At 45.3% G+C, this 57671-nt stretch carries 42 protein-coding genes and 1 riboswitch (2 of these 43 cut by a window edge); of the genes, 24 read left to right on the forward strand and 18 right to left on the reverse strand.

All coding sequences use genetic code 11. The features are described 5' to 3' along the window. From H8S52_RS02285 to H8S52_RS02305, 5 genes are all read right to left on the reverse strand, one after another. Positions 1–1614 carry the 5' portion of a diphosphate--fructose-6-phosphate 1-phosphotransferase gene (locus H8S52_RS02285; RefSeq protein WP_016661325.1) on the reverse strand. It extends 33 nt beyond the left edge of the window, so 1614 of the gene's 1647 nt are visible here — the first part of the coding sequence; its start codon is at positions 1612–1614; the stop codon falls past the left edge of the window. Between the two features lie 137 nt (positions 1615–1751). Continuing rightward, on the reverse strand, positions 1752–4508 hold the full coding sequence (locus H8S52_RS02290; protein WP_186909267.1) for an AAA domain-containing protein: 2757 nt from the start codon (positions 4506–4508) through the stop codon (positions 1752–1754). A gap of 179 nt (positions 4509–4687) precedes the next feature. After that, positions 4688–6067: an efflux transporter outer membrane subunit gene (locus tag H8S52_RS02295; protein WP_040315743.1), complete on the reverse strand. Its 1380-nt coding sequence runs from the start codon at positions 6065–6067 to the stop codon at positions 4688–4690. Positions 6068–6102: 35 nt separating this feature from the next. Beyond that, positions 6103–9213, reverse strand: a complete 3111-nt coding sequence (locus H8S52_RS02300) for an efflux RND transporter permease subunit (protein WP_005654891.1) — start codon at positions 9211–9213, stop codon at positions 6103–6105. A 9-nt stretch (positions 9214–9222) separates the two neighbouring features. Then, a complete protein-coding gene (locus tag H8S52_RS02305) occupies positions 9223–10473 on the reverse strand; it encodes an efflux RND transporter periplasmic adaptor subunit (protein ID WP_040315804.1) in 1251 nt (416 codons plus the stop codon). Positions 10474–10776: 303 nt separating this feature from the next. Between H8S52_RS02305 and H8S52_RS02310 the strand changes: the two genes are divergently transcribed. From H8S52_RS02310 to H8S52_RS02320, 3 genes are read left to right on the forward strand one after another with little or no spacing between them, the layout of a single operon-like run. Next, positions 10777–11046: a hypothetical protein gene (locus tag H8S52_RS02310; protein ID WP_005654889.1), complete on the forward strand. Its 270-nt coding sequence runs from the start codon at positions 10777–10779 to the stop codon at positions 11044–11046. A gap of 5 nt (positions 11047–11051) precedes the next feature. After that, the gene (locus H8S52_RS02315) at positions 11052–11606 is read left to right on the forward strand and encodes a 1-acyl-sn-glycerol-3-phosphate acyltransferase (RefSeq protein ID WP_117857853.1); all 555 of its coding nucleotides are present in this window, start codon (positions 11052–11054) and stop codon (positions 11604–11606) included. A gap of 29 nt (positions 11607–11635) precedes the next feature. Beyond that, positions 11636–12475, forward strand: a complete 840-nt coding sequence (locus H8S52_RS02320; protein WP_186909268.1) for an amidohydrolase — start codon at positions 11636–11638, stop codon at positions 12473–12475. Here the strand turns inward: H8S52_RS02320 and H8S52_RS02325 are convergent. After that, positions 12447–13148: an SIMPL domain-containing protein gene (locus tag H8S52_RS02325; protein WP_016661332.1), complete on the reverse strand. Its 702-nt coding sequence runs from the start codon at positions 13146–13148 to the stop codon at positions 12447–12449. The two genes, H8S52_RS02320 and H8S52_RS02325, sit on opposite strands and share 29 nt — an antisense overlap. Positions 13149–13399: 251 nt before the next feature. Here H8S52_RS02325 and nagA point away from each other — a divergent pair, with 251 nt between their 5' ends. From nagA to H8S52_RS02355, 6 genes are all read left to right on the forward strand, one after another. Next, a complete protein-coding gene (gene nagA, locus H8S52_RS02330) occupies positions 13400–14566 on the forward strand; it encodes an N-acetylglucosamine-6-phosphate deacetylase (protein WP_186909269.1) in 1167 nt (388 codons plus the stop codon). 101 nt (positions 14567–14667) lie between these two features. Further along, entirely contained in the window at positions 14668–16659 is a 1992-nt protein-coding gene (locus H8S52_RS02335) for a glucosamine-6-phosphate deaminase (protein WP_005654884.1), read from the forward strand. Between the two features lie 89 nt (positions 16660–16748). Then, positions 16749–19679 carry a xanthan lyase gene (locus tag H8S52_RS02340; RefSeq protein ID WP_186909270.1) on the forward strand — a complete coding sequence of 977 codons (2931 nt, stop codon included), beginning with the start codon at positions 16749–16751 and terminating at the stop codon, positions 19677–19679. A 114-nt stretch (positions 19680–19793) separates the two neighbouring features. Next, positions 19794–20117 carry a hypothetical protein gene (locus H8S52_RS02345; RefSeq protein WP_005654882.1) on the forward strand — a complete coding sequence of 108 codons (324 nt, stop codon included), beginning with the start codon at positions 19794–19796 and terminating at the stop codon, positions 20115–20117. Then, on the forward strand, positions 20114–20326 hold the full coding sequence (locus H8S52_RS02350) for a sulfurtransferase TusA family protein (RefSeq protein WP_016661336.1): 213 nt from the start codon (positions 20114–20116) through the stop codon (positions 20324–20326). Before H8S52_RS02345 ends, H8S52_RS02350 begins: the two co-directional genes overlap by 4 nt. Positions 20327–20352: 26 nt before the next feature. Continuing rightward, the gene (locus H8S52_RS02355) at positions 20353–22158 is read left to right on the forward strand and encodes a YgiQ family radical SAM protein (RefSeq protein ID WP_186909271.1); all 1806 of its coding nucleotides are present in this window, start codon (positions 20353–20355) and stop codon (positions 22156–22158) included. 42 nt (positions 22159–22200) lie between these two features. On the opposite strand, the gene mfd is transcribed toward H8S52_RS02355, so the two are convergent. Beyond that, the gene (gene mfd, locus H8S52_RS02360; RefSeq protein ID WP_186909272.1) at positions 22201–25587 is read right to left on the reverse strand and encodes a transcription-repair coupling factor; all 3387 of its coding nucleotides are present in this window, start codon (positions 25585–25587) and stop codon (positions 22201–22203) included. A gap of 191 nt (positions 25588–25778) precedes the next feature. Here mfd and H8S52_RS02365 point away from each other — a divergent pair, with 191 nt between their 5' ends. From H8S52_RS02365 to H8S52_RS02395, 7 genes are all read left to right on the forward strand, one after another. After that, complete coding sequence (locus H8S52_RS02365; RefSeq protein WP_016661339.1) at positions 25779–26531, forward strand: polyprenol monophosphomannose synthase; 753 nt, start codon at positions 25779–25781, stop codon at positions 26529–26531. A 4-nt stretch (positions 26532–26535) separates the two neighbouring features. Then, positions 26536–27897, forward strand: a complete 1362-nt coding sequence (locus tag H8S52_RS02370; RefSeq protein WP_016661340.1) for a dihydroorotase — start codon at positions 26536–26538, stop codon at positions 27895–27897. Between the two features lie 46 nt (positions 27898–27943). After that, entirely contained in the window at positions 27944–28837 is an 894-nt protein-coding gene (locus tag H8S52_RS02375; RefSeq protein ID WP_222620279.1) for a vitamin B12 dependent-methionine synthase activation domain-containing protein, read from the forward strand. Positions 28838–28908: 71 nt separating this feature from the next. Then, positions 28909–29394: an RNA polymerase sigma factor gene (locus tag H8S52_RS02380; RefSeq protein ID WP_005654855.1), complete on the forward strand. Its 486-nt coding sequence runs from the start codon at positions 28909–28911 to the stop codon at positions 29392–29394. Positions 29395–29397: 3 nt separating this feature from the next. After that, on the forward strand, positions 29398–30024 hold the full coding sequence (locus H8S52_RS02385) for a hypothetical protein (protein ID WP_016661342.1): 627 nt from the start codon (positions 29398–29400) through the stop codon (positions 30022–30024). Further along, positions 30012–31241: a metallophosphoesterase gene (locus tag H8S52_RS02390; protein WP_186909273.1), complete on the forward strand. Its 1230-nt coding sequence runs from the start codon at positions 30012–30014 to the stop codon at positions 31239–31241. The genes H8S52_RS02385 and H8S52_RS02390 overlap by 13 nt, the downstream gene beginning before the upstream one ends. 47 nt (positions 31242–31288) lie before the next feature. Continuing rightward, a complete protein-coding gene (locus H8S52_RS02395; protein WP_005654850.1) occupies positions 31289–32047 on the forward strand; it encodes a 1-acyl-sn-glycerol-3-phosphate acyltransferase in 759 nt (252 codons plus the stop codon). A 19-nt stretch (positions 32048–32066) separates the two neighbouring features. Here the strand turns inward: H8S52_RS02395 and H8S52_RS02400 are convergent, their stop codons facing one another. Then, complete coding sequence (locus H8S52_RS02400; RefSeq protein ID WP_186909274.1) at positions 32067–32825, reverse strand: DUF4369 domain-containing protein; 759 nt, start codon at positions 32823–32825, stop codon at positions 32067–32069. A gap of 132 nt (positions 32826–32957) precedes the next feature. Between H8S52_RS02400 and H8S52_RS02405 the strand changes: the two genes are divergently transcribed. From H8S52_RS02405 to H8S52_RS02425, 5 genes are all read left to right on the forward strand, one after another. Continuing rightward, positions 32958–34190 (forward strand): anaerobic sulfatase-maturation protein, encoded by a 1233-nt coding sequence (locus H8S52_RS02405; RefSeq protein WP_060385202.1) that lies wholly within the window; start codon positions 32958–32960, stop codon positions 34188–34190. Positions 34191–34220: 30 nt separating this feature from the next. Beyond that, complete coding sequence (locus H8S52_RS02410) at positions 34221–36380, forward strand: S46 family peptidase (RefSeq protein WP_186909275.1); 2160 nt, start codon at positions 34221–34223, stop codon at positions 36378–36380. A gap of 138 nt (positions 36381–36518) precedes the next feature. Beyond that, a complete protein-coding gene (locus H8S52_RS02415; RefSeq protein WP_186909276.1) occupies positions 36519–38708 on the forward strand; it encodes a S46 family peptidase in 2190 nt (729 codons plus the stop codon). An 82-nt stretch (positions 38709–38790) separates the two neighbouring features. After that, complete coding sequence (trxA, locus tag H8S52_RS02420) at positions 38791–39087, forward strand: thioredoxin (RefSeq protein ID WP_117985424.1); 297 nt, start codon at positions 38791–38793, stop codon at positions 39085–39087. A gap of 9 nt (positions 39088–39096) precedes the next feature. Further along, positions 39097–39567, forward strand: coding sequence for a co-chaperone YbbN (locus H8S52_RS02425; RefSeq protein WP_060385205.1), 471 nt, complete (start codon positions 39097–39099; stop codon positions 39565–39567). Between the two features lie 164 nt (positions 39568–39731). On the opposite strand, the gene H8S52_RS02430 is transcribed toward H8S52_RS02425, so the two are convergent. The 6 genes from H8S52_RS02430 to H8S52_RS02455 all read right to left on the reverse strand — a co-directional run bounded on the left by H8S52_RS02430 (position 39732) and on the right by H8S52_RS02455 (position 50499). Then, positions 39732–40583 (reverse strand): histidinol-phosphatase, encoded by an 852-nt coding sequence (locus tag H8S52_RS02430; protein ID WP_186909277.1) that lies wholly within the window; start codon positions 40581–40583, stop codon positions 39732–39734. Positions 40584–40654: 71 nt separating this feature from the next. Continuing rightward, positions 40655–42544, reverse strand: coding sequence for an ABC-F family ATP-binding cassette domain-containing protein (locus H8S52_RS02435; RefSeq protein ID WP_005654832.1), 1890 nt, complete (start codon positions 42542–42544; stop codon positions 40655–40657). Positions 42545–42622: 78 nt separating this feature from the next. Continuing rightward, a complete protein-coding gene (locus H8S52_RS02440; protein WP_016661348.1) occupies positions 42623–43432 on the reverse strand; it encodes a DUF3805 domain-containing protein in 810 nt (269 codons plus the stop codon). A 261-nt stretch (positions 43433–43693) separates the two neighbouring features. Then, the gene (locus tag H8S52_RS02445) at positions 43694–45664 is read right to left on the reverse strand and encodes a SusD/RagB family nutrient-binding outer membrane lipoprotein (protein ID WP_186909278.1); all 1971 of its coding nucleotides are present in this window, start codon (positions 45662–45664) and stop codon (positions 43694–43696) included. 24 nt (positions 45665–45688) lie between these two features. Continuing rightward, positions 45689–48886 (reverse strand): SusC/RagA family TonB-linked outer membrane protein, encoded by a 3198-nt coding sequence (locus tag H8S52_RS02450; protein WP_117740384.1) that lies wholly within the window; start codon positions 48884–48886, stop codon positions 45689–45691. Between the two features lie 410 nt (positions 48887–49296). Continuing rightward, the gene (locus H8S52_RS02455; RefSeq protein WP_117985861.1) at positions 49297–50499 is read right to left on the reverse strand and encodes a hypothetical protein; all 1203 of its coding nucleotides are present in this window, start codon (positions 50497–50499) and stop codon (positions 49297–49299) included. A gap of 193 nt (positions 50500–50692) precedes the next feature. Here H8S52_RS02455 and H8S52_RS02460 point away from each other — a divergent pair, with 193 nt between their 5' ends. From H8S52_RS02460 to H8S52_RS02470, 3 genes are all read left to right on the forward strand, one after another. Continuing rightward, on the forward strand, positions 50693–51382 hold the full coding sequence (locus H8S52_RS02460) for a response regulator transcription factor (protein WP_117985860.1): 690 nt from the start codon (positions 50693–50695) through the stop codon (positions 51380–51382). Then, positions 51357–53153 (forward strand): cell wall metabolism sensor histidine kinase WalK, encoded by a 1797-nt coding sequence (locus H8S52_RS02465; RefSeq protein WP_117907134.1) that lies wholly within the window; start codon positions 51357–51359, stop codon positions 53151–53153. Before H8S52_RS02460 ends, H8S52_RS02465 begins: the two co-directional genes overlap by 26 nt. A 35-nt stretch (positions 53154–53188) precedes the next feature. After that, positions 53189–53398: riboswitch (cobalamin riboswitch) on the forward strand. A gap of 271 nt (positions 53399–53669) precedes the next feature. Next, entirely contained in the window at positions 53670–55043 is a 1374-nt protein-coding gene (locus H8S52_RS02470) for a tryptophanase (RefSeq protein ID WP_117907133.1), read from the forward strand. On the opposite strand, the gene H8S52_RS02475 is transcribed toward H8S52_RS02470, so the two are convergent. The 4 genes from H8S52_RS02475 to mutY all read right to left on the reverse strand — a co-directional run. After that, positions 55044–55673 (reverse strand): 4'-phosphopantetheinyl transferase superfamily protein, encoded by a 630-nt coding sequence (locus tag H8S52_RS02475; protein ID WP_117954409.1) that lies wholly within the window; start codon positions 55671–55673, stop codon positions 55044–55046. Then, a complete protein-coding gene (gene gldE, locus H8S52_RS02480) occupies positions 55673–57025 on the reverse strand; it encodes a gliding motility-associated protein GldE (protein ID WP_060385210.1) in 1353 nt (450 codons plus the stop codon). The genes H8S52_RS02475 and gldE overlap by 1 nt, the downstream gene beginning before the upstream one ends. Positions 57026–57048: 23 nt before the next feature. Further along, a complete protein-coding gene (locus H8S52_RS02485) occupies positions 57049–57504 on the reverse strand; it encodes a single-stranded DNA-binding protein (protein ID WP_005654815.1) in 456 nt (151 codons plus the stop codon). A gap of 72 nt (positions 57505–57576) precedes the next feature. Continuing rightward, positions 57577–57671 carry the end of an A/G-specific adenine glycosylase gene (gene mutY / locus H8S52_RS02490; RefSeq protein WP_181987277.1) on the reverse strand. 946 nt of this gene lie beyond the right edge of the window, so only the last 95 of its 1041 coding nucleotides appear in the window; its start codon lies beyond the right edge, outside the window; its stop codon occupies positions 57577–57579.

A 57671-nucleotide genomic window follows, 5' to 3' on the forward strand; every position in this document is an offset into this window, starting at 1 on the left:
AGGCTGGTCGCAAACTTCGGCAGGACCGAAGTATTGGATAGGACCCGGATAAACATAGTCTGTTTCCACAGCCCAACGCTCACGCTGAGCGGCAAATGTCTTGAAAGGAGCACCGTCCAGTCTTACCAAAGCTTTCTGGATAACCGGCTTCATTTCGCCGTGACGGCGTTCCATATTCATCATCATTGTAATAGGCACACCACCTGCAATCCACTCTTCGGCAGGAGCAGTAGTATTACGCACGGAAGACATGTAACCGGTCTTACCGTTAGCAATCAGCGCAGATGCCGCATAACCCAAAGAGTAGCAGTAGTCGGCATCGAAATTAGACGGAGCAGCGCAACGTCCTTCATAACCGAAGAAGTGATGCTGTGCAGCGAACTTACCTACATATTTACCTTCTTCTTTCCACTGAGCCAATTTGGCAGCTACCATTTCGGACAACAGTTTCTCCGTTTCAATGAGAGATACCTGTACGTTTCCGTGCGGGTCGCGGTCCAATGACAACTGACGCGCTACACCTTCGGGAAGACTGGCATAGATAGCGGCATTTTCCGGAGAAAGTTTGCGGATGATATAGTCGCGTTGGTGTGATTTCTTAATCTGAGAGAATTCCTCTGCATTAGCAGCCAGGAAATCATTCAACTCAGCGATAAGACGTTTCATAGCGGGGATGAACTCAACCAAGCCCTCGGGGATAAGAACCGTACCGAAGTTATTGCCCTGTGCGGCACGATTAGCCACCACCTGAGCGATACCCGTTACGATATCATCCAAAGACATATCCTTAGCTTCAACTTCTTCGGAGATAATACAGATATTAGGCTGTACTTGCAATGCACATTCCAAAGCGATATGTGAAGCGGAACGTCCCATCAGTTTTATGAAATGCCAGTACTTACGTGCCGAGTTACAGTCGCGCTGGATATTACCGATTACTTCGGCATACGTTTTGCAAGCTGTATCGAATCCGAAAGAAGTTTCAATCATTTCGTTCTTCAAGTCACCGTCGATAGTTTTCGGACACCCGATAACCTGTACACCGCAATTCTTCGCAGCATAATACTCAGCCAATACGCAGGCATTTGTATTAGAATCGTCACCACCGATAATAACCAGTGCTTTGATATTCAATTCCTTCAAGATTTCCAGTCCTTTTTCAAACTGTTCCTCTTTCTCCAATTTGGTACGGCCTGAACCTATGATATCGAAACCACCGGTATTACGATATTCATCGATGATATCGGCCGTCAGTTCCATATAGTTATGGTCTACCAAACCACCGGGGCCAAGAATGAAACCGTACAGTTTACTATCTTTGTTCAACTTTTTAATACCGTCAAAAATACCGGATATCACATTGTGACCACCGGGAGCCTGACCACCGGAAAGAATTACACCCACGTTCATAGCAGGGAAATCAACGGTCTCATCGGTATTTTCGAACTTAATCAAAGGCATCCCATAAGTATTGGGAAACAATTTCTTGATTTCTTCCTGATCGGCAACCGACTGGGTAGCTGCGCCGGCCACTGCTTTTACAGTACCTGTCAGCCCTTTCGGAAGTTTGGGCTGATAGGCAGCCCTTGCAATTTGCAATGCACTTTTAGTCATTTCTCTTAAATATTTAAAGGTGTTAATAAAGTTTCGTTTAAAAGCGTCGCAAATTTCGCTCTTTTCCGCAAGAAATGCAAACTGAAAAGGGAAATAATTAAAAGTGAGCGCTAAAACAAAACAAGAGAGAATATCACTTATATCTCTTGAAGCGCTTTCATCAATTTTTCTTCTTCGCCGCTCCCCACGGTTGAAAGCCGCAAAATAGGAATCTCATATAATGTAAGAATATGATCTTTCTTTATATCTCGTTGATACTGCTGTGTTTTCTCATTATGATAAGAATAGCCATCCGTCTCCACTACCAATATTGGTTTCTTGCTGACATGGTTAATTATAAGAAAATCCACGTGAGTATTATAATTAGCAGCATATGCCCGTTCATCCTCATTTAAAAGGATAGTATCTTTGATGAGATGACGTAAAGGAATATGACATAATACTCCCAAATGATGAAACTCCCGATATTTTTTTAAAACTGTTTGTATAAAAGCAAAAGTAATGTTTTCCGAATCATACTCAGATATTTTCGGATGTGCCTGAATAAAAGCCAAACGTTGACGGGTATATTGACTATACAGATAATCAAAAATAGAATGTATCCTACTCTCACTGACTGTGAAGTTATTATATTCAATATAAGACAACAATTCACTGATATTACCCTTCAAAAGCTGTTCGTTACCCGAGACAACCAGACAGAACCGCTTTTTGGCCCTTGATATGGCAACATTCAGCAGGTTCGGATCATCGCTGAATTCGGTTATCTGATCATCCACCACACTCATAATAATAGTATCTTTCTCCCGTCCTTGAAACTTATGAACAGTAGCAGATTCTATTGCAGGTAATTGCCGAGACAATTCATCAACTTGAACATTATAAGGAGTGATAATTCCAATATCCGTCTGTTCGGGTAAATGAGCTATCACTTCATCACGAATTACATCAATTTCCCGCTGATTATAGTGTTTACGAGCATGATGTCCCGGCACTGTCTTGATTGCGCACAATGTATCAGGTTTTCCATCATCCTCGGTCATAATAAGCAAACCACCGCTATAAAACTTACGATTACAAAAGTCAATAATACGAGGATGGCAACGGTAATGTTCCCGAAGCAATGTTTGCGGGGCATCGGGCAAAAGAGTACATACCGACTGTAAAAAGCTGTTTCCGGCACAATCATAACCGGAAGGGATATCGAATTCCGCGACAATAGCATCAAGCTTTTTTTTATCCTCGCCTGTCACTATATTGGGCAACTGCAAAGTATCTCCCACAATAACAACATTTTTTGCACATGTCAGTGCCAAAGCACCCGTTTCAATAGAAACTTGCGATGCCTCATCCATAATCAGATAGTCGAATTCTGCTCGATCGGACAAACAAATACGTGAAGAGAATGTAGTACTCAGCACTACCGGATATTGCTCCAGTACACTCTGGTAATCTACTTGCAAATCCCTGACAGAAGAAAAAACCTTACGCTTTTCCCTGCCGTATTTCTTAAACAAGGATGCTTTGAATAGCTGCATAGATACTTCCGTTAATCTGTTCAGTTCAGTCTTGGCATTATAGGTTTTCAATTCGGCTTGCAAGTTCGTTATCCGTTCGTTTAATTCCTCAATCTTTCGATGGTAATACAAAGTTTGCAGTTCCGTAATAATAGCAGATAGATTATGCTTATCAAACTTAGAGTTCAGTTTTAATACATATCGTCCTATCAAATTCATCCACCACCATTGAAGAGCCGCCAAACACTTATTCCACCATTCTTTGGGAACAATGACATCCTTCTCTGCATATGCCTGAAACTGTAACCACAAATTTAAAAGACGCGTGGAAGATAGATAGTTAGCACTATTGAAAGAAGTAATTTCAAATATCTGATCCCGTTTGAAATGATTATACTCTAACTCTACAGCTTGAAGCTCTTGTTTGGACAAAGCCAACTCCTCTTGTACTGCAAAAATCCTGTCAAGCTTCTTCAAAAGATTTTCCGCCTCTTCCTCTTTCTGGAGTTTTTCCTCTACATTACACTCCCAGTCTTGAAGTTCATCGGGTATAGCAGGCTGATTACCTATAAACGCCTCTTTATTTCCTTTCCTGCCCAATGGTGCCACTATAAAGCCAAGTCCCGCCTTATCCAGCTTCTCAAGAACATTGGTCGTCGCTGAATTGTTGTTTGAAACGACTAAAACAGTCTTTCCTTTGCGTATAATATTAGCTATAATATTGAGGATAGTTTGTGTCTTTCCCGTTCCCGGCGGACCTTGAATGATACTGATCTGATGTTCAAAAGCACAAACTACAGCTCGTTTCTGACTGGCATTGCATCCAAAAGGGTATATAAGCCGACCGCTCTTATCCTTCTTCAATGCTTTCTTTGGATTTAAATATGGAGCAATAGCTCTGCTATCATCAATAAAATCAATCTTTTCATAAAGTTTGGAAAGCAATCCGATATTATCTTTTTCTTCCTCTTTACCGAGAATATTAGTAGATGCCACCGCCTTCAAATATTCAAATACACTTTGCGATTTACCATCACTCAAACATGAAGTCCTGATTATCAATTCTTCATCCAAGAGATACTGTGAGTAATTGGAAGTGTAAACTACATACCAATAAGTACTACCCCTATATTCAAAAGAAAATACTCCTTTTAAATCGTACACTCTGCGCTGACGAATGAATATTCGGTTATGAGCGATGTCAATTTGTTTAGAGCACGTCAGCCATACAACTTTCTCACTGCCATATCTATATACCTTAGAAGAACCGAGATACTTCACATTAAAGCGACCAGCATCATCCCGACCTATTTCTTCTATTTGCAAGGTCTTATTTTCTCCATTAATCCAAATAAGGTTTTGAGTAGCATCAATCATACTTCTTTTGTGTTTTAACCTAATATCAGTTCGAATAAATCCCACGGTTAAAGTTACGGATATTTATAATATGACAGGTATTTTCCAAAAACGAAATCTTACATACCCGTTAAAAAAACAAGAGTACTCCCGCAACCAGTAAGAGCACTCTTGATTTCTATCGTAAACAGCTTTACGGTTTATTTCTCTATCTGCCAGCCTCCACCCAAAGCCTTATAAACATTTACCACTGCTATCAGTTCGTCACGGATTGCATTGCTGACACCAATCTGGGCATCGAAATATCCACGCTGGGCATCAAGCACGTCCATATAATTAATAACACCATTAATATATTGCAACTGCGCTAAATCCACGTACGTTTTGGCTGAACGTTCCAATTTGAGACGCAACTGATACACTTCCTTTATTTTGTTGAAGTCCACAATTGCGTTCTTAGCCTCTTTAAAAGCATTCAGCACCGTTTTCTCATAGCTATGAACTTCCGCCTCAAACGAAGCTTTCTGTGCCTTTAGAGCAGCCCGGTTCTTACCCCAATTGAAAAGCGGAGTCAATACTGCTCCGTTCAACAATGAATAAGGCGACTGAAGGAAGTTTGACAAGACATCACTCTCCAATCCAAACTGACCAGTCAGCGACAACCGAGGGAACATATTGGTATAGGCCACTTTCACACGAGCATGTTCAGCTATAAGCTGCTGCTCCGCAGCACGAATGTCAGGACGACGTTCCAATAAGCCGGACGGCAATCCTACAGGTAAAGACTCCGGCACATCCAACTCCTCCAAAAAACGGCTGCGCTCTATACGTGTAGGAAATTCACCGGCAAGAAAAGCTATGTCATTCTCCTTAATGGAAATCTTACGTTCCAGATCCGGAACAAGCGTAGCTGTACGCGCCAACTCTACTTGCGCCTGCTGATAAGATGTCTCCGAAGTAAGCCCGCCTTCAAAACGGATTCTTGCAAGACGCACACCTTCTTCACGAGCCTTTTGTGTCTGACGGACAATTTCCAATTCTGTATCGAGTGCTACCAGCTCGTAATATGCCTGCGCCACTTCCGCAACAATTGTCATACGCAAGGCACGCTGTGATTCTACACTTTGCAGATAATCGGCTACGGCAGCTACTTTTTTCCAACGCAGATTTCCCCAAAGGTCAAGTTCCCACGACAAAAGAGCCTTTGCTTCATAGCTGTTACCCACATCGCGGCTATGTCCGCCATAGTTTTCAACTTCACGCTCTGCCTCTATTTTTCCATTTAACTGAGGAAGTAGATTAGCTACGCTGATACGTTTCTGGGCCGCCATTTCTTTCACGCGAGCGGCCGCAACGAGCATATCTTTATTATACTCCAATGCGCGTGCTATCAGATTACGCAAAGTATTGTCTGTATAAACAGCCTGCCACTGCTCATCGGCAATGCTGATGCTGTCCTGCTGTTGCATCAAACTGTCGGGCAATGCCATTTCGGGACGGACATAGCTTTTGCCTACCTTGCACGATGCAAAAAGAACCGGGGCGAGCAACAGAAGTATATATATATTCTTTTTTTTCATAAGTGTGTAATCAGAATTCATTTACAATGTTATCATCAATCTTTTTTGATTTTGTGTTGCACTTTTTCCTTTGCCTTATAAATCAAAACAAAGAAGAAAGGCACAAGCACAATGCCGAATACAATGGCAAAAATCATTCCAAAGAAAACTCCCGTACCTATTGCCTGACGGCTTGCAGATCCCGGTCCGCTTGCAAGAACCATAGGAAGCATACCCAATACAAAGGCAAGTGAAGTCATCAATATAGGACGGAAACGGAGTTGGGCGGCATGAATGGCCGACTGCACCAAATCTCCTCCATTATCCACCTGTACTTTGGCAAACTCAACGATAAGGATAGCATTTTTTGCTGCAAGTCCCACCAACATTACCAAGCCAATCTGGAAATAAATATCATTTTCCAAGCCACATACAGCAACGCCCAAATAAGCTCCCAATGCAGCTACCGGCAACGAAAGCAATACAGCAATAGGCACAGTCCAGCTTTCGTATTGTGCTGCTAGGAACAGGAATACGAAGAGGAATACCAACGTCAGCACCAGTCCGGTCTGCCCACCGGCTTTCTTCTCCTGATAAGAAAGTCCGCTCCACTCAACACCTATATTATCCGGTAAATGTTCGCGCGCTATCTGTTCCATAATCTCCATAGCCTGGCCGGAACTGTACCCCTGTGCCGCCGAACCGAGAATAACTGCAGTAGTAAACATATTGAAACGTTTAATACTGCCCGGACCGGTTGTATAGGATGCATTACCCAACGAGGTTAACGGAACCATCGCACCATTAGCTGCTTTTACAAAGAACAGATTAATGTTCTCTTTGTGCTCACGATACGGAGCTTCAGCCTGAATATATACCTTATATATACGATTGAACATATTAAAGTCATTCACATATACGGAACCCGTATAAGCTTTCATCGTAGAGAACACATCTGCCAACGGCACTCCCAGCATCTTCACCTTGTCACGGTCTACATCAAAATAGAGTTGCGGAATCTCAGACTGCAAAGAAGAAGAAAGTCCCGTCAATTCCTTGCGTTTCTGAGCATAATACATCAAAGTATCCGCTGCCTGTACCAGATTTTCAAAAGTAGCTTCCCCACGTGCCTCAAGCTGCATTTCAAAGCCACCGGATGTTCCCAATCCCGGGATTACAGGAGGAGTAGAAAGATAGACTCTACATTCGGGGTATTCCCTCAAATCCTTTTCCACTTTCTCCATTATCTTATTGATAGTGGTATTTTTGCGTTCCTCCCAGGGCTTCAATATAACAGTTAACTCACTGCGCGCCTGATTGCTTCCTACACGCGGACTGCTACCCGTTACATTCTGCACATAAGCCACATACGGATTCTGCTCCAGATACTGCACGGCACGATCGGTCACGATACGGGTACGTTCCAAAGTAGAACCTTCCGGCAGTTCCAACTCCACTTTAAAGTATCCCTGGTCTTCCACCGGCAAGAAACTGGTAGGAATCAGACGGTGAATGATGAAAATAGCTATCAATACCATACCGAATGCACTCATCAAACGTCTGGGATGCTTGATAACGCGACTGATAACACCAATATACTTATGATTACTGATATTCAACCATTCGTTAATCTTACGGAACACGATATTCTTTTTCTTTCCGCTGTCGGGCTTCAGGATAAGCGAACACATCACGGGACTAAGCGTCAGTGCCACAACCGTAGAAAGCAATACCGATACAGCAATGGTAATAGTAAACTGGCGATATAATTGTCCGGTGATACCGCTCAGAAAGCTTACCGGAACAAATACGGCACAGAGCACCAATGAGGTTGCAATCAAAGCACTTGCCAAACCGTTCATTGCTTTTTTCGTTGCTTCATAAGGAGAGAGTTTTTCCGTTTCCATCAGATGTTCCACATTCTCCACTACCACAATAGCATCATCCACGACAATACCGATAGCAAGAATCAATCCCAACAATGTCAATATATTCAGCGAGAAACCGAAAATAAGCATGAAACCGAAAGTACCGATCAAAGAAATAGGCACTGCAACAACAGGTATCAAAGTAGCACGCCAGCTTTGCAGTGAAAGGAACACTACCAATACCACAAGAACCAATGCTTCGAACAATGTCTTATACACCTCGTGGATAGACTCCGAAATATAGGTAGTCATGTCAAAAGGTATCTCGTAACTCATTCCTTCAGGAAAGTTCGCACTGATTTCTTCCATTGCCTTCTTCACGTTGTCCGCCACTTCCATAGCATTGGCACCCGGAAGCATATAAATGCCGAGAACTGCCGCATTTTCACCGTTAATACCACTTTCCGTACTATATGAGGAAGCTTCAAGTGACACTCTGGCCACATCGCGAAGACGAATAATAGACCCATTGGCATTGGCACGGACCACAATATCCTCAAACTGCTTTGCCGAGCTCAAACGACCTTGCGTTGTAATAGGAATTGTAATGTCCAAACCTTGCACCGGCTGCTGTCCCAAAACACCGGCAGCCGATTCGCGGTTCTGGTCTTTCAAAGCATTCTGCAAATCCTGAACAGTCAATCCGAAATTTGCCAGTTTGTCTGGCATGGCCCAGATTTGCATGGCATAGTAACGGCTACCGATATTAGACACACGTCCCACACCGGGAATACGGCGTAAAAGGTCGAGTACGTTAATAGTAGCAAAGTTGCTCAGATAGATTTCGTCGAATTTCGGATCATTGGAAGTCAAACAGATTGTCATCAGCTGGCTGGGAGCCTGCTTTTCTACCGAAATACCATTCTGAATGACTTCCGCAGGCAAACGGCTTTCCGCCAGCTTTATACGGTTTTGAATTTCCACGGCAGCCAAATCCGGATCGGCAGATACATCAAAGGTCACGGTTGCCGAAAATCCACCGGAATTGGAACTGTTGGACTCCATGTACAACATACCCGGAGTACCGTTTATTTCCTGTTCGATAGGAGTCGCCACTGCTTGTGACACAGTCAGCGCACTTGCCCCCGGATAGGATGCACTGATTTTCACAACGGGCGGTGTTATCTGTGGGTATTGATCCACCGGAAGCATAGTCAGACCGATGATACCGACAATTACAATCACAATCGATATCACCGCCGAGAATACAGGGCGGTCTATAAAGAAACTTACTTTCATACTGTTATTTTACTTTGAGAGATTCTTATCCTTTTCTTTATTCTCAGAAGCGGCTTTCTTATTCAGAGAATCTGCCGGCTGCTCATCTTCCTTTTTGGGAGCAGCTGCTTGTGCACGCACTTTCATTCCCGGAGTAAGTTTATGGAAACCTTCCGTCACTACCTGCTCGCCTGCCGCCAGTCCGCGTTCAACAACCATATTGTTACCAAACTCAGGTCCTAATTCAATGAAGCGCTTTTCAACTGTCGAATCGCGGCGCATTACATATATATAAGCACCGCCTTTCTCAATGGTAACGGCCTTTTGAGGAACTGCCACAGCACCTTCGCGTACGTCCAACAACAGTTTTACTTTCGTAAACTGTCCGGGCAGCAATACTCTGTTCGGATTAGGCATTTCGGCACGAACGGAGAACGTACCGGTTTGCGGGTCAACCTGCGGTTCTGCAAAATCGACATAACCTTTGTAAGGATAAACAGTATTATCAGCCAAAGTAATCGTGATATTAGGCTGCCAAGAGCGGGTAGAATCCTGACGGCCTATCTCTATATTGCGCTCTTTGCTTTTAAGATAGTCCAATGCGGTCATGCTGAAATCTACCAATACCGTATCACTTTTTACTATGGTAGCAAGCAATGACTTAGCCCCGGGACCTACCAATGTTCCCAAGTCCACATTTCTTTCACTGATATGCCCTGATAGCGGAGAACGCACAATGGTATACCCCAGTTCCAATTCCGCCTGGTCCAGATCGGCCTGACTCATAGCAACAGAAGCCTCGGCCGTTTCATAAGCAGCCTGCGCATTATCCAAATCCAGCTGACTGGCAGCATTCTGTGCATACAAAGGACGAATACGTTCCAAATCCCGTTTGGCTTTCAACGCCTGCGCCTCATCTTTCTTTAACTGTGCACGAGCCTTGTCAGCCTTTGCACGGTATTGGTCTTGATTGATAACAAATAAAACCTGGTTTTTAGTTATATACGTCCCTTCGGCAAAAAGCATACTCTCCAAATAGCCTTCCACACGTGCACGGACTTCCACAAACTGTTGTGCACGTATACGACCTACATACTCACCAAAAATTTCCACATCACCCACTTCGGCAGGTTCTACAATAACAGTAGGTAATTCCGGCTGAATTTTCTTGGGCCAAGTCAATATCAGATAACCGGCAAGCAGCACTGTCATGCAGGCTATCATCATTATCACCCGTTTCTTTCTCAGCTTTAATTCTTTTTTTGTAAAAAATAGTCTCATGCTTGTTTGTTTATTTAATTTAACCCTATTTCCCATTTCAAAGCAAACGCAATGCCAAAGCAGGACAAAGGGTATTCTTTATTATATAATAGTTTAGTTATCAGATATGAACATATATATAAGTAGTAATATTCCACCTGCTTTCCACACTCACATTGTAGAAAATCTCCACAAATGTAGAATTATTCCACGAACTATTTCTCATTAAAAACACATAAATTTTCATTTTTCCACTCAACTCATGAAGAAAAACACTATCTTTACCGAAAATAACACTATTCATTCACATAAAAAGTAAAGATTATGGCAAGTAGAAAAGCATTGAAAAAGAACGTCAATTATATTGCCGGTGAATTATTCGCCGAATGCCTTATGAACAGTCTGTATGTACCCGGAACAGACAAGAAGAAAGCTGATGAACTAATGGGTGAAATTCTGAAAATGCAAGATGAATTCATCAGCCGTATCAGCCATACCGAACCGGGAAATGTAAAAGGTTACTACAAGAAATTCCGTTCTGATTTTAATGCAAAAGTAGACTCAATCATTGAAGCTATCGGCAAACTTAAATAATAAGAATGAAGAAAAGACTATATAGTTTTATCTATTATCGCCTGTTAGGTTGGAAAACAAATGTAACAGTGCCCAACTATGACAAATGTGTCATTTGTGCAGCGCCACATACATCCAACTGGGATTTGTTTATCGGCAAACTGTTTTATGGTGCCATCGGACGAAAAACCAACTTTATGATGAAGAAAGAGTGGTTTTTTTTCCCTTTGGGATTGATATTCAGAGCTATCGGCGGCATACCAGTAGACCGAAGCCGGAACACATCTTTGGTAGACCAGATGGCAAACAGATTTGCCGGAAGCAAACTGTTTCATTTAGCCATTACTCCGGAAGGTACGCGCAAATCCAACCCTAACTGGAAAAAAGGTTTTTACTTCATTGCGTTGAAAGCACAAGTTCCTATCATGCTTATCGGTATAGATTATCCTACCAAGACTATAACTTCCACCAAGGCAATAATGCCAACAGGAGACTTTGAGAAGGACATGCATGAAATAAAGCTCTATTTTAAAGATTTTCGCGGAAAGATTCCTGAGAATTTCTCCGTTGGAATAAATTAAAAGACAACCGATAGCAACTGTTTACTAAAATGAACCGACTGCGTGTCAGTATCCTACAAATGGATATTGCTTGGGAGAATAAACAAGACAATCTTCGCCGTCTTCGCGAAAAGCTGGAAGCTCTTCGCGGAGCGACGGAGATTATTGTTTTACCGGAAACCTTTTCTACCGGTTTCAGCATGAACACCGACACATTGGCAGAGCCGGTAACAGGTAATACAATTACAACACTACGCCAATGGGCTTCAGAATATCAGATAGCTATTGCCGGAAGCTACATAGCTTGTGAAGAGAATTTTGTTTCATCTGAAAGCAATCCATTATCCTACAAAAACTCTACCTATTACAATCGCGCCTTTTTCCTCACTCCCGAAGGGGAAGCCTATTTTTACGATAAACGACATCTGTTCCGCATGGGCAACGAGACAGATAATTTCACGGCAGGCAGCCATCGTATCATAATTCCGTATCGAAATTGGAATATACTGCTACTCGTCTGCTACGACCTGCGCTTTCCGGTATGGAGCCGAAATACAGGCAATGAATACGACCTCCTGATTTACGTTGCCAACTGGCCTGTACCCCGACGTAAAGTCTGGGACATACTTTTACAGGCACGGGCATTGGAAAATATCAGTTACGTTTGCGGTGTAAACCGTATCGGTAAAGACGGTAATGGCTTCTCCTATAACGGCGGCAGCGCAATCTACTCATACAAAGGTGAAATGCTGATTCAAGTGCCCGACCATGAAGAAGGAACAGCTACGGCTACTCTTGAACTTTCCGCACTGCAAGAATTCAGAAACAAATTTCCGGCATGGAAAGACGCGGATTCATTTACTATCGCCTCAGATAGTAATTCACGGTAGTCACTACCCGTATACTTTTAATATAAGGCGTATTGGCATCTCTGTCCGATATGGAGAATTGCCCCTGCGAAGCATTCCGTATCTTACCCAGACTACTGTCTGAGTCTTTTGCAAACTTTTCGGCAGCAGCACGGGCATTTTTCGTAGCTTCTTCTATCATTTGCGGTTTCACATCATTCAAGCCTGTAAATTCATACACCACATTATAGCGATAATCACCTCCACTGATGGCAATACCCTGTTTCAACAGTTCAGCCTGTTCCGACATCAGTTTCCGTACCTTATCTACATTTTTTGAAGTAACCGTAATGACTGATGTAGCATTATACCGATAAGCAATATCACGATTTCCATAACGTTCGGCCTGCATATCTATCACTTCTGGCGGGGCAATACTGATTTCTTCCTTAGCAATGCCGTTGCTTTCCAAAAACTTCACAATTGCCTTGTTTTTCTGTTCCATATTGGCATAAAGCAGCGACGGATCATTCCCTATATCTTTATACATCAAGGGCCATATCACCTTATCAGCAGGAACTTCCATCTCTGCCAGCCCTTTTACACTGACAATACGTTCTTTATCTATAAAATCATTTATACCCCATTTAATTATCACTCCCAGCAGTACCATACCAACGGCAATAATAGCCGCTTCTACTTTCCATGTTTTCATAATCCATCGTTTTATTAAGTTTATCATAAGTAAAACAAAATAACGAAAATAAAGTTCCCGTTTACCATCATCCTGATTAAAAGATATTAAACAGGTATTTCTTTAAACATTACGTATTAAATTTTAGAGTATTTAATAGAAATACCTAAATGTATGGAGTGCATCTTACCTAAAAAGTAGTTATTTTTGTCCTTTGAAATAATGTCTGACGACTGAAACTATTAATTTATTAACACTAACCCCTAAATCCTATGTTGACTCAACTTATCAACGCACGTATTCTGACCCCTCAAGGTTGGCTCAAGGACGGTTCCGTACTCATCAGAGACGGAAAAATTTTAGAAGTAACCAATTGCGACCTCGCCGTTATCGGTGCACAACTGATTGATGTAAAAGGAATGTATGTACTGCCCGGCGGTGTAGAAATCCATGCACATGGCGGTGGCGGACGCGATTTCATGGAATGTACCGAAGACGCTTTCCGCGATGCGGTCAAAACCCACATGAAATACGGAACTACCAGCATATTCCCTACTCTGTCCTCTTCTACCGTACCGATGATTGAACAGGCAGCAGAGACTTGTACGAAGATGATGACGGAAAAAGACAGTCCTATATTGGGTCTGCACCTCGAAGGCCATTATCTGAACATGGCGATGGCAGGCGGACAGATGCCCGAGAACATCAAGAATCCCGACCCTAACGAATACATTCCTATCGTAGAAAACTGGCACTGCATCAAGCGTTGGGATGCTGCTCCCGAATTACCCGGAGCCATGCAGTTCGGAAAATATATCACCGGAAAAGGTATTTTGGCTTCGGTAGCCCATACACAAGCCGAATTTGAGGACATACGTACAGCCTATGAAGCCGGATACACACATGCTACACATTTCTATAATGCAATGCCCGGATTCCACAAACGCCGTGAATACAAATACGAAGGCACTGTGGAAAGCATTTACCTCATGGACGACATGACTGTGGAAGTTGTAGCCGACGGTATCCATGTACCGCCCACAATCCTGCGCCTGGTCTACAAGATAAAAGGTGTAGAACGGATGTGCGCCATCACCGATGCCCTGGCATGTGCGGCCAGCGACAGCAAAGAAGCCTTCGACCCGCGTGTCATCATTGAAGACGGAGTATGTAAGCTTGCAGACCACTCCGCCCTTGCCGGCAGTGTGGCTACTATGGACCGGCTGATACGTACAATGGTGCAGAAAGCCGATATACCTCTGGCAGACGCCGCACGAATGGTATCCGAAACACCGGCACGCATCATGGGTGTATACGATCGTAAAGGCTCGCTCCAAAAAGGGAAAGATGCCGATATTATCGTAATGGACGAAGATTTGAAGATTAGAGCGGTATGGGCAATGGGTAAATTAGTGCCTGAAACCGATACTTTATCATAAAATTTATCCCAACATCATGCGGATGAACTTTGTTTTTCGTATTTTTGTTAAGTTTTGAACAAGCGAACAGCTTTAATCATTTATTAATAACCAAATATTGTATGAAAACCAATCTTAGTTCTCAAATTACTCTGAATAGAGTATCCCCCAGGTACTACAGACCGGAGAACGCCTTCGAGCGGTCGGTACTGACACGTCTCGAGAAAATTCCGACAGATATTTACGAGTCTCCCGAAGAAGGAGCCAACCAGATTGCATTGGACATCGCACAGATGATTCGTGACAAGCAAAAAGCCGGACGCTTCTGTGTATTGGCACTGGCCGGCGGCAACTCACCGCGCAATGTCTATTCGGCTCTTGTGCGCATGCATAAAGAAGAAGGGCTGAGTTTCCGTAATGTAGTGGTATTCAACCTTTACGAATATTATCCGTTGGCTTCGGACGCTGTGAACAGCAACCTCAATTCTTTAAAGGAAATGCTGCTCGACCACGTAGACATTGACATGCAGAACGTATTCAGCCCCAGCGGTACTATTGCCAAGGATACTATTTTTGAATATTGCCGTTTGTACGAGCAACGTATCGAAAGTTTCGGCGGCATTGATATAGCTGTATTAGGTATCGGACGTGTCGGTAATATCGGTTTCAACGAACCGGGTTCACGCCTGAACTCCACCACCCGATTGATTTTGCTGGACAGTGACTCACGCAACGAAGCATCCAAAATGTTCGGAAGCATTGAAAGCACACCGGTAAGTTCCATAACAATGGGTGTAGCCACTATTCTCTCCGCCAAGAAAGTATATCTGCTGGCATGGGGTGAGGAAAAAGCCAAAATGGTAAAAGAATGTGTGGAAGGTAACGTAACGGATACAATTCCTGCCTCTTATCTTCAAACCCATAACAATGCCCATATCGCCATCGACCTTTCGGCAGCCGCCAACCTGACACGTATCCAACGTCCCTGGCTGGTGACTTCCTGCGAATGGAACGACAAACTGATACGCAGCGCCATCGTCTGGCTGTGCCAACTGACCGGAAAGCCGATTCTTAAACTGACTAACAAAGATTATAACGAAAACGGTCTGAGTGAGTTGCTTGCCCTCTACGGTTCTGCCTATAATGTAAACATCAAGATTTTCAACGACCTGCAACACACCATCACCGGTTGGCCGGGCGGCAAGCCGAATGCGGACGACACTTATCGCCCCGAACGTGCGAAACCGTATCCAAAACGTGTCATTGTATTCTCTCCGCATCCGGACGATGATGTCATATCCATGGGAGGTACTATCCGCCGACTGGTAGAACAGAAACATGACGTACATGTGGCCTATGAGACTTCCGGCAACATTGCCGTAGGCGATGAAGAGGTAATCCGTTTCCTGCACTTCATCAACGGTTTCAACCAACTCTTTAACAACAGTGAGGACCAAGTTATCAACGAAAAGTACACCGAAATCCGCAACTATCTGAAAGATAAGAAAGACGGTGATATGGACACCCGCGACATCCTGACTATCAAAGGACTGATTCGCCGCGGTGAAGCGCGTACGGCATGTACCTATAATAATATCCCGTTGGATCACTGCCATTTCCTCGACCTGCCGTTCTATGAAACTGGTAAGATTCAGAAGAACCCCATCAGCGAAGCCGATGTGGAAATCGTACGCAACCTGTTGCGTGAAGTGAAACCCCACCAAATCTTCGTTGCCGGCGACCTTGCCGACCCACACGGCACACACCGTGTTTGTACGGATGCCGTATTCGCAGCTATCGACCTTGAAAAGGAAGAAGGAGCCAAATGGCTGAAAGATTGCCGCATCTGGATGTATCGCGGTGCATGGGCAGAATGGGAAATCGAGAACATTGAAATGGCAGTGCCCATCAGTCCCGAAGAATTACGTGCGAAACGTAACTCTATCCTGAAGCACCAAAGCCAGATGGAGAGCGCACCATTCCTGGGCAACGACGAACGTCTGTTCTGGCAACGAAGCGAAGACCGCAACCGCGGTACAGCTGCATTGTACGACAGCCTGGGTCTGGCATCCTACGAAGCTATGGAAGCATTCGTAGAATACATTCCGCTGTAAATGTTTGCTAAATAGAAACAAGAGAGTGGGAAGTGATGAACTTCTCACTCTTTTTTTATGTATTTTTGTACGGTACTTAACCATCGGACATGAAAAAACTATATTTATCCATATTGTTCCTGCTCGCAGGAGTTGGTTCTGTCTTTTCACAAGACGTAGAACAGGCCGTTCGGGAACGGCTGCAGGCCTTTTTCCAAACGTATATCCCTGTCAATGTCAATATCGGTACATGCCGACTCGACAGTGTACTTATCGATTTCCACCGAAAAACAATCCGCATCTATGCCGATAATACATTCTCCTACCAGCCCTTCCGGCCGGAAACGGTGAACAGAATTTACCGGGACATCAAAGAAATTCTTCCGGGTCCCGTAACTTACTTCGACATTACTGTCTTTACAGACGGACATTCCATCAACGAACTTATTCCCAACACATACAGAAACGGAAAAAAAGACAAGAGCCGCCTGTTTACCGATATACACTATAAAGATGCTCCCTGGGTGACCCGTACGTCCCGTCCTTTTGAAATAACCCGCGGACTGGAGGGACGCCATATCGCTCTGTGGCAAAGTCATGGAAAATACTACATCAATAACAAAGACAAATGGGGTTGGCAGCGTCCGCGCTTGTTCTGTACCTCCGAAGACCAATTCACACAATCGTTCATCCTGCCTTACCTCATCCCGATGCTGGAAAATGCGGGAGCCAACGTATTCACCCCTCGCGAACGGGACACGCAAAAACAGGAAATCATTGTAGACAACGATGACAACCGGAACACCACAAACTCCCTCTATCTTGAGGTAAAGAGCAGAAAAGCACAGTGGGAAAAAACCGCTCTGCCTGGATTTGCACAACAGAAGCGTATCTACACGGAAGGAGAAAATCCTTTTCATGACGGTACAGCCCGCTTTGCACAAACTGAAAAGAAGAAAAACAAAGCCTTTGCCGAGTGGGTTCCCGACATCCCGGAAACCGGAGAATATGCTGTATACGTTTCCTATCAAAGCCTGCCCAACAGCGTGAGCGATGCCAAATACCTTGTATTCCATAACGGCGGTGTCGCTGAGTTTAAAGTAAACCAACGTATAGGCGGCGGCACATGGGTATATCTCGGCACTTTTACTTTCGACAAAGGAAGCAACGACTACGGCATGGTAGTATTAAGCAATGAAAGCCGGGAAAAAGGAGTGGTATGCGCCGATGCCGTGCGCTTCGGCGGTGGTATGGGCAACATTGTGCGCGGCGGCCAAGTCAGCGGTCTGCCCCGTTATCTGGAAGGCGCGCGTTATTCCGCCCAATGGGCCGGTATGCCCTACCCCGTATATGCCGGATACAAAGGACAGAACGACCTTTCGGATGATATCAATGTACGTTCGCGTACAATCAACTACCTATCGGGCGGTTCAGTATTCAACCCCAAAGAACCGGGATTGGGAGTTCCTCTTGAGATGAGTATAGCACTGCACAGCGATGCGGGTTTCAGGACAGACGACCAGATTGTAGGTACACTCGGCATCTACACTACCCATTTCAACGATGGCAAGTTAGCGGCAGGAACAGACCGCTACGCCTCGCGCGACCTTACCGACCTGTTCCTCACCCGTCTGCAACAGGACATCCGTTCCACTTTCAATGCAGACTGGACGCGCCGCAGCATGTGGAACCGTAACTACAGCGAGACCCGCCTGCCTGCTGTTCCTTCCACAATCATAGAACTTCTGTCGCACCAGAATTTTGCCGACATGCGCTTGGGACACGACCCCAAATTCAAGTTCACGGCAAGTCGTGCCCTATACAAATCCATCCTGCAATATATCTGTACCCAACATAATAAAGAATACGTCGTACAGCCCTTACCTGTCAACAATTTCTCCGTCCGCTTCGGTAAGAAGAAAAATACCCTGGAACTTTCCTGGCAAGGAGTGGATGACCCGTTGGAACCGACTGCCACACCCCGCGAATACATTGTCTATACACGCATCGGACGAGGCGGATTTGATAATGGCGTACGCGTAAGCAATCCTTTCCACACTCTGAAGATAGAACCGGGCATCGTCTATTCTTTCAAAGTAACGGCAGTGAACCGGGGTGGTGAAAGCTTCCCGTCCGAAATCCTTGCCGCATACAAGTCCAAGCACGAAAAAGCACGCGTTCTCATCATCAACGGTTTCGACCGTATCAGTAGCCCTGCTGTGATAAACACACCCAACGAAGCCGGCTTTGACTTGACGAAAGACCCCGGAGTACCTTATCTATATGATATATCACTCTGCGGCAGCCAGCTGAATTTCGACCGCAAAGAAGCCGGAAAACGTTTGGGAGAAAGCAGCAATGAATACGAAGGGATAAAAATAGCCGGAAACACATTCGACTATCCCTTTATACACGGTAAAGCCATACAGGCCATCGGCGGCTACAGCTTTACTTCATGCAGCGATGAAGCCGTAGAAAACGGTAGTGTAGCATTGGAGGAATATCCAATAGCAGACTATATTCTGGGACTGGAAAAGACGGACGACAATCTGTCACGGGCAACCTATTACAAAACTTTCTCTTCGTCCATGCAGCGTGCCTTGACAGCCTACTGCCGGTCGGGCGGCAACCTACTGGTCAGCGGTGCATACATAGGCAGCGACATGAACGACTCGCAAGGCAATCGGGAATTCACCCAAAACATCCTGAAATACCGTTTTGACAGCAGCTTACAGGTATCCGGCGAACATATCGGCATACAAGGTCTGGGGCGCATCCTCAGCATTCCCCGCCTGCCCAATGAACGGGCTTATCCCGTGACAGCCCCCGATTGTATCCGCCCTATGGCAACCGCCTTTCCCGTAATGACCTATACCGAGGGAAATCTTCCTGCTGCCATAGCTTATAAAGGTAACGACTACCGCACATTCATCATGTCATTTCCCTTTGAAAGTATCCGGGAAGAAGCCGGCAGAACAGCGGTTATGGCATCTATTCTGCATTTCTTTTCCGCCGATAATGCAGGTGTGCACAGAGAATAACGGCAATCTTGATAAATAATCCGGTGAAATAGGTATAATCTGTGGTGAAAAACTTATCTTTGCTTTTACAGAAAATATGAATCACCGAATATTAACCATTAAAACATTAACGCCATGTACACTATACAAGCCAATCCCAGCGGAACCCGCAACTTGGAAATCTCGGAAGAGAACCTTGCCACTATCGAAAAATACGGCCTCTTCCGTCATCTCATCGACAGCAACGGCATCGTGGACGAAACCGTGCTCGACAAACTCAAACTAAATATCCGTTCTCTCATTGCCGCCCAAGAAGAGGACAGCAAAGACCTGCTCGACCTCTGCATCGATGTTATCTACCACAACAATATGAAAGCCTTCGGATTACAGCAGCTTATCAAGCTCTACCTGCAATGGCTTTCCCAACAAACAACCATAGAAGAGGAAGAAAATAAATGAGAACCATCGACACACGTGGACAGAGCCTGTACAGTCCTCTTATTCCGGCCATAAAGGCCATGTGCGAAGCCGGAAAAGGCGAGAAACTGGAAATCATTATGGACGATGCAACCGCCTTTAATGACCTCAAAGAGTATCTTGCCGAACAGGGAATCGGCTTCCGGGAGATTTACGACGGAGAGGAAATGCTGGTACAATTCTGTAAGTAATTAAAACTTTCCGTATCTTTGCACCCATGAAAGAGTACAGACTGACTGATTGGTTGCCTACAACCAGGAAAGAAGTGGAACTTCGCGGGTGGGATGAGCTGGACGTTATTTTGTTCAGCGGTGATGCATATGTGGATCATCCGTCATTCGGGGCAGCCGTCATTGGACGCATCCTCGAAGCGGAAGGTTTGCGTGTGGCGATTGTACCCCAACCCAACTGGCGAGATGACTTACGGGATTTTAAGAAACTGGGACGTCCCCGCCTCTTCTTCGGTGTCAGTGCAGGTTGTATGGACAGTATGGTCAACAAATACACTGCTAATAAACGTCTGCGCAGCGATGATGCCTATACTCCCGACGCACGTCCGGATATGCGTCCCGAATATCCTTCGATTGTCTATACCCAAATACTGAAAAAGCTATATCCCGATGTACCTGTCATACTGGGCGGCATCGAAGCAAGCATGCGCCGGTTGACACATTACGACTACTGGCAAGACCGTGTGCGCCCAAGCATCCTCGTGGACAGCGGTGCCGATGCACTGATATATGGCATGGGCGAGAAACCGATTGTGGAACTTGTACGAAAACTGAAACAGCAACAACCGGTTCTTGACACCCCCCAACTGGCTTATCTTACAAAAGAAGTGCTGCCGCAAGAAGGGGATATCACCCTATTTACGCACGAAGAATGTCTAAAAGACAAGAAGAAACAGGCTTCCAACTTCCGCCATATCGAAGAAGAGAGTAATAAATATGCTGCGTCGCGTATCTTGCAGGCCGTAGGCAAGCAAACTGTCGTTGTCAACCCACCTTACGCGCCCTTGACGGAAGCGGAACTCGATCGTTCTTTCGACCTTCCCTACACGCGTCTCCCGCACCCCAAATATAAGGGCAAGCGCATACCCGCATACGATATGATTAAGTTCTCCGTCAACATCCATCGTGGATGTTTCGGCGGTTGTGCTTTCTGTACCATTTCGGCACATCAGGGCAAGTTTATCGTTAGCCGCAGCAAGGAAAGCATATTGAAAGAAGTAAAGGCAGTAATGGAACTACCGGACTTCAAAGGGTATCTTAGCGACTTGGGCGGTCCTTCTGCCAATATGTACAAGATGCGGGGACGTGATGAAGCCATATGTAAGAAGTGCAAACGCCCGTCGTGCATCCATCCCAAAGTATGTCCTAACCTGAATACAGACCACAGTTCGCTACTCGATATTTATCATGCGGTAGACAGTCTGCCCGGCATCAAAAAATCATTTATCGGCAGCGGTGTACGCTATGACCTACTGCTGCACCAAAGCAAAGACCCCAAAACCAACAAAAGCACGCAGGAATACACCCGCGAACTCATAGTCCGCCATGTCAGCGGCCGCCTTAAAGTTGCGCCGGAGCATACTTCGGAACGGGTGCTCAGCATCATGCGCAAACCGCCGTTCAGCCAGTTCGGAGAGTTCAAAAAGATATTCGACCGTATCAACCGCGAAGAAGGTCTACGACAACAGCTCATCCCCTACTTTATCTCCAGCCACCCCGGCTGCAAGGAAGAAGACATGGCGGAACTTGCCGTCATCACCAAGCGTCTGGACTTTCATCTGGAACAGGTACAAGACTTTACTCCTACCCCCATGACCGTTGCTACCGAAGCATGGTACACTGGTTTCCACCCCTATACACTGGAACCCGTATTCAGTGCCAAGACCCAGCGCGAGAAATTGGCGCAACGCCAGTTCTTCTTCTGGTATAAACCCGAAGAACGGAGAAATATCATCAATGAACTGCGACGGATAGGACGGAAAGATTTAATTGACAAGCTATATGGGAAATAATTTGTATCTACATACAAGATGAACATCTTTAGGTTAAAATGATCATTCTTCCACCTGCATCGCCACTATTTCCTGTAATACCGCCACAGCCTCTTCTACGGTAGTGATGTCCTTCACCACCATGCTCCGCTTGCCGTTCTGCTCGCGCAGGTCGCAACGGCGGGTATATTTCATCATGTAGGCAATGATTTTACCGAAAGCCAGGCTCTGATAGTAAGGACTATCCAAATTGGAGACAAAGAATAGCGTCATGCGACTGCCTTTGAGGAACACCTTTTCCGTTCCCAGACGTGCCGCAAGGCGGCGCAGGGGAACAATACGGAGCAATTCCTCTGTTTCGGGCGGTATAGGTCCGAAACGGTCTTCGAGGCGGACACGGAAAGCATCTACATCTTTATCCAGCGTCAAGCCGTCCAATTCGCGGTAGAGCAGCATACGTTCGCTGCTACCGGTGACGTAGGCAGCGGGCAACAACAGTTCGAGATCACTTTCCACCTGGCATTCGTCAACAAACTGTTCGCCGCTGATAGTACCGTCGCCTTTCAGTTCGTCGGCGTAAAGGTCGGCAAACTCATCGGTCTTAAGCTCACGTACGGCTTCGGACAATATCTTCTGATAAGTTTCGTAACCCAGGTCGGCAATAAAACCGCTTTGCTCCGCGCCGAGCATATTACCCGCACCGCGGATGTCGAGGTCCTGCATGGCAATATGGATACCGCTACCTAAGTCGGAGAAGTTCTCGATGGCCTGCAAGCGGCGTTTGGCTTCCGGCGTAAGCGAGGACAAGGGAGGAGCAAGCAAGTAGCAGAAAGCCTTTTTGTTGCTGCGCCCCACACGGCCGCGCATCTGGTGCAGGTCGCTCAAGCCGAAATTCTGTGCCTGGTTGATGATGATGGTATTGGCGTTCGGTATGTCAATACCGCTCTCGATAATGGTGGTGGCAAGCAAGACGTCATAATCATAGTTGACAAAATCGAGAATAATCTTCTCCAGTTCGGCAGGCTCCATCTGCCCGTGACCGATACAGACACGGCAATCGGGAATGTTGCGCTCTATCATCGCTTTCAGTTCCGAAAGATTGGAGATGCGGTTGTTTACAAAGAACACCTGCCCGTTACGGCTCATTTCGAAGTTTATGGCATCGGTAATAATCTCATCGCCAAAAGTATGCACTTCCGTCTGAATAGGATAACGGTTGGGCGGCGGCGTTTGGATAACGCTCAAATCGCGCGCGCCCATCAAGGAGAACTGCAAGGTTCGGGGGATGGGAGTGGCGGTCAGGGTCAGGGTATCCACGTTTACTTTCAACTGGCGGAGTTTCTCCTTGACGGAAACGCCAAACTTCTGTTCCTCGTCGATAATCAGCAGGCCGAGGTCTTTGAACTTAACATCCTTACCCAAGATGCGGTGCGTACCGATAAGGATATTCACCTCCCCCCCCGCAAGACCTTTGACAACGGCTTTGGTCTGTGCCGCTGTCCGGGCACGACTCAAATATTCCACACGGCAAGGCAAGCCTTTCAAACGCTCCTTGAAAGTCTGGAAATGCTGGTAGGCAAGGACGGTGGTGGGAACGAGGACGGCAACCTGCTTGTTGTCCGCCACCGCCTTGAAAGCGGCACGTATGGCAACCTCGGTCTTGCCGAATCCTACATCACCACATACCAGCCGGTCCATGGGGCGGGCACTTTCCATATCCGCCTTTACGTCGGCAGTCGCCTTGCTCTGGTCGGGGGTATCCTCGTAAATGAAAGATGCTTCCAGCTCCCGTTGCAGAAAACTGTCGGGACTGTATTGAAAGCCTTTCTCTTCGCGCCGTTGCGAGTAGAGCTTTATCAGGTCGCGGGCTATATCTTTAATCTTGGTCTTGGTGCGGTCCTTCAGTTTCTCCCACGCACCGGTTCCCAGCTTGTTGAGACGGGGAGCTTCGCCTTCTTTGCCTTTGTATTTGGAAACCTTGTGCAAAGAGTGGATGGAGACAAAGACCACATCGTCATTCTGATAGACCAGGCGCATTACTTCTTGCGTAGTGTCTCCGTTGGGAATACGTACCAATCCCGTAAAACGCCCCACGCCGTGGTCGGTATGTACCACGTAATCTCCAGGGGTAAACTGGTTCAGCTCCTTCAGGCTCAGGGCCACCTTGCCACTGCGGGCTTTATCGCTTTTCAGGTTGTATTTATGGAAACGGTCGAAAAGCTGGTGGTCGGTAAAGATGCAGAGACGCAACGTATCGTCGGCAAAACCCTCGTGCAGGGTACGTTCAACGGGTGTGAAGGAGATATTATCTCCCCGGTCTTCAAAGATAGCGCGGATACGGTCGGTCTGCTTCAGACTGTCGCTGCATATATAGAGGGTATAGTTGCGGGAAAGATAGTCGCGGAAACTTTCTGCCACCAAGTCGAAATTCTTATGGAAGATAGGCTGTGCAACGGTACTGAATGCAACTGTCGCATCCGGCGTTCCGGTGGGCTTCGTACCGAATTCCATGCGGCGGAAATCGAGGGCACGCAAAGTAAACTCTCCTCCATCAATCAACTTACCTTCCAGAGAGATTGCACCGTTTTCTTCGGCTTCGCAGGCTGCAATAGCCTGTGCAGTAAGCGATTCATCGTGGACGACCTGAATACGCTCCCGCAACCAAAGGAAATCACGCATCGCCAGCAAGGTATCCGGCCGCAGAAAATCCAAGAAAGAAACCATGCCGCCATCCCCCCCTTGCTCCAAGCTACGGCTTAAATCGGGAACAATGACAATCTCCTCTTTCTTCTCTTTGGAAAGCTGGCTTTCCACTTCAAAAGTACGAATACTTTCCACCTCATCTCCAAAAAAGTCGATACGGAAAGGAAACTCGGACGAAAAGGAAAAGACGTCGATAATACTGCCGCGCACAGCATACTGCCCCGGCTCGTACACATAATCCACATACTCGAACCCATAGCTGCGCAGCACTTCCGTAACAAAGTCCATATCCACCTTTTCGCCGGCATGAAGCTTCAAGGTTTTATCTCCCAGTTCCTTACGGGATACAACTTTTTCCGCCAACGCATCCGGATAGGTAACTACACAAAGCCCTTCTTCTCCCTTTTGCAAACGGCTCAGCACTTCCGTACGGAGAATCTCGTTAGCCGCATCTTTCTGGCCGTACTTTATGGCACGGCGGAAAGAAGAAGGAAAAAACAACACCTGTCCGGTTCCCAAAATCTGTGTCAGGTCGTGGTAGAAATATCCCGCCTCTTCCAAATCGCCGAGGATAAAGACAAACGGACATTCCGCCTGCTGCACCAGCACGGATGAAAACAGTGAAGCGGCAGAGGCGCACAAACCACTGCAATAGAGATGACGGACGGAATTGTCCTTTAGCAACTTGCACATGCCTTCTACATTGGGGTGGGTGGCGTATAATTGTTGTAGTTCGGTAATAATCATTGCTGTCTTTTTTAGTTCACCGTAGATTACACAAAGTTACACAGATTAAGAGAATCCGATAATCTGTGTAAACTCATAAATGTTCCATAACGAATTTCCGTTGCAAAAATACATAAATAATCCTTAGTTTTATCTGTAAGTAATAGAAAAGCACTACTTTTGTTCCCAATAACAAGCTCCATCTATTTTCAATGAATATGCAGACATCAGACAGTATTGTCATCATCCCCACCTACAATGAACGGGAAAATATCGAGAATATCATCCGTGCCGTTTTTGCCCTGGAACACGGATTCCACATACTTGTCATCGAAGACGGTTCTCCCGACGGCACAGCCGCCATCGTAAAAGACTTGCAACGCGAATTTCCCCACCGCCTGTTTATGGTGGAGCGTAAGGGAAAACTGGGACTGGGTACGGCCTACATAGCCGGATTCAAATGGGCTCTGCAACGCGACTACCAATATATATTCGAAATGGATGCCGATTTCAGCCATAACCCCAAAGACCTACCCCGCCTCTACCGGGCTTGTACCGAAGAGGGAGCGGATGTGGCCATCGGCTCGCGCTACGTCAGCGGCGTGAATGTGGTAAACTGGCCTATGGGACGTGTGCTGATGTCTTATTTCGCTTCCAAATATGTACGGTTTATCACGGGATTGCCCATACATGACACTACCGCCGGCTTTGTATGCTACCGCCGCAAGGTATTGCAAACCATCAATCTGGACGGCATCCGCTTCAAAGGGTATGCTTTCCAGATAGAAATGAAATTCACCGCTTACAAATGCGGAGCGAATGTAAAGGAAGTGCCGGTTATCTTCATCAACCGCGAACTGGGAACATCCAAGATGAACAGCAGTATTTTCGGAGAAGCCGTGTTCGGAGTTATCCGGCTGAAATGGAACAGCCTGTTCCATAAATATCCAGACTTAAAAAACTAAAGATATGAAAAGAACACTGATACACAACGCTACGATTGTCAACGAAGGACAAAGCGTACAAGGCTCGGTAGTGATAGAAAACGGGCGCATCGCCGAAGTACTTACCAACTGGAAGCCTCTTTCCGCCCCTTGTGAAGAAGTGATTGATGCAACAGGCTGCTACCTGCTGCCCGGCATTATCGATGACCATGTGCATTTTCGTGATCCGGGTCTTACCCATAAGGCAGATATTCTGACGGAAAGCCGTGCAGCGGCTGCCGGCGGGGTGACTTCCATTATGGACATGCCCAATACCAATCCGCTGACCGTAACGTTGGATGCCTTGAATGCCAAACTCGACTTGCTGAATGAGAAGTGTATCGTCAACCATTCCTGCTACTTCGGAGCAACCAACAACAACTATACGGAATTTGACAAGCTGGACAAACACCGCGTTTGCGGCATCAAGCTGTTCATGGGCTCCAGTACCGGTAATATGCTGGTGGATAAAATGAACAGCCTGCTGAATATATTCAACGGTACGGATATGCTGATTGCCGCCCATTGCGAAGATCAGGAAACAATAAAAAACAATATCGAGAAATACAAGCAAAAATATAAAGGAGCGGATGACATTCCCGTCAGTGCCCACCCCAGTATCCGTTCCGTTCCGGCATGTTATGCCTCTTCCGAACTGGCTGTCCGTCTGGCAAAGATTGCCGGAGCGCGCCTGCACATCCTGCATGTTTCCACAGCCAAAGAACTGCAACTGTTCAGTGACGAACCTTTGGCAAACAAGAACATCACCGCTGAAGCATGTGTAGCGCATTTACTTTTTACGCTGACGCACTACAACAGTTTGGGCGCACGCATAAAGTGTAATCCTGCCGTTAAACGAAAAACAGACCGGGAAGCACTGCGGACCGCCGTCAACTCAGGACTGATTGACGTTATCGCCACCGACCACGCCCCTCACTTGTTGAGCGAGAAAGAGGGCGGGGCTTTGAAAGCGATGTCCGGTATGCCTATGATACAATTCTCCCTTGTCAGTATGTTAGAACTGGTGGACGAAGGAGTGTTCTCACTGGAAACGGTTGTTCAGAAAATGTGTCATGCACCTGCCCGGATATACGGTATTTGCCAGCGTGGATATATCCGTGAAGGCTATCAGGCGGATTTAGTGCTGGTACGCCCTAACTCTCCCTGGGAAGTCACTACCGACAAGATTCTGAGCAAATGCGGCTGGAGTCCTTTGGAAGGGCATACGTTCAACTGGAAAGTAGAAAAAACGTTTGCCAACGGACATCTTATTTACAACGGCAATACTGTGAACGATTCCTACCGCGGTGAAGAGCTGCGGTTTGATTATCCGTCGGCAGGAGCATAATATAGTATTATCTATTCAGAGCATAACCTTATATAGAGATTATCAATTGCCAACTATCAATTATAAAATCCATGAAGTAAGCCCCTATATCAACTGGATTTATTTTTTCCATGCCTGGGGCTTTCAACCTAAGTTTGCAGCAATCGCCAACATTCACGGTTGCGATTCCTGCCGCGCCATGTGGCTTGCGGCTTTTCCGCAAGAAGAACGCTCCAAAGCCGCCGAGACTATGCAATTGTTTAAGGAAGCCGGCAGAGTACTCAACCGGTTGGATGAGAAAATTTCGGTGCAATGTATTTACAGGCTATGCAGTGCCAATGCAGAGGGAGACAATCTCATCATCGAAGATACGGTGTTCCCTCTGCTCCGCCAGCAGACACCTCATCCGGACGGAAGTCCGTTTCTCTGCCTGAGCGATTTCATACGGCCTCTTTCATCCGGAGTGCCGGATACGATAGGGCTTTTTGCATCTTCTGTCAGTGCGGAGAGCGAAGGATGTTATAAAGACGATCCTTATAAGCATCTTCTCGTACAGACCCTGACAGACCGGCTTGCCGAAGCCGCAACAGAAAAGATGCACGAATATGTGCGCAAGACAGTCTGGGGATATGCTCCCGATGAATCGCTTTCCATTCCGGATTTGCTGGTTGAGAAATATCAGGGCATCCGTCCAGCAGTAGGCTATCCTTCCCTACCTGACCAATCCGTAAACTTTATATTGGACGAATTGCTGGATATGAAACAGATAGGCATTACGCTCACCGAAAACGGAGCCATGTATCCGCATGCTTCTGTCTGTGGTCTTATGTTTTCACATCCCCAGTCACGCTATTTCGCCGTAGGCAAGATTGGTGAAGACCAGTTGGAAGATTATGCCTGCCGGCGCGGTAAACCGATTGAGGAAATGCGAAAGTTCCTGGCAGCAAATTTAAAGAGTTAAATGTTGCAAGTGTGATTTTCCGGTTTCTCTTACGACAAACAGAATAAAAGCGATTCGAGCAAGCATACACAATGGAAAATGTAGAACAAGAGTTTCTGTCCGTCATACGGGAATATGAGCGCGTCATCTATAAGGTGTGTTACCTGTACACCACTCCGAACGCGACTCTTAATGACTTGTATCAGGAAGTAGTGCTCAATATATGGAAAGCGTTTCCTAAATTCAGAAGGGAATGTAAAATCTCGACGTGGATTTACCGTATCGCCTTGAATACCTGTATCAGCTTCATACGGAAAGAAAAGAACATTCCGGAGATTGTCACCCTCACCCAGGAAGCCGACCGCAGCGAAGAGGACGACGAAACGCAAGCCATGTTACAGCAACTCTACCGGATGATAAACCGGCTGGGACAGTTGGAGAAGTCTATCATCCTGCTTTATCTGGAAGAAAAAAGCTATGAAGATATTTCCGAGATTACCGGACTGACCGTAACCAACGTGGCCACCAAACTCAACCGTATTAAAGACAAACTAAAAAAGATGAATAAGGAGGATTAATATATGGAACTGGACGAACTGAAAAAATCATGGAATGCCCTGGATGCACAGTTGCAAAAGGAACCTATTGCCGATGAGAAACAGATAAAAGAACTGATTGCAAATTATAAAACAAATACTCGGCACAGTTTGGGACGACTCGTTATCCTGCAACGCTTCTCGCTTGGAACAGGTGCGGTAGGATTGGCTGTCATCCTGCTGGTGTGGTTCTTACTGCCTACCTTCGGTTTCAACGAGCATTTGCAGAACAAGATAATTCTGTTTCTGATTTTCATTACCGTAACTATTCTCAGCGGTATGTGGTGGGACTGGAAAACCTACCTTTGGAACAAGAACACCCACATAGACGAAATGTCCGTAGCCGAAGTGAGCCGACGCATGACCAGATTCCGTAACTGGACCCGTTACGAAATATGGGCAGTAGCTGCCTGGACCGTTATCTTCACCATACTGTTCTTCTGGATAATGGATTACTATACACTGCCTCTCATGATACAAGCTGTCTTGCTCGGTTGCTACATCATCCTGGATGCACTTCTTATTTATTTCATATATAAAAAAGTCGTTTACAAACACCTCGACAGCATTAAAAAGAACATAGAAGAATTGAAAGACATATGCACCGAATAACTCTCATACTTATCTTATGCCTGCTTTTACCGGACATGTACATCTACTTGGTGTACATCGTAAAGAGAACACGTAACATACTTTGGCGCAGTGTGTATTGGCTTCCTACAGTTGTGCTGGTAGCTATATATATGTATTACATCTATATGACAGGTGACAATGCGCTTTCACGCCATCCGCAAGGCATCGGCAGGCTGGCAGTGGCCGTAATGCTGTTTGCCGTCCCGAAGACGGTATTCATGCTTTGTTCGCTGTTTGGCATATTGATGCGGGGAATCAGCCGCCTTTTGTCATTCATCATTTTCCATACGCCGTTCAGGAATCCCCGTTTTCCTTTCGTTGCCCACCGGCTTCCTTACACACTTCTCGGATTGATATTGGGGATAATCGGTTTTGCCAATATCCTTTACGGAGCCATTGCCGGTATCACGCGCTTTGAGGTAAAGAATGTCGAATATCGCTCGCCCAACATTCCCAAAGGTTTTGACGGTTACCGCATTCTTCAGCTATCGGATATACATATAGGCAGTTGGTTGGGAAATCCGGAAGCTATCCGGCGTCTGGTTACGCTGGTGAACGAACAGCAAGCGGACCTCATTGTCTTTACCGGTGATTTAGTCAATCAGCAAAGCCACGAACTGGACGGTTTCAAAGAGACACTTTCACTGCTTCATGCTCCCGACGGAGTATATTCTATCCTCGGCAATCACGATTACGGGACATATTACCGCTGGCATAACAGAAAAGAGGAAGCAGCCAACTTGGAGTATCTAATAGGACAGCAAAAAGATATGGGTTGGAAAATGCTGAATAACGAGCATTGCATCCTATATCATAAGGGCGACAGCATAGCGCTGATAGGTGTTGAGAACGACGGTGAACCGCCTTTCTCACAATTCGCCGATTTATCCAAAGCCATGCAAGGCACGGAAGGCATGTTCCGTATACTGCTCAGCCATAACCCTACGCACTGGCGACGCGAAGTTTTGCCTGATTCGGATATAGAGTTAACCCTTTCCGGACATACGCACGCCATGCAGATGGAAATATTCGGACACTCGTTATCTTCTCTCATCTACCCTGAATGGAGCGGTATGTACTACGAAGGCAAACGCGCCCTGTATGTAAATGTCGGTATAGGATACGTAGGTCTGCCTTTCCGCTTCGGTGCATGGCCCGAAGTCACCGTCATAAAATTAGTTAGCGAGAAAGAGTGACAGAATATAAAAAAGACCTATCTTTGTGGCAATAAAATCCACAACCCATGAAGATACTCTACAATATTTACCAGATTTGCTTTGCACTGCCTGTTTTATTGGTCCTGACTGTCCTTACCGCATTGGTCACAATTATCGGTTCGTTATTGGGGGGCGCTCATTTCTGGGGATATTATCCGGGTAAAATATGGTCACAACTGATTTGCTACCTGCTACTCATTCCGGTAAAGATAAATGGACGCGAGAAACTTCACAAACGTACTTCCTATGTGTTTGTCCCAAACCATCAGGGTTCTTTCGATATTTTCCTGATTTACGGCTTCTTGGGCAGAAACTTCAAATGGATGATGAAGAAAAGCCTGCGAAAGATTCCGTTCGTAGGCAAAGCATGCGAAAGCGCGGGACATATCTTTGTAGACCGTTCCAGTCCTAAAAAAGTACTGGCCACCATGCGCCAGGCAGAGGCTTCCTTAAAGGATGGAGTATCATTGGTAGTATTCCCCGAAGGAGCACGCACATTCACCGGTCACATGGGATACTTCAAGAGAGGAGCCTTCCAATTGGCAGACGAACTGCAACTGGCGGTAGTGCCCGTTACCATCGACGGTTCGTTTGAGATACTTCCCCGCACGGGCAAGTGGATACACCGCCACCGCATGATACTGACTATTCATGAACCGATTGCCCCTAAGGGACAAGGAGTGGAGAACATCAAGGCAACTATGGCGGAAGCCTATACAGCAGTAGAAAGCAGCCTTCCGGAGAAGTTTAAAGGAATGGTTAAAAACGAAGATCAAGACCGTTGAAGTCTTTCATCCGCACTGCCTACGGTTTATTGGCGGAAGTATCAGTTGAAGCGTTTTGCCTGACGCGCTGGTGTTCCTCAATCAACTGCATGTTTTCCTTCGCCTTTGAAAGGAACTCCTTTATCAACTGATTCTGCTTGAATGCCAATGGAGCGGTTCGCATAATATCCTCTATCTGCGGAGTCATGACAGGATACGGTAATGTGCTGCACATCATCATAAACACGCTTGGACCCAGAACATTTTCATTATTGTCAATGATGAACTGCTTCACATAATTATTCATTTCTTCAACAAGAGTTTCCCCTTCTTTCGCCAGCTCCTTATGGACATCTTCCAAATTGGCTCCGTCCAGCACCATACGCGCCTCTTTGCGGTCGAGCTCCTCTATCTGCAGTTCCAGTGCATTCCGTTTTTCTATAAACTCATACAGCCGATCATTGAGCAATGTCCCTTTAGCTACCAATTGCGTATTTGAAATAGAGACTTCTATCTTACCGTCTTCCAGTACAAGCGGCATAATCCCTTCATCGTCCATATAGAGAGTTACCATCATCACAGAATCTACAGGACCTTTCATTGAGAAAAGCCCATGAATAACTTCCGCAGAATCGACAGCTACCCACTGCCCGTTCTGAAGAGTTTTAAGAAACAACATTTTTCCATCGAGGCTTGTCACTGAAGAACTGCCTTCCACCTTGTATTTTCGGGCACAAGAAGTGAAAAACACGAGTAAAAGCAAAAGAGGCAAAATACGATTTACACTCATTCTAATCATGCAGGAAACGATTTATGAATTATACGTGGCAAAGGTATTAATATTCCTTATAAACGGGATAGAAAGAAAGGAATTTTCATTTGGTTTACGTATTTTTGCACAATCATAAATATAAAAAACGGAGAAATATACATGTCAACCTATGCTCCTTTTGCCAAACCTCTTTATGTAATGCTCAAGCCCGTAGGGGCTGTATGCAACCTGGCATGCGATTATTGTTATTATCTGGAGAAGTCCAAACTGTATGTAAACAATCCAAAATACGTGATGAGCGATGAACTGCTGGAGAAGTTCATTGAAGAATATATCAATTCGCAAACAATGCCTCAAGTATTGTTCACCTGGCACGGCGGAGAAACCCTAATGCGCCCGCTGGCCTTCTACAAAAAAGCGATGGAACTGCAAAAGAAATACGCCAACGGACGGACGATTGACAACTGCATACAAACCAACGGCACACTGCTCACCGACGAATGGTGCGAGTTCTTCAAAGAGAACAATTGGCTGGTGGGCGTATCTATCGACGGGCCGCAGGAGTTTCATGACGAATACCGTAAAAACAGGCTTGGAAGACCATCCTTTGTCAAAGTGATGCAAGGCATCAACCTGCTGAAAAAGCACGGAGTAGAATGGAACGCGATGGCGGTAGTAAATGACTTCAATGCCGACTATCCTCTTGAATTCTATAAATTCTTCAAAGAAATCGGTTCTCATTATATCCAGTTCGCTCCTATCGTAGAACGCATCATGCCGCACCAAGACGGACGCCATCTGGCCTCACTGGCCGATAAGGAAAAGGCTACGGAACTGGCGGACTTCTCCGTTAGCCCGGAACAATGGGGAAACTTCCTCTGTACCCTGTTCGATGAATGGGTGAAACAGGATGTAGGTACTTACTATATCCAGCTCTTCGACTCCACCCTTGCCAACTGGGTGGGCGAACAGCCGGGCGTATGCTCCATGGCAAAGACCTGCGGACATGCCGGTGTAATGGAATTCAACGGCGATGTATATGCCTGTGACCACTTTGTATTTCCTGAATACAAACTGGGAAACATCTATCAGAAAACACTGGTGGAAATGATGTACAGCGAACGTCAGCAAGCCTTCGGACAGATGAAGCAAAAGTCTCTCCCCACCCAGTGCAGGGAGTGCGAATGGCTGTTTGCCTGCAACGGTGAATGTCCTAAAAACCGCTTTGCACATACTGCCGACGGCGAACCCGGACTGAACTACCTATGCGCCGGCTACCGGAAATTCTTCAAGCATGTGGCTCCTTACATGGATTTCATGAAGCAAGAGCTGATGAACCAGCGTCCGCCTGCCAACATCATGGATGCTATCCGAGAAGGAAGATTCAATTAAAAATCATATAGTAAATTAACAACAAAAAAGATGAAAGTAACGAAGTATTTGATTGCGGCGGTCGCCGTACTGACAGTCTGCTCGGCACGTGCAGACGAAGGAATGTGGTTACTGCAACTGATGAAGCAGCAGAACTCTATCGACATGATGAAGAAACAAGGACTGAAACTTGCAGCCGATGATTTATACAACCCGAACGGAGTATCGCTGAAGGATGCCGTCGGCATCTTTGGCGGTGGTTGTACGGGCGAAATCATCTCACCCGAAGGACTGATTCTCACCAATCACCACTGCGGCTACGGTGCTATCCAACAGCACAGCTCAGTGGAACACGATTACCTGACAGACGGTTTCTGGGCAAAAAGCCGCAATGAAGAGTTGCCTACTCCGGGATTGAAATTCCGTTTCGTACACCGCATTGTAGACATCACCGACCTCGTAAACGCGAAAGTCAAAGCCGGAGAAGTGACGGAAGTCGATGCATTGACCGCCCCGTTCCTCGGCAAACTTGCCAAAGAAGAACTGGAAAAGAGTGATTTGAAAGGTAAACCGGGCATCGAGGTAAGAGCACTCCCTTTCTATGCGGGAAATAAATTCTACCTGTTCTATTACAAAGTGTACAGTGACGTGCGTATGGTAGCCGCTCCCCCTTCCTCGGTAGGTAAGTTCGGCGGTGAAACCGACAACTGGATGTGGCCACGTCACACGGGCGACTTCTCCATGTTCCGCATCTATGCCGATGCCAACGGAGAACCGGCCGAATACAATGCAAGCAACGTACCTTTGAAGACTCCGAAATTCCTGTCCATTTCCATCAAAGGACTGAAAGAAAACGACTATGCCATGATTATGGGATTCCCCGGCAGCACCAGCCGTTACCTCACCCGGTCGGAAGTGAAAGAACGCATGGAAGCAGACAACCAGGCCATGATTGACATGCGCGGTGTCCGCCTCGATGTACTGCGCAAGTACATGGATGCCAGCGACAAAACCCGCATCCAGTATGCCAGCAAATTTGCCGGAAGCAGCAACTACTGGAAAAACTCCATCGGCATGAACAAGGCAATCATCGACAACGATGTACTGGGCACAAAAGCGAAACAGGAAAAGAACTTTGCCGAATTTGCCAAAGGTAAAACCGAATACGAGGGTGTAGTAGAGAGAATCGACGAAATCATTGCCAAGAGAATGCCGGTTACCCGTCAGCTCAACTACTTGTACGAAGCCTTGAGCGGCGCTATCGAATTCGGAAGCCCGTACATGATTATGCATAAGATAAAGACGGCGCTGAAAGAGAAAAACGACTCTTTGCTTGCTGCTTCCAAAGCACAGTTGGAAGAGGTGTTCAACGACATCCACAACAAAGACTACGACCACGAAGTAGACCGTGCCGTAGCCAAAGCCATCCTGCCCGCTCTCGCCCAAAAACTGCAACCTGAACAGTTGCCCGTTTTCTACCAGACTATCCAAAGCAAGTACAAAGGCGACTACAATGCTTTCGTAGATGATATGTACGACAACTCCATCCTTGCCAACCGCACCAACTTCGACAAGTTCATGAAGAAACCTACGGTAAAGGCTATCGAAAAAGACCCTGCCACAGCTTACTCCCGCTCGAAGATAGAAAAGCTGAAAGCCGTTTCCATAGAAGAAAAGGCACTGAGCAACGGTCTTGAGTTGCTGCATAAAGCATACATCCGCGGACTGGGCGAGATGAAACTGCCCGTACCCTCTTATCCGGACGCCAACTTCACGCTCCGTCTGACCTACGGCAATGTGAAAGCATACAGCCCGCGCGATGCCATACACTACAATTACTACACCACCACGGACGGCATTCTTGAAAAAGAAAACCCCGAAGACCGCGAATTCGTAGTGCCCGCCAAACTGAAGGAGCTTATCCTCAATAAAGACTTCGGACGCTATGCCATGGCCGACGGCACAATGCCTGTTTGCTTCCTGACTACTAACGACATCACCGGCGGCAACTCCGGCAGTCCCGTCATCAACGGTGAAGGACAGCTTATCGGCTGTGCATTCGACGGCAACTGGGAATCCTTGAGTGGTGACATCAATTTCGATAACAACCTGCAACGTTGCATCGCACTGGACATCCGCTACGTACTCTTCATTCTGGAAAAGCTAGGAGACTGCGGACATCTGATAAAAGAAATGAACATCATTGAGTAATAGGAACCCCATCCCCAAAAGGGTATGAAAGTGAATGGCATTCGGTCGTATACTGAATGCCATTCACTCGTATACTGAATCCTATTTAGTCGTATATTGAATCTCCCTCTCTCAGAACACCTTCTAACGCATAGTTACATGAGACAAATCATATTATCATTATTCCTTATATCCGGCATCCTTTCGGCACACGCCGACGAAGGAATGTGGATGCTTACCGACCTCAAACAGCAGAACGAGGTTGCCATGACAGAGCTCGGCCTGCTTATCCCTGCCGAACAGATATACAACCCCAACGGCATAGCCCTGAAAGATGCGGTAGTGCATTTCGGCGGCGGTTGCACGGGCGAGGTTATCTCGGCAGAAGGGCTGGTACTGACCAATCATCACTGCGGCTATGGAGCCATCCAGCAACACAGCAGCGTGGAGCACGATTACCTGACCTATGGTTTTTGGGCAATGTCCCGCAGCGAGGAACTGCCCTGCAAGGGACTTACTGTGACCTACATCGATGAGATAATGGACGTGACGGACTACGTAAACGACCAGTTGCAGATAGACTCTGACCCGAATGGCACGAATTACCTATCGCCCAAATACCTTGCCATGATAGCCGACCGTTTCCTGTCCGCGCAAGGCATCACGCTGACATCCGGCCGTAAAGCGGAACTGAAAGCATTCTATGGCGGAAACAAATATTACTTGTTCCTAAAGACAACCTACAGCGACATCCGCATGGTAGGTGCTCCTCCCTCTTCCATCGGCAAATTCGGAGCCGATACGGACAACTGGATGTGGCCGCGCCACACGGGCGACTTCTCTTTATTCCGCATCTATGCCGGCAAGGACGGCCAACCCTCCGCTTACAACCCCGACAATGTGCCCTTGCAGGTAAAGAAGCACCTCACCATCAGCCTCGCCGGCTATCGTGAAGGCGACTTCACATTTGTCATGGGATTTCCCGGACGCAACTGGCGCTACATGATTTCCGACGAAGTAGAAGAACGCATGCAAACCACCAACTTCATGCGCCACCACGTGCGCGACGTCCGCCAGAAAGCCCTCATGGAGCAAATGCTGAAAGACGATGCCGTGCGCATCCACTATGCAAGCAAATACGCCTCATCCGCCAATTACTGGAAGAATGCCATCGGTATGAACGAAGGGCTTGTCCGCCTGAAAGTACTGAATACGAAACGCGCACAGCAGGAACAGCTCCTTGCACGCGGCCGTGCCCTGAACGACAGCTCTTATCAAAAGGCTTTCGACCAAATACGTGGCATCGTGAAACATCGCCGCAATGCCCTCTATCATCAGCAGGCCATCCAGGAAGCATTGGTTACGGGACTCGACTTCATGCGGATTCCTAGTACCGCTGCCCTGGTTTCTGCCTTGAAAAGCAAGGATAAAGCCCGGATAAAAGCCGCCGCCGACAGTCTGCAAGTTGCCGCCGACAAGTATTTCGCCTCCGTCCCCTTCCCCGAAGTGGAGCGGATTGTAGGCAAGAAGATGCTACAGACCTATATGAAATACATTCCTGCCGAACAGCGCATCGGTATTTTCAAAGTTATCGACAAGCGTTTCAAGGGAGACAGCGATGCCTTTATCGATGCCTGCTTCGAATATTCCATCTTCGGCAGCAAGAAGAATTTCGCCAAGTTCATCCGCAAACCCAGCTTGTATAAGATTGGCAACGACTGGATGACACTGCTCAAATACTCCATCACCGACGGTCTGTTGCAAACTACCATTGCCATGATGGATGCCAACCGCAACTATAATGCCGCTCACAAGGTATGGGTAAAAGGCATGATGGACATGAAGCGGGAAACCGGCACACCTATATACCCCGATGCCAACTCCACCCTGCGCCTGACCTATGGACGCGTATTGCCGTATAAACCTGCTGACGGCGTGAAATACGGGTATTACACCACCCTGAAGGGGGCAATGGAAAAGGAAGACCCCGACAATTGGGAGTTTGTGGTGCCTGCTAAATTGAAGCAATTGTACCAGACAAAAGATTTCGGACGATATGCCATGCCCGACGGCGAGATGCCCGTATGCTTCATCGTGAACACGGACAATACGGGCGGAAACTCCGGCAGCCCGGTGTTCAATGCCAAAGGCGAACTGATAGGTACGGCTTTCGACCGCAACTACGAGGGTCTGACGGGTGACATCGCTTTCCGTCCGTCTTCGCAGCGTGCCGCTTGTGTGGATATCCGATATACGCTGTTTATCATAGACAAGTATGCCGGTGCTTCACACATCATCAAGGAACTGACGATTAGCGAAGCGGAACCGGACATAGCAAAAAGTAATTAGTTATTACTAATTTGCAATTGACGGTGAACAATTTCTTCGTTTATCCGTTATATATTCATAAACTATATATAAGACAAAGATTATGGAGAAATTTGAAGAATTAATACAATCGGAGAAACCTGTTTTAGTGGACTTTTTTGCTACCTGGTGCGGACCTTGTAAAGCCATGCACCCCGTACTGGAAGCATTGAAAAGCGAAATCGGCGACAGAGCGCGTATCGCAAAAATCGATGTGGACCAGCATGAAAAATTGGCTGCAAGCTATCGTATACAGATGGTTCCTACCTTTATCCTGTTCAGAAAGGGTGAAGCCTTGTGGCGTCATTCGGGGGTGATCAGCGGTAAGGAACTTAAAGCCATTATCGAACAAAACTCATAATTAAGAAACATGAAGAAAATCATAACCATGGCGGTTCTCATCTTCTCAAGCATGCTGACTTATGCTTGCACCGGTGGAGCCGAACAGAAACAAGCTGAAACGCAAAAGACTGCCCAGGACGGTAGCGTAATCGTAATGAACAAAGCCATGTTCATCAAGGATATATTCGATTACGAGAAGTCCAAAGAGTGGAAATATAAAGGCGACAAACCCGCCATCATCGACTTATATGCCGACTGGTGCGGACCTTGCCGGATGACAGCGCCTATCATGAAGGAACTGGCGAAAGAATATGCCGGGAAAATCGTAATATACAAAGTCAATGTGGATAAGGAGAAAGAACTGGCAGCCTTGTTCAACGCCACCAGTATTCCTCTGTTTGTCTTTATTCCAATGCAGGGCGAACCCCAGTTATTCCGCGGAGCTGCCGACAAGGCAACCTACAAAAAGGCTATCGATGAGTTCCTGTTGAAGAAATAACAGCATATACAAGTAAAGAGAATATGCCCAAATAGAGAATGCTCACTGTGTGCTTTTTTTAGGCACGGGAAATCCGTGAAATCTGTGCCTAAAAAGAGCATCAGGTGCACGTCTTAATACAATTTTTGAGGAACAAACTACCGGATTCCCGTTTTGCAGGATTCTTATAACACTATCGGCATCTCCTGCCATACCCCGTTGTACATCTCCATCACAGTTCCATACCCTGCCTGCTTTAATGCCCGCAATGCTTCCGGGCGACCGCTGTTAATCCGCTCCGGATAGTGAGAGTCGCTATTGACCTGAACGCGGATGCCCAAACTGCGCAATAACGGGAAATAACGTCCGTTGGGATAGAAAGTGCCCAAATCATAGTAAGACTTGGTATTGATTTCCACCTGATAGCCTCGTGCGGCAATGTCTTCAAAGTACTCTTTCACGAGCGTATCATACCAAGCCTCGTCAAGCAGACCGGGACGATAGCAAGCAGCATTATAGTGCATCTTGTCCGCATGTCCCACTACATCGAACCCGCCCAACTCCAGCATACGCCTCAACCGTCCGTAGTACAAGCGCACCACCTGCTCCAAGTCGCCGCCAAACTGCTTATCTACCATCTGCCTGAAAACATCGGCCGGAACATCCACATCCACCACTTCGCCCCGTTCATTATACAGCATGTGCACGGAACCGATGCGATAATCCAGCGGCAGTTCACGAAAACGGGCAGCAGACGGATTGCTCTCTTCATTTAAATAATCTATTTCCAAGCCGAGATAAAGTTCTATCTTTCCGGCATACTTTTCCTTTATCCGATGAAATTCGGCCTGATAGTCGTTCATACGGTCCCACTCCATAGTCCATGCCGTAGAAAAAGGCAACGGGGCATGGGATGAAAAGCCATACGAAGTAAATCCCTCGCTCAAGGCAAACCGCACGAAATCTTCCATGCTGGCACGTCCGTCACAATACAGGCTGTGACTATGATAGTTCGTCAGATTCTTGCTTCTGCTCATTCTCGTATATTTTAGTTAGATTCTTAATTCCGGCGCCTCATCAGTCTGCCGATAAAAACCGGAGCTAGTTCTCAGTTCGACTCTATCTCGCTCAGTTCCAGCCAGCGCATGGTCTTTTCATCAATCAAGTCCGTCAGTTCCGGCAAGCGTTTTGACTTCTCCGTCAATTCCTCTACGGATAGCGCACCGCTGCACAACGCCTCTTCAATGGATTGCTTTTCGGCTTCCAATGCCGCAATCTCCTGTTCGAGTTGTTCAAATTCGCGCTTCTCCTTGAAAGACATACGGCGCTTTTCATTCAGACGCACTTTCGCAGTCTTTTCTTCCTGAGTTTTAGCCGCTTCTTTTTCCTTTTCCTTCTCTTGGGCGGCTTTCACATCCTTCCAGTCACGATACTGCGTATAGTTGCCGGGGAAATCGCGGATGTCTCCCTGCCCGTTAAACACCAGCAAGTGGTCCACCACCTTATCCATGAAGTAGCGGTCGTGGCTCACCACAATCACACATCCCTTGAAGTTCTGCAAGTACTCTTCCAATACGTTCAGCGTAACGATGTCCAGGTCGTTGGTAGGCTCGTCCAGAACCAGGAAATTAGGATTGCGCATCAGCACCGTACACAGATAGAGACGGCGGCGCTCGCCACCGCTCAGCTTATAGACATAGCTGTGCTGCGTTTCAGGCGTAAAGAGGAAATGTTGCAAAAACTGCGATGCCGTCAGACGCTTGCCGTTACCCAGCTCTATCACTTCCGCGATGTCCTGCACCACATCGATGACTTTCATCTGCTCGTCAAATTGCAAACCCTCCTGCGAATAATAGCCGAAACGGACGGTTTCGCCGATGTCCAGCGTACCACTATCCGCCAACTCCTGTCCCATCAGTATCTTGATGAAGGTGGACTTTCCCGTACCGTTATTCCCCACGATGCCCATCTTCTCATAGCGGGCGAAGATGTAGGAGAAATCATCCAGTATCTTCAAGTCGCCAAAGGACTTATAGAGGTGGTCTGCCTCGAATATCTTGCTGCCAATATAGGATGCCTTTACATCCAGCTTTACATTGTCGTTATTGAAACGTTGCTTGGCTACCTTCTCCAATTCATAAAAAGCATCTTCCCGGTAACGTGCCTTATGCCCTCTGGCTTGCGGCATACGCCGCATCCATTCAAGCTCCGTACGATACAGGTTATTGGCGCGTTCTATCTCTACGGTCTTGGCTTCGATGCGCTCTTCGCGTTTTTCCAGATAATAGCTGTAATTGCCCTTGTACTGGTATATACGGCGATTGTCTATCTCGATTATCTCCGAGCAGACGCGGTCGAGGAAGTAGCGGTCGTGCGTCACCATCAGCAGAGTGAGGTTGGTACGGCGCAGATAATCTTCCAGCCATTCGGTCATATCCAGGTCGAGGTGGTTGGTAGGCTCATCCAATATAAGGAGATCGGGTTCGGTGATAAGCGTATTGGCAAGCGCCACACGTTTCAATTGTCCGCCGGACAGAGACTTCACCTGCTGATTGAAATCGCGGATTTTGAGTTGGGAAAGAATTTGTTTGGCTTTCTGCTCATACTCCCAGGCCTTCTCATGGTCCATGCGCACCAGAATTTCATCCAAACCGGGATGCCCTTCCGTCTCCATGCAACGTTCATACTCCTTTATCAGCTCTACGGTACTGTTGCCATGATGAAAACATGCTTCCAACACAGTCAGCTCTTCCGGATATTGAGGGTCTTGTTCCAGATAGCCGACACGTATATCACGTCTGAAAGAGATTGTACCGCCGTCATAGCCTTCTTTTCCGGAAAGGATATTAAGCAGTGTGGACTTGCCGCTGCCATTCTTGGCAATAAGCCCCACCCGTTGCCCTTCGGACAAACCAAAGGATATATTCTCGAATAGTACCAAGTCGCCAAACGACTTAGTCAGGTTTTCCACTTGAAGGATTGAATTTACTGCTGCCAAAACTTATTAAATTGAGAGTTGAGAATTAAAATTGAGAAATTGCCATGCAGACGGCAATATGAATCGGGCAATGGCTTGTCATGAAAGTAAATTCCGGTAAACCTCTGCAAGATTGCAGGGCTCTCCGGCTTTGACTTTGCTCCATACCAATTTCATCGGATCTATCACGGTATCGCCCGCAACACTCGTCAGAACAGGGGCTTCACGATTGCCATCGATAAGCGTGCGCCATTCCAAGCCGTCTACTTCATTAGCCAAAATCACACAAAGCGTAATACCCAGCGACAACCATACCTCTTTTTTCTTGGCGCCTATGCTGCCGCTGTCTATGACCTGCTGCATATTGGCTATATCTTCTTCCTGTCCCTGGAAGTCTTTCTTCAACTGCTCTTTTACAGTGGTACATACCCACTCGTATGCTTCGTTTATCCGGTAAATTTCCGATAGGCGCACCGGAATTATCTCTGCCGGATATTTTTGGCCAGCCCGACGGACTTCCAATGAAGCTATGATGCTTTCGGCCTCTGCCACCGGCTCTCCCTTACGCACCGTAAACGAGCATTCAAAAGCAACATCGTCTATCCCAGCTATCCAGAGATGGGAAGTGTAGTATGTTCCTTCTTCCTCGAACATCTCCTTACTGTACGCACAATCCAGACGCCCTATTTTCACAAGTGTGGCCGAAGTATTCTCTTTGAGTTCCTGCTTAACAGATTCCCTGCCGTATGCAGTATCTCCCTTATAAGCCGATATACGGAAATTACCGGTCCACTCGTTAGGATTATAAAACAGGAAAGAGCCTTCCCCGTCTTCAAATTCGTTCCAGTCTGCCGGATAAACCATAGAGAACCATGCTCCCGGAGAAATGTATTTCTTACCTTGTTTCATACTTCATTGACTAAATGGGTTCTTTCTTGCAAAAGTAACATTACCGCTGTTGATATGCAAACAAACCCAACAAAAAACAGCCGATTCTCACGAACCGGCTGTTCCAATCATCATCTATGAATGAAGACTGTTTAGGTCTCCAATATTTTAATATATCTTATAAATCCATATTTCGAGTGCAAAGATAATCAATGAAATAATATGTGCATCAAGATTTTAAGATATTTAAATTAACATTCTATAAACTAATAAGGTTATGACCTACTTAATGTAACCGTAATACTCATTATCTGTCGCACAATCCCACCAAACCGGACACGACCAAATCGGGTCTGTCATGGCTTGCTTGTTGGATGCCTTTAGCTGAGTCAGGTTATAGTTACTCTCATGAGTACTCTGACTGAAACGACGGAACCAATAAGTAGGCTCATTCTTAGAAGTGCCTACAATCTTACTGACAGCCGTGAAATCCTGCGGACGGTCGTAATCCACATAGTCATAATCCAAACGGCGCATATCATTCCAATTTTCGGTATTGATACCCAATGCGATAATCTTCTGACGCATAATCTCGAACAAGGTCAGATTAGCAGCATTTTGACATACGGAAGAACTTGTCATATAAATACTGATTTCACCTTCATCCATCGGCTTCTGATCCGGATTCTTTGTTCCTTCGGCTTCCCATGATTTCAATTTAGCCTGCATACGATCAAAGTTTGCCTTTATGCCTTTTTGATAGGCATCCAATGCACCATCGGTATCTCCTTTGCGGAAAAGGACTTCCGCCTTGATAAAGCACATTTCCGAATAAGTAAGAATATCGGAATCTGAATTAGGACGTGCATAGAATGTACCTGTACCGCCCACATAGTCTGATTTCGCATCGGTATAGTAATACATATCCGTAGTGTTCCGCCCGCTATTGGCCATACCGTTAGAACGTAAATTTACATAAATAGTATCACCTGCACGCTTATAATCCTTATTATTGCAATATGCAGCCCCCTTTTGATAAAGCACGGTCACATTGTTGCCATCGACCGTTGTCTGGTGTATAGCCTGGGCATCAGCAATAAACTTAGTCTTTGTTTCATTATCCGCTTTGGATAAATCATAAGTTATCATAAATCCACCTTTTTCCTTATTATAACCAGTCTCTCCGCCCGTTACGAACAAAGCCGCTACTGGACCGCCTTCTGCGCGTGTAGTGGAATGTATCACATCCACTCCGGCATCACGAATCCATTCATTAGCCATTATTTTACCATCAGCATTCAGTTTCACATTTGTCATCATAGCAGGGACAAGCTTTGACAAACGGGGGTCTTCCGCACCCGAACCACCTATAAATTTATTAGTTAACAGATTAACATACCAGCGCGTCAGACGTTGTGTCGAGCCATATCCGGTACAATCCCAAATAACGGAAGCCTGATAAGGGTCGCTCACCGTAAAATTAACCTCATCCCCTTCCACATTATAATGTTTCATAATGGTGTTGTCATCATTCGACTGAGGCGCAGAGTTCAATGCCGTCAAAATAGCTTCCGGATCATACAAATCCGCTTTCTTGGATAATTTCAGCAAATAACGGGCTTTCAGACCATAACATAATTTCAGCCACTTAGAAACTTCTCCGTCATTCCATAAATCGCCTGCACTCAATGCGGGAGCCGTGGCGTTCTGCTGCTTGCCAAAATTCTCGATAGCTTTGTCCAAATAACCCATACAGAGTTCATACATAGTTTTACCGTCATCATAAGCCGGATTGGTTTTACCGGTAAACGCTTCCTGAACAGGCAGCTCGCCATGCAAGTCGAGCATCATCATAAATCCCATCGCCTTAATGCAATAAGCTGCACCTTCATAATGATAAGCTCCTTCCGCTTCCGCCTTCTCTATCAAAGGATCGATATTCACACCTGCACCCAGATAAAAATTCTGATAAATAGTGGTACATGAACTTTGGGCAGGATTCCATGATGACAAGAGGCTGTTGGCAGCCGTGCCGCCAGTCTGTGTCATGATACCGGCAATCGTATTGGTACGCATACTGGCTGTACCCCATGCGTAAGCATAATAGTTCTGTATCCACGGCAGGCGAAGCTGCGGTGATACGGTTTCGGAAACCGGATTATCCGGATCTGTATTCACATCCAGGTAGTCCTCGCAAGAAGACATACCGAACACAAGCGCCAAGCCAAGTGCAATATGTATTAGTTTCTTCATACTCTTATCTTTTTAAATCTGTTATTAGAATGTAAGATTAATGCCAAACGACATGCCGGCTGTGGCCGGAACACCGCAATAGTCGATACCAGCAGAACCGGAGCCACCTGTACCGGAACCTGAAACGCATGTTTCGGGATCCATACCCTTGTAGTTTGTCCAAACAAACAGATTAGTTCCTGTAATTGTAGCAGTCAGCCCCTTGATTATGTTTTGTTTCTTCAACAAATCCTTGAAATCGTAGGACAAGGAAATAGAACGCAAACGCAGCCAATTGGTGTCAGTTATAAAGTTATAGGCGTTCTTGGCATAATTCTTATAATACTCCTGAATCATATACTTGCCGGAACGGGTAGAGTTACCAACCTGATAAGTTTCATTGGCATTATAGGTAATTGTTTTGGTTTCATAAGACGGCTTTGCAGCAGTGCCTGTATTGACAACACCCGTAAATGATACGGATTCTCTGTTTATTGTCTTTGTGCTCAATCCTTTCGTCACGAGATAGTATTCAGTCCCATTATAGATGTCACCTCCCAGACGGATATCGAACAAGAAAGAAAGATTGAAATTCTTATAGCTGAAACTATTATTAAAACCACCTATCAGCTTCGGTTCACGGTTACCCACAATATTGGTTTCAACTTGCGTATCCTTATACAAGCCTGTAGACGGGTCGATAACATTGTACATCTTGCCGTCGGGCCCTTGAGCCGTTTCATACTTATTACCCGTCAATCCCAAAAAATAACCACCATTGGGTATTGAACCGGCTTTGGCTGCACCAACCTGCGCATCCGTTACATAGAAAATATCCACACCGTCGATAAAGTCTCCCAATCGTCCACGATTACCGGAAAGATTCAATGTCGTTTCCCATTGGAAGTCTTTCGTTACAATAGGTTTACCTGTAATCGAAAGCTCCATACCCTTATTTTCTACCGAACCGCCATTCAGCGTAAGGAAAATGTATCCCGTAGACTGTGCCAAACGCGGTGCACAAATCTGGTCTTTCGTCTTGCTTTGATAGTAAGTATAGTCAAAGCCCAAACGTCCGTTGAAGAAACGCATTTCCAAACCCAATTCATAAGAATCCTGTATTTCAGGTTTCAAACCGACACTACCGCCTGTCCAACTGTTGCCCATACCATATTTGCCACCGTTCAGCGTAGCTACCGGCCACATATAGTATCCCAAAGAATAGGCATCGGCATCTTTACCTACCCGTGCCCATGAACCGCGGATCTTACCGAATGAAAGTACGTTGTTTTTCGGCAGCAGTTCGGTAAACACAAACGAACCGCTTACGGAAGGATAAAAATAAGAACGGTTATTCACCGGCAATGTAGAAGACCAGTCGTTACGTCCGGTCACTGTCAGATAAACAAGATTCTTGTACGAAGCACGGAATTCACCGTAAAGACCTACCATGCGTTTGCGTACCGTACTCTCTTTGAAATACTGGTTGGCTTTAATAATATTGTTGAAACTGTAAAGCCCTTCCGTTACAAAATTATACCCCCAACGGGTGTTATTCGTTGTCTTCGTAGCTTCTGTAGTAGTACCTACCAGAAGATTCAAATCAAAATCACCGAAAGTCTTATGGAAGTTAGACATCACATTCGTAGTAATGTATTGGTAATTCACATCACCTTTGGACATATAACCGTTCTGATATATCTGCTTGACCGCACCACCCGGACGCCGAAGCGTATTGGAACTGGTAGTGTACTTATCAATACCCGCACGTGCGGAAACATCCCACCAGTCTGTCAGTTTGAGGCTTGCGTTGACGGCACCCGTAAAACGGGATGTTTCGTCCGTCAAAGTATTTTTATTCAGAATCCAATACGGATTTTCAACATCATCCTCCAAATCCTGCAAACCCTCCAATATGCGGTATTTACTACCATCATCATTCAGATAGCGACTCATCTGATCGTCGACAGGCCATCCGTAAACAGCGGTCATTGCACCGTTACCGCCCTGTCCGTACAAACCTGCACTGGTCAGTGTCTTATCAGTACTTGCCTGCGAATAAGAAACGTTGGCTCCTACTGTCAGGATGCCGTATTTCTGTTCACCATTAAAGCGGAAAGTCGTCTTGTCATAACCAGTTGTAGGAATAATGCCGGACTGATGATAATTGGAACCGGATAAATAGAAAGAACCGTTCTTACTACCGCCGGACACACTTACACTATTATCCCAAACACTACTTCCTTGAAAGAAATCATCTATATTATCATAAGCCATACCATCAATCCGATCTCCCCAGGAATCCATCGTCTTATCAATAAAAGCACCGGAAGTGTTATATTCTCCACGGCCATACAGTTTTTGAACTTCCGGTAATTTATTAGCCCATGAATAGGTATATTTACTGCTTACATTCACCCTTACAGCACCCTCTTCACCTTTCTTGGTCGTAATGATAATAACGCCATTAGCAGCACGAGAGCCATACAGCGCAGCAGCCGCAGCACCTTTCAACACGGACATGCTCTCAATGTCTTCAGGGTTAATATCCATTACGCGGTTACTGAAAGTAGTTGCAGTTTTCGTCATGCCATCCGTACCGGAATTACCGGTATTTACTGTAGAGTTATCATAGATAATACCGTCTACAACAAACAAGGGCTGGTTATCACGAGATTCGCTGGCAGAGTTACCGCCACGAATTACAATATTGGAACCGGCACCCGCAGCACCACCTGCCTGCGTAATATTCACACCGGGGATTTTACCAGCCAAAGAGTTTACCACATTCGTTTGCTTGTTCTTCATCAACTCTTTGGAATTAATATCCGAAACAGAATAACCTAACGCCTTTTTCTCTTTCTTAATGCCCATAGCCGTTACAACAACTTCACTCAATGATTGGGTATCATCTTTCAGGGTAACCGTATAGTCGCTTGCCGCTCCTACCTTCACTTCTTCCGTAGCATATCCAACAAATGAGACTACCAATGTGCTACCCACTGGAGCTTCTACCGAGAATTTTCCATCGATGTCAGTAACAGAACCTGTACTAGAACCTTTCACCAATACACTGGCTCCAATAATCGGTTCGCCTGCAACATCCACTACTTTACCTGTGATTGTTTTGGCTTGCTGAGTACTTTGGGAACTTAGCGCATTATCAGCAGCAACAACCGAATATGGCACAGACATCCCAAGCAATGCAAGCAACACTAATGATAAGCAATAATTTCTTTTCATAAGCTCTTTTATTTGGATTTATTTGCAAATTTATAAATTAATTCAGCAAATCAAAGAGAGGTGTATTTAAAATATATTAAATAAATATTAATATATTTGCTTTTGTAATTTTAAAATATTGGCAAATATAAAACAATAAACATTATTATTTCTTATCGGATAAGTAGCGTATATAATAAACGGCTACACGTTTATTATCATTCTGTTAATTCTTTTATCACATTTTTGGAAAATAGAAAATTGCTGAAAAAGCGGCGGTATTATTAACAATCAAAAACAAACATTTATATCCACAAAATACATAAAATAAAAAAAATATTAAAACAGAAGTGCAAGCAATTAGAAAACGTGAGTGATTGGAAACAAAGTTCCCAAAGTACTATTTAATCTTATAAACTATTCAACCTTTACTATTTTCCTATAGGTTGTATCCGCCTTCTTACATCCTTGGATATTTCCAAAAACATATAATTCAATCTGCCGGAATGAATGCCCTTTTCATTCTCTTTATATTTCCGACTTGCATACTCTTTAGACTTATCAAAGGTTATACGGGACATCTGATTCTGCGTTTTTCCCACCATAGTAGAATCCAGCCGTTCATCAGGAAAGAAATCGTCCAAATCCACATCCCCAATCATGGTGGTCTCAAGAAATTTCATATCTTTATGATTTGCATCAGTATAATAACCAACAAACATATGTCCGGGTGTACGTACCAATATCGGCTCAATATTTATGGCACGCAGCAAAGAAGCAAACAGAACACTCCCATCCACACAATTAATTTGCGATGACTCCAAGGCATCATCGAATGTACGAACACGTTGAGAGAAAACCACATTGCTGGACAGGCTTGTATTAGAAACCGAACTATACCGGAAATTACGTTTCTGTAAAACATTCCACAAGGCATAAACCTGATTATCGACAGCCTCAGGACTACCCTGATAACCGAGGAAACGATTCACAATACGAGTATTCAATGCTTCCCGCAGCAAATGGTCTATCATAGGATTTTCTTCATTGACATAAGCAGCAAAGAATATTCCGGTATCATGAAATCTCGTACCTCCCGTAACATACCCCAATAAACACTCATTGATACTGCGCACCGAAAAAGTACGTACCCGCTGCCCCAACTCTTTCCTGTTCATCTCTACCGTAACGGCAACGCTAATCGGCTCCGCCTGATTATTATTCTTCAAGGCTTCATAGTTCCAGATAATATCGGGATAGATTGTATACTCGGTACGTGGCCTTGCCAATACAAACTCCGAAACGGAACGGGAAAAGAAAGGGGTTTCCGCAACTTCTATCCTCACCCGGCTATAAGCCTTTGCCGACCGGACTTTCACAGCGATACAAGATTTTGGGTTTCCCACAAACATCGAATCAGCCGGCACAATCACCTGGGCATCTGTCGTTGCAACAGACAAAATGCTGGAAGGAAAAATATTCCCGCCCAATTCATCCGTTATCTCAAAACCGGAACGGAAAGGAGCGACGTTCAACCAAATCGAGCCAATGATTACAACAGCCAATACAGTCACTATTAACGGCATACGCCACTTAGATTGCCCCCATCTCTTTATATCCATTAATTCTTTCATATAGTAACCCTTCTTAAAACACTACAAAGATAATACTTAATTAGTTGCAAGAGAGATTTTGTAATCGCAATGTAATACTTGTTTCATTCCATCGTAACAAAAACGCCGCAATTTTGTCGAAGAAAAGAAATAAAGTTTAACTTTGTAATAAAGAGACTCTGTGCGTCTCTCATTACATTAATTCAGAAATACAATGAACGAATATCGGATTTTAGTAGTAGACGACGAAGAAGATTTATGCGAAATCTTAAAGTTCAACCTTGAGAATGAAGGCTACGAAGTAGATACCGCAAACTCTGCCGAAGATGCTTTGAAAATGGACATCAGTACTTACGACCTGCTATTATTGGACGTGATGATGGGGGAAATTTCCGGATTCAAAATGGCAAGTATGCTAAAGAAAGAAAAGAAAACGGCCCAAATTCCTATCATCTTTATCACAGCCAAAGACACCGAAAATGATACGGTAACCGGATTTAATATAGGAGCAGACGACTATATCTCCAAGCCTTTCTCCTTACGCGAAGTAGCAGCACGCGTTAAAGCCGTATTACGCCGTACCCGGCAAACTGAAACGGAGCGCGCACCTGAACAAATTGCCTATAAATCATTAGTGCTTGATATCATCAAAAAGAAAGTAAGCATAGACGGAGAGGAAGCTCCCCTCACCAAAAAAGAATTCGAAATACTGCTCTTGCTACTGCAAAACAAAGGACGCGTATTTTCCCGCGAAGACATATTGAGCCGCATCTGGAGTGACGAAGTATATGTGTTGGACCGCACTATAGACGTAAACATCACCCGCCTGCGCAAAAAGATAGGAATATATGGCAAATGTATTGTAACTCGCTTAGGATATGGTTATTGCTTCGAAGCCGAATAATGACAGACACTTCCTGTCATTCAGCCGGAAGTTATTTCTTTCGGTAATCTCATTATTTCTTGTCTTTGCAGCCTGTTTTATTGCTTATCAATATCAACGAGAGAAAGAGTATAAAGTAGAACTGCTCGACACGCAACTCCAAGACTATAACGAACGCTTGCAACAGGAGTTGCGAAGTATTCCGGACAGTCTATGGACATCTACTTTAAACCGGTATATAGCCAAAGGCTCATACAGAGACCTTCGTGTCACTATCGTAAATTTACAAGGCCGCGTCCTTTATGACAGTTACAATGAAACTTCCCAAGAAGCATTCAGCAATCACATTGATCGTCAGGAAGTCCAAAAAGCATTAAAGAACGGCAAAGGATATGATTTAAGGCGCACCTCCGAAACAACAGGCATACCCTACTTCTATTCGGCAACTCTCTATCCCCAGTATATCATTCGCTCGGCATTACCCTATGATGTAAACCTGGTAAATAGTCTGGCTGCCGATCCGCATTACCTCTGGTTTACAGCTATTGTTACTTTATTGCTGATATTCGTTTTCTATAAGTTTACATCCAAACTGGGTACGGCAATCAACCATCTGCGGGAATTTGCCAAACGCGCCGATAAAAACGAACCGGTGGAAACCGATATACAATCTGCTTTCCCGCATAATGAACTTGGCGAAATATCCCAGCACATTATACAGATATATAAACGTTTGCGGGAAACCAAAGAAGCGTTATATATCGAACGTGAGAAACTGATTACACACCTGCAGACTTCTCGCGAAGGATTAGGTGTATTTACTAAAGACAAAAAAGAAATCTTAGTCAATAACCTCTTTACACAATACGGCAATTTAATCTCCGATTCCAACTTGCAAACTACCGAGGAGATATTTTCCATTTACGAATTTCAAAAAATCACCGATTTTATCAGTAAGGCACAAAGAAGGCCTTCGGATAAAGAAGAGAAGCGTCTCTCCATCAACATCAATAAAAACGGGCGCATATTCATTGTAGAATGTATCATCTTCCAGGATCTGAGTTTTGAAATATCCATTAATGACATCACACAGGAAGAAGAACAAGTACGTTTGAAACGCCAACTGACACAGAATATTGCACATGAACTGAAAACCCCTGTAAGCAGTATTCAAGGGTATCTGGAAACAATTGTCAGCAATGAAAGCATCCCCCGCGAAAAGATGCAGACTTTCCTTGAACGGTGTTATGCCCAAAGCAACCGGCTGAGCCGTCTATTACGGGATATCTCCGTACTGACACGTATGGATGAAGCAGCCAATATGATTGATATGGAGAAAGTAGACATCAGCATGCTTGTCACCAATATAGTCAACGAAGTATCATTGGAACTGGAAGAAAAGCATATTACGGTAGTCAACGGTTTACATCCCAAAATACAATTAAAGGGTAACTATTCATTACTCTACTCCATATTCCGTAACCTCATGGATAACGCCATGGCTTATGCAGGAACCAATATCTACATCAACATCAACTGTTTCCGTGAGGATGAGAACTTCTATTATTTCAGTTTTGCAGATACCGGAGTAGGCGTTTCACCAGAACATCTGAATCGTTTGTTCGAACGCTTTTATCGTGTAGACAAAGGACGTTCGCGAAAATTGGGCGGTACAGGCTTAGGGCTTGCCATCGTAAAAAATGCCGTCATCATTCATGGCGGAACAATCTCCGCCAAGAATAATCAAGGTGGCGGACTGGAATTCGTTTTTACGTTGGCAAAGGAGAAATAATTTCTTTTATTCATTTTGGTTTGTTACTTTTTTCATTATCTTTGCGATGCATTGGTTTGCCGACTTTTTTCAAAGGAGGCGATTAAAAGGGAATCAGGTGCAAGTCCTGAACAGTCCCGCTGCTGTAAGTTTCACATAATGTTGCAGACAATGAATTCTCTCTCCATGCCACTGGAAACATTTTCCGGGAAGGCAGCCTGCAACAGAAACAAGTCAGAAGACCTGCCATGCATTATCTTATCATTGCTTTCGAGGAAAAAGCGTTGAGTCTAATGAACGGGATAAATTCTATCCAATCATTTCATTCATCAAAACTCTTTCAAAGAAAGTAAAAGAGAATAAACTCTGCCAAGTTTATTTAAATGATGTCCGGCCGAAGTGATTCGCCCGGACATTTGTTTTACAGAAAGTCATCAAAAACATTGTTCATCATCTATAAAATCATTATATTCGGCACATAAAACACAAAAACGGATTTATCCGTTGACCTATTGTCTAACTTATAAAAAATAATCTATGGAATTACCATTTGCCGAATCATGGAAAATCAAAATGGTGGAACCTATTCGTAAAAGTACCCGCCAGGAGCGTGAACAGTGGTTGAAAGAAGCCCATTACAATGTTTTTCAACTAAAATCAGAACAAGTTTATATCGATCTTATCACCGATTCGGGAACAGGAGCCATGAGCGATCGGCAATGGGCCGGTATCATGCTCGGAGACGAAAGCTACGCTGGGGCTTCTTCTTTCTTCAAATTGAAAGAAGTCATTACCCGCCTGACCGGTTTTGAATATGTCATTCCTACACATCAGGGACGTGCTGCCGAAAATGTACTATTCTCTTATCTGGTTCATGAAGGAGATATTATCCCGGGAAATTCTCATTTCGACACAACCAAAGGTCATATCGAAAGCCGAAAAGCAATAGCATTGGACTGTACGATAGATGAAGCACGGCAAACGCAACTGGAAATTCCCTTTAAGGGCAACGTAGATCCTGCAAAGCTGGAAAAAGTATTACAAGAACATCACAGCCGCATACCATTTATCATTGTTACCATTACCAATAACACAGCCGGCGGGCAACCTGTTTCCATGCAAAATTTACGGGAAGTCCGGAATATTGCCGATAAATACAATAAACCTGTCATATTCGACTCCGCCCGTTTTGCCGAAAATGCCTATTTCATAAAGACACGTGAAGAAGGTTACCAAGATAAGAGCATAAAGGAAATAACCAAAGAGATGTTTGCCCTTGCAGACGGTATGACAATGAGCGCCAAAAAAGACGGCATCGTAAATATGGGAGGATTTATTGCAACCCGCCGACAAGACTGGTATGAAGGAGCAAAAGGATTCTGCGTACAATTCGAGGGTTACCTTACTTATGGCGGTATGAATGGCCGAGATATGAATGCACTTGCCATCGGCTTGGATGAAAACACCGAATTTAATAATCTTGAAACCCGTATTCGCCAGATAGAATATCTGGCTAAAAAATTAGATGAATACGGAATACCGTACCAACGTCCCGCCGGAGGACATGCAATTTTTGTAGATGCTCCCAAAGTTTTAACACATGTTCCTAAAGAAGAGTTTCCTGCACAGACTTTAACCGTCGAGCTATATCTGGAAGCCGGAATACGCGGATGTGAAATCGGTTATTTACTTGCCGACCGTGATCCCGTTACCCGTGAAAACCGCTTCAACGGACTGGATTTACTCCGGCTGGCTATTCCACGCCGCGTGTATACCGATAACCACATGAATGTAATAGCCGCTGCGCTCAAAAATGTATATGACAGACGCGAAACAATTACAAGAGGAGTACGTATTACTTGGGAAGCTCCGCTAATGCGTCACTTTACAGTACAATTGGAAAGGCTGTAACTACAAACTCAATGTCAGGACAAAGTCTGAAAACAAATAGTAGTAAATCTGAAAAATCTGTTTCTCCGCCGTACGGTATTCGGCGGCGGAGAACACACCTTGTTCGTCAGGCGTAAAAGGCATTACATGCAAATGTTCCCGAAAATCGACATCGGAAGCGTTCATACATTTAAACATGGTTTCTTTTGCAGACCAGTGAAGCAACAACGACCAGGTTTCCGTACCTTTGAATAAGGATTTTTTTTCATCTTCACGCATGAACTTATGCGCCACTTTCCGTACCCGCTCGCTATAACACTCAATATCAATCCCGACTCTTTTCCCCGGCTCACTTAACAGAACCGCTACATAACCTTTGGTATGTGAAATACTGATGGAAAAAGAGCCGTCTGCCAAATAGGGCCCGCCATTGGAATAATAGTGTATTTCTTTCTCTTCGCCAAGCATTGTATATAGTAATACACGCACAGCCAGCCACTCCAACTTACGAGAAACGGCTGTAAATTTTCCAATGCCCTCTTCATATTTTTCTTTATGAGGAAGTAAAGCAAGCAATTCTTCCAAACTTTCACTTGCTTTCCAGATACCCCACTTGTATGAACTCTCTGTATATTGTTTAAAAACGGGCATTACTTCTCTGTTTCAGAACCCTCCCGTACTGGCTCATTTATTGTAAATTTCACCTTTAAGATACGGCGATTATCCATTTCAAGAACCTCAAATTCATAATAACCATAAGTTACTTTCTCGTGAAGCGCCGGAAATTCCCCTTTCAACTCAAGTAAAAGCCCTGCTAAAGTATCGGCATCACCTGCCACTTCATCAAAAGTTTCTTCATCTATCTTGGTTATCTTATAGAAATCCGTCAGTTGTGTTTTAGCCTCAAACACCCATGTGTGGTCATTGAGTACGGCATAAGTACGTTCTTCATCATCGTATTCGTCACGAATCTCCCCAACAATCTCTTCAATAATATCTTCCATCGTAACAATACCCGATGTCCCTCCGAATTCATCCACCACAATAGCGATATGAATCTTGTTTGCCTGAAAATCACGCAGCAAATCATCAATCATCTTGGTTTCCGGAACAAAGTAAGCCGGACGAATCAATGACTGCCAACGAAAATTATCTCCTTTATTCAAATGAGGGAGCAAATCCTTGATATAAAGCACCCCTTTTATATTGTCACGTGTTTCCGCATAAACAGGAATACGCGAATAAGCGTTCTCCACGATACACTTTAACACATCCTTAAAAGAAGTGCGAATTTCCAAGTCAACCACATCCAGACGCGATGTCATGACTTCCTTAGCCGTTTCACCTCCAAAACGAATGATACCCTCCAATATATTGTTTTCTTCCGAAAGCTCGGCTTTATCTGTCAATTCCAACGCATGAGAAAGCTCATCTACTGATATATTATGATTTTTACGCACAAAATGCTTGTTAAGAAACGAAGTGGAGCGTACCAATATCGACGACAACGGATAGAATATGGAACGGCATGCCATGATACCGGGAGCTGCAAAACGGCAAAATGCCAATGTTTTCTGCGCTGAATAAATCTTCGGCATAATCTCACCGAAAAGCAGCAACAGAAAAGTCAATACAACCGTTAGGATTAAAAATTCCGCAATAACCGAATGGAATTGGAATACATTCATAAAAAAGAAATTACAGAGCATGATAATGGTCACATTCACGAAATTGTTCGTAATCAGTATCGTGGCCAGCAGTCGTTCTGTATCATCCAACAAATTTCTGATTTTCTCATCAGAAGGATGTTTCCCCTCTTCAATAGAATTCAAATCAGACGGCGAGAGTGAAAAAAATGCAATTTCGGAAGCCGAAGCAAAACCGGAAGCAAGCAAAAGCACACCAGCCAATACAATAGCTATAATAGCCGAAACAGAAGGAGTATGTACAGTTATACTGTTAAAAATATCTGCCAATTGGCATAAATAAGCGTCTGGGTCCAAAGATTTTGGTTTTAGTTAAACAATTAGAACGGTAAATCGTCCGTTGGATTATTTTGTGCAGGAGCAGCCTGCGAGTGTGTTGACTGTACAGGAGCAGCCGTTTGTCCGGATATACCTGCCTGCGGTGTAGTTCCGGGCGCTGCGCTTCTTGCAGACAGCATTTCCATGTTATCTACAAAAATCTCCGTTACATAGCGTTTTGCACCGGTCTGATCATCATACGAACGGGTCCGTATTTTACCCTCCACATAAAGTTTGTCTCCTTTATGCACATATTTCTCAGCCGTTTCTGCCAGTCCGCGCCAAAGGACAAGATTATGCCACTCCGTACGTTCAGGAACTTGCGTTCCGTTTGCCAATGTATAGGCACGGTCTGAAGTAGCCAAGGGGAAAGTAGCAACAGCCACACCGGTATCGAGATACCTCACCTCGGGGTCTCTGCCTACATTTCCTAATAATATCACTTTATTTACTGACATACGCTTTCAATTTTAAAATTTGTTGCCAAAATTAGCGAGAATAACAACATCATGCAAGAATACAGCCAACTTTTATAAATACTTCTCCAAAAAAGCATGTACCAAGCGAGATACCGGATACTGCTCCAAATCTTCCATTCTGATACACTGGTATTCCGAAAAAGAAC

Source organism: Bacteroides sp. NSJ-48, from assembly GCF_014287405.1.
Lineage (GTDB): Bacteria > Bacteroidota > Bacteroidia > Bacteroidales > Bacteroidaceae > Bacteroides > Bacteroides stercoris.

What these genes read in the sequence shown, in the direction of transcription:
- H8S52_RS02290 (WP_186909267.1), bottom strand. Translation starts at nt 4,508, where the DNA reads ATGATTGATGCTACTCAAAACCTTATTTGGATTAATGGAGAAAATAAG.
- H8S52_RS02295 (WP_040315743.1), bottom strand. Translation starts at nt 6,067, where the DNA reads ATGAAAAAAAAGAATATATATATACTTCTGTTGCTCGCCCCGGTTCTT.
- H8S52_RS02300 (WP_005654891.1), bottom strand. Translation starts at nt 9,213, where the DNA reads ATGAAAGTAAGTTTCTTTATAGACCGCCCTGTATTCTCGGCGGTGATA.
- H8S52_RS02305 (WP_040315804.1), bottom strand. Translation starts at nt 10,473, where the DNA reads ATGAGACTATTTTTTACAAAAAAAGAATTAAAGCTGAGAAAGAAACGG.
- H8S52_RS02310 (WP_005654889.1), top strand. Translation starts at nt 10,777, where the DNA reads ATGGCAAGTAGAAAAGCATTGAAAAAGAACGTCAATTATATTGCCGGT.
- H8S52_RS02315 (WP_117857853.1), top strand. Translation starts at nt 11,052, where the DNA reads ATGAAGAAAAGACTATATAGTTTTATCTATTATCGCCTGTTAGGTTGG.
- H8S52_RS02320 (WP_186909268.1), top strand. Translation starts at nt 11,636, where the DNA reads ATGAACCGACTGCGTGTCAGTATCCTACAAATGGATATTGCTTGGGAG.
- H8S52_RS02325 (WP_016661332.1), bottom strand. Translation starts at nt 13,148, where the DNA reads ATGAAAACATGGAAAGTAGAAGCGGCTATTATTGCCGTTGGTATGGTA.
- nagA (WP_186909269.1), top strand. Translation starts at nt 13,400, where the DNA reads ATGTTGACTCAACTTATCAACGCACGTATTCTGACCCCTCAAGGTTGG.
- H8S52_RS02335 (WP_005654884.1), top strand. Translation starts at nt 14,668, where the DNA reads ATGAAAACCAATCTTAGTTCTCAAATTACTCTGAATAGAGTATCCCCC.
- H8S52_RS02340 (WP_186909270.1), top strand. Translation starts at nt 16,749, where the DNA reads ATGAAAAAACTATATTTATCCATATTGTTCCTGCTCGCAGGAGTTGGT.
- H8S52_RS02345 (WP_005654882.1), top strand. Translation starts at nt 19,794, where the DNA reads ATGTACACTATACAAGCCAATCCCAGCGGAACCCGCAACTTGGAAATC.
- H8S52_RS02350 (WP_016661336.1), top strand. Translation starts at nt 20,114, where the DNA reads ATGAGAACCATCGACACACGTGGACAGAGCCTGTACAGTCCTCTTATT.
- H8S52_RS02355 (WP_186909271.1), top strand. Translation starts at nt 20,353, where the DNA reads ATGAAAGAGTACAGACTGACTGATTGGTTGCCTACAACCAGGAAAGAA.
- mfd (WP_186909272.1), bottom strand. Translation starts at nt 25,587, where the DNA reads ATGATTATTACCGAACTACAACAATTATACGCCACCCACCCCAATGTA.
- H8S52_RS02365 (WP_016661339.1), top strand. Translation starts at nt 25,779, where the DNA reads ATGAATATGCAGACATCAGACAGTATTGTCATCATCCCCACCTACAAT.
- H8S52_RS02370 (WP_016661340.1), top strand. Translation starts at nt 26,536, where the DNA reads ATGAAAAGAACACTGATACACAACGCTACGATTGTCAACGAAGGACAA.
- H8S52_RS02380 (WP_005654855.1), top strand. Translation starts at nt 28,909, where the DNA reads ATGGAAAATGTAGAACAAGAGTTTCTGTCCGTCATACGGGAATATGAG.
- H8S52_RS02385 (WP_016661342.1), top strand. Translation starts at nt 29,398, where the DNA reads ATGGAACTGGACGAACTGAAAAAATCATGGAATGCCCTGGATGCACAG.
- H8S52_RS02390 (WP_186909273.1), top strand. Translation starts at nt 30,012, where the DNA reads ATGCACCGAATAACTCTCATACTTATCTTATGCCTGCTTTTACCGGAC.
- H8S52_RS02395 (WP_005654850.1), top strand. Translation starts at nt 31,289, where the DNA reads ATGAAGATACTCTACAATATTTACCAGATTTGCTTTGCACTGCCTGTT.
- H8S52_RS02400 (WP_186909274.1), bottom strand. Translation starts at nt 32,825, where the DNA reads ATGATTAGAATGAGTGTAAATCGTATTTTGCCTCTTTTGCTTTTACTC.
- H8S52_RS02405 (WP_060385202.1), top strand. Translation starts at nt 32,958, where the DNA reads ATGTCAACCTATGCTCCTTTTGCCAAACCTCTTTATGTAATGCTCAAG.
- H8S52_RS02410 (WP_186909275.1), top strand. Translation starts at nt 34,221, where the DNA reads ATGAAAGTAACGAAGTATTTGATTGCGGCGGTCGCCGTACTGACAGTC.
- H8S52_RS02415 (WP_186909276.1), top strand. Translation starts at nt 36,519, where the DNA reads ATGAGACAAATCATATTATCATTATTCCTTATATCCGGCATCCTTTCG.
- trxA (WP_117985424.1), top strand. Translation starts at nt 38,791, where the DNA reads ATGGAGAAATTTGAAGAATTAATACAATCGGAGAAACCTGTTTTAGTG.
- H8S52_RS02425 (WP_060385205.1), top strand. Translation starts at nt 39,097, where the DNA reads ATGAAGAAAATCATAACCATGGCGGTTCTCATCTTCTCAAGCATGCTG.
- H8S52_RS02430 (WP_186909277.1), bottom strand. Translation starts at nt 40,583, where the DNA reads ATGAGCAGAAGCAAGAATCTGACGAACTATCATAGTCACAGCCTGTAT.
- H8S52_RS02440 (WP_016661348.1), bottom strand. Translation starts at nt 43,432, where the DNA reads ATGAAACAAGGTAAGAAATACATTTCTCCGGGAGCATGGTTCTCTATG.
- H8S52_RS02445 (WP_186909278.1), bottom strand. Translation starts at nt 45,664, where the DNA reads ATGAAGAAACTAATACATATTGCACTTGGCTTGGCGCTTGTGTTCGGT.
- H8S52_RS02450 (WP_117740384.1), bottom strand. Translation starts at nt 48,886, where the DNA reads ATGAAAAGAAATTATTGCTTATCATTAGTGTTGCTTGCATTGCTTGGG.
- H8S52_RS02455 (WP_117985861.1), bottom strand. Translation starts at nt 50,499, where the DNA reads ATGAAAGAATTAATGGATATAAAGAGATGGGGGCAATCTAAGTGGCGT.
- H8S52_RS02460 (WP_117985860.1), top strand. Translation starts at nt 50,693, where the DNA reads ATGAACGAATATCGGATTTTAGTAGTAGACGACGAAGAAGATTTATGC.
- H8S52_RS02465 (WP_117907134.1), top strand. Translation starts at nt 51,357, where the DNA reads ATGGTTATTGCTTCGAAGCCGAATAATGACAGACACTTCCTGTCATTC.
- H8S52_RS02470 (WP_117907133.1), top strand. Translation starts at nt 53,670, where the DNA reads ATGGAATTACCATTTGCCGAATCATGGAAAATCAAAATGGTGGAACCT.
- H8S52_RS02475 (WP_117954409.1), bottom strand. Translation starts at nt 55,673, where the DNA reads ATGCCCGTTTTTAAACAATATACAGAGAGTTCATACAAGTGGGGTATC.
- H8S52_RS02485 (WP_005654815.1), bottom strand. Translation starts at nt 57,504, where the DNA reads ATGTCAGTAAATAAAGTGATATTATTAGGAAATGTAGGCAGAGACCCC.